The organism is Micromonospora sp. NPDC049175 (assembly GCF_043197345.1).
Lineage (GTDB): Bacteria > Actinomycetota > Actinomycetes > Mycobacteriales > Micromonosporaceae > Micromonospora.
In genome coordinates this window covers 149,985-207,655 of the sequence record NZ_JBICSY010000003.1, presented here as the reverse complement: position 1 = coordinate 207,655, position 57,671 = coordinate 149,985, and the positions used below count along the sequence as shown (strand labels likewise).

At 70.7% G+C, this 57,671-nt stretch carries 47 protein-coding genes (2 of these 47 cut by a window edge); 20 read left to right on the top strand and 27 right to left on the bottom strand.

Annotated elements, in window-relative coordinates:
* The 7 genes from ACGFH8_RS14890 to ACGFH8_RS14860 form a co-directional block, all read left to right on the top strand.
* Nucleotides 1-914 carry the end of a PEP/pyruvate-binding domain-containing protein gene (locus ACGFH8_RS14890; protein ID WP_393367323.1) on the top strand. Its footprint begins 1,492 nt before the window's first position, so 914 of the gene's 2,406 nt are visible here — the last part of the coding sequence; its start codon lies off the left edge, out of view; its stop codon occupies nt 912-914.
* Nucleotides 911-1,576: a hypothetical protein gene (locus tag ACGFH8_RS14885; RefSeq protein ID WP_393367322.1), complete on the top strand. Its 666-nt coding sequence runs from the start codon at nt 911-913 to the stop codon at nt 1,574-1,576. The genes ACGFH8_RS14890 and ACGFH8_RS14885 overlap by 4 nt, the downstream gene beginning before the upstream one ends.
* 52 nt (nt 1,577-1,628) lie before the next feature.
* A complete protein-coding gene (locus tag ACGFH8_RS14880) occupies nt 1,629-2,195 on the top strand; it encodes a TetR/AcrR family transcriptional regulator (RefSeq protein ID WP_393367321.1) in 567 nt (188 codons plus the stop codon).
* Between the two features lie 58 nt (nt 2,196-2,253).
* The gene (locus ACGFH8_RS14875) at nt 2,254-3,441 is read left to right on the top strand and encodes a low temperature requirement protein A (protein WP_393367320.1); all 1,188 of its coding nucleotides are present in this window, start codon (nt 2,254-2,256) and stop codon (nt 3,439-3,441) included.
* 95 nt (nt 3,442-3,536) lie between these two features.
* Nucleotides 3,537-4,184 (top strand): ABC transporter ATP-binding protein, encoded by a 648-nt coding sequence (locus tag ACGFH8_RS14870; RefSeq protein ID WP_393367319.1) that lies wholly within the window; start codon nt 3,537-3,539, stop codon nt 4,182-4,184.
* 78 nt (nt 4,185-4,262) lie between these two features.
* The gene (locus ACGFH8_RS14865; RefSeq protein ID WP_393367318.1) at nt 4,263-7,298 is read left to right on the top strand and encodes an FtsX-like permease family protein; all 3,036 of its coding nucleotides are present in this window, start codon (nt 4,263-4,265) and stop codon (nt 7,296-7,298) included.
* Nucleotides 7,295-8,368 (top strand): ABC transporter ATP-binding protein, encoded by a 1,074-nt coding sequence (locus ACGFH8_RS14860; RefSeq protein WP_393367317.1) that lies wholly within the window; start codon nt 7,295-7,297, stop codon nt 8,366-8,368. Before ACGFH8_RS14865 ends, ACGFH8_RS14860 begins: the two co-directional genes overlap by 4 nt.
* Before the next feature lie 15 nt (nt 8,369-8,383).
* On the opposite strand, the gene ACGFH8_RS14855 is transcribed toward ACGFH8_RS14860, so the two are convergent.
* The 4 genes from ACGFH8_RS14855 to ACGFH8_RS14840 all read right to left on the bottom strand — a co-directional run bounded on the left by ACGFH8_RS14855 (nt 8,384) and on the right by ACGFH8_RS14840 (nt 13,615).
* Entirely contained in the window at nt 8,384-9,697 is a 1,314-nt protein-coding gene (locus ACGFH8_RS14855) for a hypothetical protein (protein ID WP_393367316.1), read from the bottom strand.
* 13 nt (nt 9,698-9,710) lie between these two features.
* The gene (locus ACGFH8_RS14850; RefSeq protein WP_393367315.1) at nt 9,711-11,237 is read right to left on the bottom strand and encodes an alkaline phosphatase D family protein; all 1,527 of its coding nucleotides are present in this window, start codon (nt 11,235-11,237) and stop codon (nt 9,711-9,713) included.
* Nucleotides 11,238-11,354: 117 nt separating this feature from the next.
* The gene (locus ACGFH8_RS14845) at nt 11,355-12,338 is read right to left on the bottom strand and encodes a TolB family protein (protein WP_393367314.1); all 984 of its coding nucleotides are present in this window, start codon (nt 12,336-12,338) and stop codon (nt 11,355-11,357) included.
* Nucleotides 12,335-13,615: an MFS transporter gene (locus ACGFH8_RS14840; RefSeq protein WP_393367313.1), complete on the bottom strand. Its 1,281-nt coding sequence runs from the start codon at nt 13,613-13,615 to the stop codon at nt 12,335-12,337. Before ACGFH8_RS14840 ends, ACGFH8_RS14845 begins: the two co-directional genes overlap by 4 nt.
* Before the next feature lie 221 nt (nt 13,616-13,836).
* Here ACGFH8_RS14840 and ACGFH8_RS14835 point away from each other — a divergent pair, with 221 nt between their 5' ends.
* Complete coding sequence (locus tag ACGFH8_RS14835; protein WP_393367312.1) at nt 13,837-15,216, top strand: DNRLRE domain-containing protein; 1,380 nt, start codon at nt 13,837-13,839, stop codon at nt 15,214-15,216.
* Nucleotides 15,217-15,354: 138 nt separating this feature from the next.
* Here the strand turns inward: ACGFH8_RS14835 and mmsB are convergent, their stop codons facing one another.
* The 18 genes from mmsB to ACGFH8_RS14745 form a co-directional block, all read right to left on the bottom strand.
* Nucleotides 15,355-16,605, bottom strand: coding sequence for a multiple monosaccharide ABC transporter permease (mmsB, locus tag ACGFH8_RS14830; protein ID WP_393367311.1), 1,251 nt, complete (start codon nt 16,603-16,605; stop codon nt 15,355-15,357).
* On the bottom strand, nt 16,602-18,140 hold the full coding sequence (gene mmsA, locus ACGFH8_RS14825; RefSeq protein ID WP_393367310.1) for a multiple monosaccharide ABC transporter ATP-binding protein: 1,539 nt from the start codon (nt 18,138-18,140) through the stop codon (nt 16,602-16,604). The genes mmsB and mmsA overlap by 4 nt, the downstream gene beginning before the upstream one ends.
* A gap of 80 nt (nt 18,141-18,220) precedes the next feature.
* Nucleotides 18,221-19,363, bottom strand: a complete 1,143-nt coding sequence (gene chvE / locus ACGFH8_RS14820) for a multiple monosaccharide ABC transporter substrate-binding protein (protein ID WP_393367309.1) — start codon at nt 19,361-19,363, stop codon at nt 18,221-18,223.
* Between the two features lie 418 nt (nt 19,364-19,781).
* Nucleotides 19,782-21,458, bottom strand: coding sequence for a glycoside hydrolase family 27 protein (locus ACGFH8_RS14815; protein ID WP_393367308.1), 1,677 nt, complete (start codon nt 21,456-21,458; stop codon nt 19,782-19,784).
* 312 nt (nt 21,459-21,770) lie between these two features.
* Nucleotides 21,771-22,757 (bottom strand): LacI family DNA-binding transcriptional regulator, encoded by a 987-nt coding sequence (locus ACGFH8_RS14810; RefSeq protein ID WP_393367307.1) that lies wholly within the window; start codon nt 22,755-22,757, stop codon nt 21,771-21,773.
* Nucleotides 22,758-23,169: 412 nt separating this feature from the next.
* A complete protein-coding gene (locus ACGFH8_RS14805) occupies nt 23,170-25,293 on the bottom strand; it encodes an RICIN domain-containing protein (protein ID WP_393367306.1) in 2,124 nt (707 codons plus the stop codon).
* Nucleotides 25,294-25,634: 341 nt separating this feature from the next.
* Nucleotides 25,635-27,137: an L-arabinose isomerase gene (araA, locus tag ACGFH8_RS14800; RefSeq protein ID WP_393367305.1), complete on the bottom strand. Its 1,503-nt coding sequence runs from the start codon at nt 27,135-27,137 to the stop codon at nt 25,635-25,637.
* 26 nt (nt 27,138-27,163) lie between these two features.
* Nucleotides 27,164-28,153, bottom strand: a complete 990-nt coding sequence (gene yjfF, locus ACGFH8_RS14795) for a galactofuranose ABC transporter, permease protein YjfF (RefSeq protein WP_393367304.1) — start codon at nt 28,151-28,153, stop codon at nt 27,164-27,166.
* On the bottom strand, nt 28,150-29,220 hold the full coding sequence (locus ACGFH8_RS14790; protein ID WP_393367303.1) for an ABC transporter permease: 1,071 nt from the start codon (nt 29,218-29,220) through the stop codon (nt 28,150-28,152). Before ACGFH8_RS14790 ends, yjfF begins: the two co-directional genes overlap by 4 nt.
* A complete protein-coding gene (locus tag ACGFH8_RS14785) occupies nt 29,217-30,758 on the bottom strand; it encodes a sugar ABC transporter ATP-binding protein (RefSeq protein WP_393367302.1) in 1,542 nt (513 codons plus the stop codon). Before ACGFH8_RS14785 ends, ACGFH8_RS14790 begins: the two co-directional genes overlap by 4 nt.
* A gap of 190 nt (nt 30,759-30,948) precedes the next feature.
* Complete coding sequence (locus ACGFH8_RS14780) at nt 30,949-31,950, bottom strand: ABC transporter substrate-binding protein (RefSeq protein ID WP_393367947.1); 1,002 nt, start codon at nt 31,948-31,950, stop codon at nt 30,949-30,951.
* 139 nt (nt 31,951-32,089) lie between these two features.
* Entirely contained in the window at nt 32,090-32,767 is a 678-nt protein-coding gene (locus tag ACGFH8_RS14775; protein ID WP_393367301.1) for an L-ribulose-5-phosphate 4-epimerase, read from the bottom strand.
* Complete coding sequence (araB, locus tag ACGFH8_RS14770; protein WP_393367300.1) at nt 32,764-34,446, bottom strand: ribulokinase; 1,683 nt, start codon at nt 34,444-34,446, stop codon at nt 32,764-32,766. The genes ACGFH8_RS14775 and araB overlap by 4 nt, the downstream gene beginning before the upstream one ends.
* Nucleotides 34,447-35,200: 754 nt before the next feature.
* Entirely contained in the window at nt 35,201-35,989 is a 789-nt protein-coding gene (locus tag ACGFH8_RS14765; RefSeq protein ID WP_393367299.1) for an ABC transporter permease, read from the bottom strand.
* Nucleotides 35,986-36,963: an ATP-binding cassette domain-containing protein gene (locus tag ACGFH8_RS14760; protein WP_393367298.1), complete on the bottom strand. Its 978-nt coding sequence runs from the start codon at nt 36,961-36,963 to the stop codon at nt 35,986-35,988. The genes ACGFH8_RS14765 and ACGFH8_RS14760 overlap by 4 nt, the downstream gene beginning before the upstream one ends.
* A gap of 35 nt (nt 36,964-36,998) precedes the next feature.
* A complete protein-coding gene (locus tag ACGFH8_RS14755) occupies nt 36,999-37,841 on the bottom strand; it encodes a DUF4097 domain-containing protein (protein WP_393367297.1) in 843 nt (280 codons plus the stop codon).
* A gap of 72 nt (nt 37,842-37,913) precedes the next feature.
* Nucleotides 37,914-38,435 carry a hypothetical protein gene (locus tag ACGFH8_RS14750; protein ID WP_393367296.1) on the bottom strand — a complete coding sequence of 174 codons (522 nt, stop codon included), beginning with the start codon at nt 38,433-38,435 and terminating at the stop codon, nt 37,914-37,916.
* Nucleotides 38,436-38,500: 65 nt separating this feature from the next.
* On the bottom strand, nt 38,501-39,676 hold the full coding sequence (locus ACGFH8_RS14745; protein WP_393367295.1) for an FUSC family protein: 1,176 nt from the start codon (nt 39,674-39,676) through the stop codon (nt 38,501-38,503).
* Between the two features lie 260 nt (nt 39,677-39,936).
* On the opposite strand from ACGFH8_RS14745, the gene ACGFH8_RS14740 reads away from it, so the two are divergent.
* Nucleotides 39,937-42,165, top strand: a complete 2,229-nt coding sequence (locus ACGFH8_RS14740; protein WP_393367294.1) for a hypothetical protein — start codon at nt 39,937-39,939, stop codon at nt 42,163-42,165.
* A gap of 9 nt (nt 42,166-42,174) precedes the next feature.
* On the opposite strand, the gene ACGFH8_RS14735 is transcribed toward ACGFH8_RS14740, so the two are convergent.
* Nucleotides 42,175-42,930 (bottom strand): SDR family oxidoreductase, encoded by a 756-nt coding sequence (locus ACGFH8_RS14735; RefSeq protein ID WP_393367293.1) that lies wholly within the window; start codon nt 42,928-42,930, stop codon nt 42,175-42,177.
* Between ACGFH8_RS14735 and ACGFH8_RS14730 the strand changes: the two genes are divergently transcribed.
* Nucleotides 42,914-43,714, top strand: coding sequence for a class I SAM-dependent methyltransferase (locus tag ACGFH8_RS14730; protein ID WP_393367292.1), 801 nt, complete (start codon nt 42,914-42,916; stop codon nt 43,712-43,714). The genes ACGFH8_RS14735 and ACGFH8_RS14730 overlap by 17 nt on opposite strands.
* 282 nt (nt 43,715-43,996) lie before the next feature.
* Nucleotides 43,997-45,325: an ice-binding family protein gene (locus ACGFH8_RS14725; RefSeq protein WP_393367291.1), complete on the top strand. Its 1,329-nt coding sequence runs from the start codon at nt 43,997-43,999 to the stop codon at nt 45,323-45,325.
* A 135-nt stretch (nt 45,326-45,460) separates the two neighbouring features.
* Here the strand turns inward: ACGFH8_RS14725 and ACGFH8_RS14720 are convergent, their stop codons facing one another.
* Entirely contained in the window at nt 45,461-45,991 is a 531-nt protein-coding gene (locus ACGFH8_RS14720; RefSeq protein WP_393367290.1) for an AAA family ATPase, read from the bottom strand.
* Nucleotides 45,992-46,091: 100 nt separating this feature from the next.
* Between ACGFH8_RS14720 and ACGFH8_RS14715 the strand changes: the two genes are divergently transcribed.
* The 3 genes from ACGFH8_RS14715 to ACGFH8_RS14705 are packed head-to-tail and all read left to right on the top strand — an operon-like array spanning nt 46,092 to nt 48,650.
* Nucleotides 46,092-47,435 carry a hypothetical protein gene (locus ACGFH8_RS14715; protein ID WP_393367289.1) on the top strand — a complete coding sequence of 448 codons (1,344 nt, stop codon included), beginning with the start codon at nt 46,092-46,094 and terminating at the stop codon, nt 47,433-47,435.
* Nucleotides 47,432-48,040, top strand: coding sequence for a hypothetical protein (locus tag ACGFH8_RS14710; protein WP_393367288.1), 609 nt, complete (start codon nt 47,432-47,434; stop codon nt 48,038-48,040). The genes ACGFH8_RS14715 and ACGFH8_RS14710 overlap by 4 nt, the downstream gene beginning before the upstream one ends.
* A gap of 4 nt (nt 48,041-48,044) precedes the next feature.
* On the top strand, nt 48,045-48,650 hold the full coding sequence (locus ACGFH8_RS14705) for a hypothetical protein (protein WP_393367287.1): 606 nt from the start codon (nt 48,045-48,047) through the stop codon (nt 48,648-48,650).
* 52 nt (nt 48,651-48,702) lie between these two features.
* On the opposite strand, the gene ACGFH8_RS14700 is transcribed toward ACGFH8_RS14705, so the two are convergent.
* Nucleotides 48,703-51,303: a LuxR C-terminal-related transcriptional regulator gene (locus tag ACGFH8_RS14700; RefSeq protein WP_393367286.1), complete on the bottom strand. Its 2,601-nt coding sequence runs from the start codon at nt 51,301-51,303 to the stop codon at nt 48,703-48,705.
* 254 nt (nt 51,304-51,557) lie between these two features.
* On the opposite strand from ACGFH8_RS14700, the gene ACGFH8_RS14695 reads away from it, so the two are divergent.
* Together ACGFH8_RS14695 and prfH are read left to right on the top strand one after the other, a co-directional pair.
* On the top strand, nt 51,558-52,745 hold the full coding sequence (locus ACGFH8_RS14695; RefSeq protein ID WP_393367285.1) for an RNA ligase RtcB family protein: 1,188 nt from the start codon (nt 51,558-51,560) through the stop codon (nt 52,743-52,745).
* Complete coding sequence (gene prfH, locus ACGFH8_RS14690) at nt 52,742-53,377, top strand: peptide chain release factor H (RefSeq protein ID WP_393367284.1); 636 nt, start codon at nt 52,742-52,744, stop codon at nt 53,375-53,377. Before ACGFH8_RS14695 ends, prfH begins: the two co-directional genes overlap by 4 nt.
* A 9-nt stretch (nt 53,378-53,386) precedes the next feature.
* On the opposite strand, the gene ACGFH8_RS14685 is transcribed toward prfH, so the two are convergent.
* The gene (locus ACGFH8_RS14685; RefSeq protein ID WP_393367283.1) at nt 53,387-54,328 is read right to left on the bottom strand and encodes an alpha/beta fold hydrolase; all 942 of its coding nucleotides are present in this window, start codon (nt 54,326-54,328) and stop codon (nt 53,387-53,389) included.
* Between the two features lie 137 nt (nt 54,329-54,465).
* Between ACGFH8_RS14685 and ACGFH8_RS14680 the strand changes: the two genes are divergently transcribed.
* The gene (locus tag ACGFH8_RS14680) at nt 54,466-55,302 is read left to right on the top strand and encodes a PIG-L family deacetylase (RefSeq protein WP_393367282.1); all 837 of its coding nucleotides are present in this window, start codon (nt 54,466-54,468) and stop codon (nt 55,300-55,302) included.
* A 91-nt stretch (nt 55,303-55,393) separates the two neighbouring features.
* Here the strand turns inward: ACGFH8_RS14680 and ACGFH8_RS14675 are convergent, their stop codons facing one another.
* A complete protein-coding gene (locus ACGFH8_RS14675; RefSeq protein ID WP_393367281.1) occupies nt 55,394-55,822 on the bottom strand; it encodes a hypothetical protein in 429 nt (142 codons plus the stop codon).
* A gap of 246 nt (nt 55,823-56,068) precedes the next feature.
* Here ACGFH8_RS14675 and ACGFH8_RS14670 point away from each other — a divergent pair, with 246 nt between their 5' ends.
* From ACGFH8_RS14670 to ACGFH8_RS14660, 3 genes are all read left to right on the top strand, one after another.
* On the top strand, nt 56,069-56,872 hold the full coding sequence (locus ACGFH8_RS14670; RefSeq protein WP_393367280.1) for a helix-turn-helix transcriptional regulator: 804 nt from the start codon (nt 56,069-56,071) through the stop codon (nt 56,870-56,872).
* Nucleotides 56,863-57,054, top strand: coding sequence for a DUF397 domain-containing protein (locus tag ACGFH8_RS14665; protein WP_393367279.1), 192 nt, complete (start codon nt 56,863-56,865; stop codon nt 57,052-57,054). The genes ACGFH8_RS14670 and ACGFH8_RS14665 overlap by 10 nt, the downstream gene beginning before the upstream one ends.
* Nucleotides 57,055-57,403: 349 nt before the next feature.
* Nucleotides 57,404-57,671, top strand: partial view of an endo-1,4-beta-xylanase gene (locus ACGFH8_RS14660; protein WP_393367278.1) — the 5' portion only. Its footprint extends 926 nt past the window's final position; 268 of the gene's 1,194 nt are visible here — the first part of the coding sequence; it begins with the start codon at nt 57,404-57,406; the stop codon falls past the right edge of the window.

Sequence of the window (57,671 nt, the reverse complement as noted above, 5' to 3'; positions counted from 1 at the left end):
CCTTCCTGGACGTCTACGGTCACCGGGGCGTCGCCGAGGTCGACCTCGGCGTGCCGCGCTGGGCGGAGGACCCCACGCCGGTCTTCGCCGCGGTCGCGAACTACCTGCGGGTCACCGATCCGCGGCAGGGCCCCGATCAGCGCTTCCAGCGGGCCGGCGCGGCAGCCGAGGCGGCGTTGGAGGAGCTGGTCGGGCGAGCCCGCCGTCGGCGGCCGGTGCGGGGCAACATCGCCGGGTTCCTGCTGCGCCGGGCGCGGTCACTTGCCGGCCTGCGCGAGGCCGGCAAGTTCGCCGGGCTGTACCCACTGCGGGAGACGCGCTGCCAACTGCTGCTCATCGGTGCCGACCTGCACGACTCCGGGCTGCTGGACCAGCCCGACGACATCATGTTCCTGACCCTGGACGAGGCGCACGCCGCCGTACACCAGGGTGTTGATCTGCGCGGCACCGTCACCTCCCGACGGGCGACGCACCGCCGGGAGCTGCGCCGCCGAAGCGTGCCGGTGGCGCTGCTCTCCGACGGCACCGACGTCGAGACCGTCCTGCCGGCGGCGCCCGCCGCCGACGGGACGCTCGCCGGAGTGGGCGCGTCGGCGGGCCGGGTGACCGGGCCCGCCCGGGTCGTCCACGACCCGGGCACCGCGCACGTCGAGCCCGGCGACGTCCTGGTGGCGGCGACCACCGACCCCGGCTGGACCCCGCTGTTCCTCACCGCGGCGGCGCTGGTCACCGAGACCGGCGCGATCATGGCGCACGGCCCGACCGTGGCCCGGGAGTACGGCATTCCCGCCGTCATCTGCGTGCCGGACGCCACCCGGACGATCCGCACCGGACAGCTCGTCACCGTGGACGGTGGCGCCGGCACCATCACGGTCCACCAACCGTCGACGCCCGAGCGGGAAGGACGACAGTGACCGACACGAAGGCACCGACCAGGGCGCGGGTGGGCCCGCTGCTGCGTCGGGCGGCCGAGGCCGAGGCCGCGACGTGGCGCAGCCTGTACGTCTGGGCCCGGCGCCGCCCCCTGCCGCTGGGACCCGGCGACGAGCCGTTCGGCTACCTCGGCGTGGTCAAGCCGATCCTGGGCATCTTCATCGGCCTGTCGGTCGTGGAGATCCCCATCTTCGACGTGGTGGTCACCCACGTGGTGCCGTGGCGGCCCGCCCGCTGGATCGTGCTGGGCCTCGGCATCTGGGGTCTGCTCTGGATGATCGGCCTGTTCGCCAGCATGACCATCCACCCCCACGTCGTGGGCGACCGGGGCCTGCGGGTGCGGCTCAGCTCGGGCATCGACATCTGGATCCCGTGGACCGACGTCGAGGCCCTGCGCAAGCGCCACCGCTCGTTGCCGTCGAGCAGGTCGGTGCAGGTCGAGCAGGAGGGTGAGCGTCGGGTGGTGTCCATCTCGGTCGGCAGCCAGACCAGCATCGACGTGCTGCTGCGCCGGCCGCTGACCTTAGATCTGGCGAAGACCGGGTCGATGCCGATGAACGAGCTGCGCCTGTACGCCGACGACCCGGACGGCCTCCTGCGCAGCGCGCGGGGCGCGCCCGCTAACCACCCGGTCAGCCGGTAACCGCCGCCGCTGGCGGGCTGTCCGGGCCACCCACTGTGAAACGATCGAGGCCATGCCCAAGAAGGTCGATCACCAGGAGCGACGCACCCTCATCGCGGACGCGCTGATGCGGGTCGCCGCGGACCAGGGCCTGGAGGCCGTCAGCCTCCGCCACGTGGCCACCGCGGCCAGCGTGTCCGCCGGAATGGTCCAGCACTACTTCCGGACGAAAGACGAGATGATGGCGTTCGCGTTGAGCGTGGTGCGGGAACGCGGCCAGATCAGGGTCACCGAGGCGCTGGCACGACTGGGCGTGGACCCGCCACCCCGGCTGCTGCTGCGCACGATGCTCGCCGCGCTGTTGCCCCTGGACGAGGGCACCCGCGACGACGGGCGGGTGGCGCTCGCGTTCCTCGCCTACACGGCGGTGCGTCCGGCCGCCGTGCCCAGCCTGCGCGAGGGCACCCGGCAGCTCACCGGGTTCATCGCCGGCGTCCTGCCCGACCGGCACGGCGACGCCGCCGCGGCCGGTCTGCTGGCGCTCATGGAAGGGCTCGGTGTCTACCTGCTGGGTGGGCAGTACACCGTCGAGCAGGCACTGGGCGCGTTGGACGCCCACCTCGACCTGCTCTTCGACTGATTCGGTCGGAGCGGGGCGTTGGCCTCCGACGAGGTGCGAAACAGACCAGGATGAGCGGATGAGCCGCGTCCACCGGTCCCGGCCGGTGCTGGTCGAGGAGGCACACCGGGCCACCACCTTCGAGATCTTCTTCGACCTGGTGCTGGTGTTCGCGCTGACACGGCTCATCGGTTTCATGGCGGAGTCGCTGGGTCCGCTCACCCTGTACCAGGGGTTACTGCTCCTGCTCTGGTTCTGGTACGCGTGGAGCTGCTACGCGTGGCTCGGCAACCAGGTCCGTGCGGACACCGGCCCGGTGCTGGCCGGGATGCTCGCGGCGATGGCCGCCATCTTCGTGGCCGCGCTGGTGATCCCGCAGGCGTGGCAGCGCCACGACGGCGCGTTGAGCCCGCCGCTCACCCTCGCCATCGCCTACATCGTGGTCCGTGGACTGCACCTCGGCCTGATCACCTACTCCTCGTCCGGCAACCCGCAGTACCGCAGGCAGACCCTGCGCTTCGCCGTGCCCACCACGATCGCCTGGGTCCCGCTGCTGGTGGGCGCCATCCTCGGCGGGACCGCGCAGACCGTGCTGTGGACGGTGGCGTTCCTCGTCGACTACGGCGGCGGCCGGATCGCCACCGCCGCCAGCTTCGGGGAGGTCCGCAGCGGGGCGCACTTCGCCGAACGCCACGGTCTGGTGCTGATCATCGTGCTCGGTGAGTCTCTGCTGTCGGCCGGGGCCGCAGGTCTGGAGGTGATCGCCTGGCCGGTGCTGGTGGCCTCGGTGTTCGGCTTCGCCGCGACCGTCTGCCTGTGGTGGCTCTACTTCGTGGGCGTCGCACCGGCCGCGGCGGAGGTGCTGACCTCGGCCTCGCCGCGCTCCCGGCGTCGGCAGCAGTTGGCGGCGGACGCGTACACGCTGGCGCATCTGCCGCTCGTCGCCGGGGCCGTCTACGTCGCCCTGGGCATCCACCTGATCCTCGCGAACCTGACGGAGCAGACACGACCCCGGCAGCTCAGCGGGGAACCGATGAGCTGGTCGGCCATCCTCGTGCTCTACGGCGGCGCCGCGCTCTATCTCGCCGGCCGCCTGCTGTTCCTCCGGCTGACCGTAGGAAGGTCGGCGGGCCACCTCGTGGCGATCGGCATCGTCCTCCTCCTGATACCCCTCGCCCGGACCCTGCCCGCGCTGGCCGCTCTCGGGCTGCTCACAGCCTTCCTCGCCGCCCTGGTCAGCTACGAGCGGCGACCCCGGGTCGACTGACCACCCGGATCGCTGGCGGATCGACGGGATTGTGCGGGTCCGCCCGCCGTGGCAGTCTGCGGATCCTTGGAAGCCGGAAAAAGGGGCGGTGGCACATGCTGAGCATGCAGGGGGCGTCAGTCGGCTACGGCGACGCGCCGGCCGTCCTCCGGGAGATCTCGTTGACGGTCCGGCCGGGACGGGTCCTGGCGTTGACCGGGTCGTCGGGCGCGGGCAAGACGACGCTGCTCCACGCCCTGGCCGGGCTGCTGCGACCACGGGAAGGGTCCGTGACAGTCGACGGGCAGCCGCTGCGCGACCGCGATCACGCGGTAGCGCACCGGATCGTGCTCGTCCCACAGGACAACGGCCTGGCCCCGATCCTCACGGCCGCCGAGAACCTTCAGGTGGCGCTCGTGGCCGATGGCGTGACCCCACCCGAGGCCCGCGGGCAGACCGCCGCGATGCTGGAGCTGCTGGGCCTTGCCGGCCAGGCCGACCAACTCGTCGAGGAGTTGTCGGGTGGCCAACAGCAGCGGACGGCCGTCGCCCGCGGCCTGGCCCTGCGCGGGAGCGTGCTGCTGGCCGACGAGGTGACGAGCGAGCTGGACGCGGGCAATCGGCAGCGGGTGCTGGACCTGTTGCACGGCGAGGCACGCCGGGGCGCGGCTGTCGTGTTCGCCACCCACGACCCGGAGGTGGCCGCCGCCTGCGAGGCGGAGCTGCACCTCGTCGAGGGGCGGGCGGAGATCCTCCGCGACTGAGGCCACCGGTGACCGGCAGGTCTCGGTCTACCGGTACGGGGCGGCGGGCGGGCGGTCCGGTCGATAACCTCGGCACCAATGCTGACCGTCATCTGGGGTGCGATCGCGGCCCGCCGAGCACAGGCGTTGGCGGTGCTCCTGCTCGCGGTGCTCGCCAGCGCCGCCGCGGCGGCCGCACCGAGCTACGTCGCCGCGGCCGGGCAGGCGCTGGCCCGGTACGAGATGTCCACTGCGGAGCCCAACGAGCTTCGCATCCGGCTCGCCGAGGGCGCCGAATATCCGGGGATGCCCGGTGACCCCACCCGCACCGTGTTCACCAGCACGGTCCGGCAACTGACGCCGGCCGGCTTCGACGTCGTCCTGGGCGCTCAGACCGGTGGCGTCGCCGCCGGCCGAGCCGGAGAGGTGACCTCCCGCCTGATCTTCCGGGAGGGGGTGTGTGAGCGGGTCGCCGTGGTTGGCGCCTGCCCCCGGGCCACCTCGAGAGACCAGCCCCCCGAGGTCATGGTCAGCACGCACACCGCCGCGCGGCTCGGTGTCGCCGTCGGCGATCGCTTCACCTTCGCCGCGGTGCCCGTGCGGGTGACAGGCATCTACCGACCGCAGGACGTGACCGATCCGTTCTGGCTCGGCGGGGAACTCATTCGCCCAGCCACCGGGGGCTCCCCCGGCACGTCGATCCCGGGCAGCGCCGAGGATGCCATCTTCATCGCCGAGGCCGCTCCCCTGCCCGACGACGATGTCATCCTGCACCGGTCCACGGCCGACCTCTACGTCACCGAGAAGCTGCTGGACAGCGGATCCATGCCGGAGCTGCGGGCCGCGGTCATGAAGCTGCAGCGGGACGGAAACCGCGAGAACTTCGGAGCCGGCACCACCACGACCAGCCTGTTCGACCGCATCGAGCGGCAACGCGGGCAACTGGCCGACGGGGTCACGCTGGGCGCCGGGCTGCTCGTGCTGCTCTGCTGGCTGGTGCTCTTCGTCGCGGTGGGTTCGGCGGCGGAGCAGCGGCGACCGGAGCAGGGCCTGCTCCTGCTCCGCGGAGTGCAACGCCGACGACTGTGGGCGCTGGCGATCGGCGAACACGCCGTACCCGCGTTGGTCGCGATCCCCCTCGGCTGCCTGGGTGGCGTCGCCGCTGCCACACTGCTCGCCGCGCACACCCTCCCGGCCCGCGCCGACGTCACGCTGGACGCCAACGTTGTCGCCTTCGCCGCCATCGGCGCGGCCGGCGCGCTCGCCGCGGTGCTGCTGGCCCAGGCTCGGATGCTGTCCGCACCTGTCGTCGACCTGCTGCGTCGGGTGCCGGCCCGGGTCCGGGGGTGGCGGGCGACGATCGGCGACGTCGTCGCGGTGTCCATCGCGGCAGCCGCCGTGGTGCAGTTGCGCTCCGGCGGGTCGCCCAGCGGGCTGGCACTCGTGGCACCTGTCGCCGGGGCGCTCGCCGCGGCGGTGTTGCTGGCACGGGTCGCGATGCTGGCCGGCGCCGCGGTCGGTGCGGCACTGCTGGCCCGGGGCCGCACCGCCGTCGGCCTCGCCCTGGTGCAGGTGGCCCGGCAACCACGGTTCCGACCGCTGATCGCGCTGCTCACCGTCGCTGTCGCCATGCTCGCCTTCACGGCGTCGATGAACGAGCTCGCCTCGGCCGCCTACGGCGATCGGGCGGTCGTGGAGGTCGGCGCGCCGCGCGTGGTCGAGGTCGACGCGCCGTCCCGTTCGCACCTGTTGGCGGCCGTGCGGAAGGCCGATCCCGAGGGTCGCTTCGCGATGGCCGCGGTCGTGACGAAAAGGCTCCCCGACGGCGGCACACCGGTGCTCGCCGTGGACTCCGCCCGGCTGACGGCGGTGGCCGTGCCGCACCCGTCCTACGGAGCGTCCTTCGCGGACATCGCGCGCGCCATCCGCCCCGCCCCGCCCGGAGAGCCGGTGCTGCTCCGGGGGCGACTGCTCAGCGTCGGCCTGTCGACCACCAGCTTCGACACGGAGGTCTTCGGGGGGAATGCGCCGCGCCTCGCGGTGACCGTCTCCAGCGCCAATGGCACTCGGGTGGTCGTCGCGCAGCCGGACATCCATCCGGGGCGCGACCAGTACGTCGTTCCGGTGCCCGAGTGCGTGACACAGTGCCGCCTGGTCAAGATGGAAATCGTCACCGCGGTGATGTGGCAGGACGTGACGGTCCACTTCGAGGAGATGCGCATCGGCGATGGCAACGCCGACACGGTGGTGCTGACCGGTACGCAGTTCGCCGATCTGAGGCGGTGGCGACGCACCGTCGCGGGGGATGACTCGGAGGTCAGCGCCAGGGGCGGTTCGTCCCCAGCGCTGGCCCTGAAGATGTGGGAGGGGCGTGCGGGGGTAGACGGCATCAGTGTCGCCGACTCACCGTTTCCGCTGCCCGTCTACGTGACCCGGTCGGAGGGGACGCAGCTCGGCGCCACTTATCCGCACGAAGGCGTCGACGGGGCACCGACCACGGCCCGGATCGACGGGGTGGCCGACGGTCTGCCGCAGCTCGGTGGCGCCGGCCTGATCGTCGACCTGGAATACGCCGATCGGATCGCGGTCTCCGGCCAGAGCGGCACCAAGGAGGTGTGGCTGGCCGCGACCGCGCCCGCCGACGTCCTCGACCGGCTTCGCGCCCAGGGTCTGGCGATCGTCGGCGAGCGGACGATCACCGGGGCTCGCCAGGACTTCGATCGGCAGGCTCCGGCGTTGGCACTGCGCTTCAACCTGTTCGCCGCCCTGGCCGGGGTGCTGATCGGGGCGGCCGGCCTGATCGCGATGGCGGCGGCCGAGCAGCGTACCCGGGTGGCCATGTTGGTGGCGTTGCGTCGGCAGGGGTTGCCAGCGCGCGCCGTCCGCGGCGGCTACGGGTTACCGGTCGCGGTCGCCGCCGTGTCGGGCGGTCTCGTCACCCTGGTGATCTGGCTGCTCACCCGAAGCGGGCAACGACTGTTCGGTGACGGCCGCTCCCCGGTCCCGATACCCGAGTGGCCGGACCTCGGCCGGCTGTTGGTGTTCGTGGTGCCCACTGTCACGCTGTTCGCCCTCACCGCGGTCGTGCTCGGTCGGGTCATCGCCGCCTCGGTGCGCCGCCGGAGCAGCCGATGACCGCCCAGCCGCAGGACGAGCCGATGACCGTCGAGCCGCAGGACGAGCCGATGACCGTCGAGCCGCAGGACGAGCCGATGACCGTCGAGCCGCAGGACGAGCCGTTGACCGTCGAGCCGCAGGACGAGCCGTTGACTGCCGAGCGGCCGGAGCGGCCGACCGCCGCCGAGCCGCCGGCCGGGGGTGTGGCCGTCACCTGCCACCGGCTCATCCACATCTACTCCACCGGCACCGGCGACGTCGTCGCGCTCTCCGGTGTGGACCTACACATCTCGCCGGGCGAGATGCTGGCGCTGGTGGGGCCGTCCGGCTCGGGAAAGTCCACACTGGTGGCGATCCTCGGCGGGCTCCTGCAACCGTCCGCCGGCCGCGTGCACGTGGGCGACCACGAGCTGTCCCGGCTCTCGTCCAAGGGCCTGGCGGGCCTGCGCGGGGCCACCGTCGGCACGGTGCTCCAGGGCGCCGAACGTAACCTGTTGCCGTACGTGTCGCTGTCGCGCAACGTCTGGTTGGCGCAGCGACCCGCGGCGCGCATCGCCGGACGTCGGCTCGACCCGCCGGAGGCGGTCCTGGAGCTCGTCGGCCTCGGCGGTCACGGCGCGCGGCGGGTGGGCGACCTGACTCCGGGGCAGCGTCAGCGGGCCGCCCTGGCGCAGGGGCTCGCGGCCGGGCCCGGGCTGCTCCTGGTCGACGAGCCGACCAGCCAGCTCGACGCGTCCGGTCGGGACGAGGTGCTCAGGGCGCTGGCCACCGTCAACGCCCAGCGGGGCACCACGGTCGTCGTGGTGACCCACGACGGCGAGGTGGGTGCCCGGTTGGGCCGCGCCGTCACCATCCGGGACGGCCGGGTCGGGGCCGAGGGGCGCGACGGCCGGGACTTCGCCGTGGTGGCCGGTGACGGCACGATCCAGTTGCCACCCGAGGCGTTCGCGGCCTTCCCGGCCGGGACGTTGTTCGAGGTCGAGCACGCCGACCAGGCGGTCACCCTGCGCGCCGTGGCCACCCCGTCGTCCGTTGGCGCGGACGACGGGGTGGCGAAGGACGGCGGCGGGCCCGACCACGCCGCCTGACCCGGACCCGTCGGCTCAGTGCGCCGTGACGCCCGCCCGCGCCTTCAACCGGCGCAGCTCGTCGGCCGACATCAGCCAGGTCGAGTTCGTCGCGCCCAACCCCAGGAGCACCTGGTCGAAGGCGTTCCCGTCGTTGTCGTCGGTGTAACACAGGCTCACCTCGCCCCACGGCGACGCGGCGACGGCCAGTTGCTCCTGCCGACCCGTGGTGGTCTGGCTCAACGCCTGGGCCGCCAGCCGACCGGTGGAGGTGCCGTCCGGGTTGAGGCCGCGCGCCCAGACGTCCGGGTTGGCGCCCGACACCGTCCAGCCCACCACCACGTTGTCCTGGTCGTCGATGCCGACGCCGGGCGCGACGGCCCCGGTCCCGGTGGAGACCTGGACCTCGTCGTGGCGGGCGGTGCCGGTGGCGGTGAACGACCGCGCCCAGACGCCTCGGGCGCCGGTGTGGTCGGATTCCCACCCGACGGTGAAGTCCCCGGCGACGTTCGCCGCGACCGACGGTCGCTGCTGCTGCCCGCCGCTCTGCACGTTGGCGGTGCGCCGCGACAGCGCCACCGCGCCGGTGGACCGGGCCAGGCGGGTCAACCCGATGTTGTACGAGCCGTTCGCGTCGGCGTCCTCGTCCCACACCACGAGCGCCTCGCCGGTGGCGGACACCGCCACGTCGGGGCGGTGGTGCGAGCCGGTGGTCTGCGAGGCAGTCACCTCGTACGCCTTGGTGGTGGCCGCAGTGTAGCCGGCGGCCTTGACGGTGGCCGGAGCGGTCCCCTGGACGTCCTCCCAGACCACCGTGAACCCGACCGCGCCGCTGGTCGGCGCGCCGTCCGGGTCGAGCGCCACCTTCGGCCAGATCTGCTGCCCGGCGTCGCTGGCGTTGGCCTGCCCCGAGGCGAGCACGGCGCCGCTCGACGACACCACCCGGTACTGGATGTTGTAGACGCCGTTGCCGTCGCCGTCGGCGGCCCAGACCACCACGGCGTTGCCCCGGTCGTCGAGCCCCACGTCGGGGCTGATGTGCCGCCAGGCGGCCCCGCTGGTGCCCCCACCGGAGAGCTTCACCTCGTACGCGGGCGTGCCGTCGCGAAACAGTCGCAGGTAGATCTCGCTGTGGGTGTCGTCCTCGGGCGCGGTGCTGTCCCGGTCGTCCTCCCACACCACGGCCACCTGGCCGTTGCGGTTCATGGCGATGCCGGGCAGGTCCTGGTCACCGGTGGCCACGCTGTTCGCGGTGGTCCAGGTGACCGCCTCGGCGGTGACCGCGATCGGGGCCGGTGCCAGGCTCGGGAGCAGCAGGGAGGCGGCGAGCAGTGTCGTGAGTGCGGTCATTGTGGGTCTCCTTCTACCCGGCCTGGAGGCCGGGCTGGCCGTCGAGGATGACGAACGAGCGGGCCGTGGCCGCCGCGGCGCCGTGCTCGGTCACCGTCTGCACCGTGCGGAAGTCCGCGCGGACCTGGCTGCGGCTGATCGTGGTCCGCACGTAGCCACGCCGGTCGGAGTAGAACTTCAGGTGCGGGTTGGCCGCCGCGTTCGGGACCGTGGTGCTGCCGCTGCCGTTGCCGGTCGAGGTGATCGAGGTGCAGACGAGTTCGGTGCCGATGGTGGCCGAGGCGGGGTTGGCGTAGTCGGCCTTGAGGTCGTTGGCCCACGACCGGTGCACGTCGCCGGTGAGCACCAGCGGGTTGCGCACTCCACGCTGCTGCCAGCCGGTCTGGATCCGGCTGCGGGAGGCCCGGTAGCCGTCCCAGGCGTCCATGCTCGCCGCCCCGTTCGCGTCGAGCTGTTGGGCGAAGAAGACCTGCTGGCCGAGGATGTCCCAGGTGCCGTAGCGCTGGGCCAGCCCGTCGAGCAGCCACGCCTCCTGGGTCGCGCCGGTCAGGGACCGGGAGGTCAGGTCCGCGTCGGCGCAGACCTTCCAGCCGTCCCCGCACGCCTGGTCGTCGCGGAACTGCCGGGTGTCGAGCATGTGGAAGGTGGCGAGCTGTCCCCACCGGATGCGCCGGTACAGCGGGATGCTGTTGCCGTTGGCGGCGGAGGCCGGCCGCAGCGGCATGTTCTCGTAGTAGGCCCGGTACGCGGCCGACCGTCGGGCGGTCCACTGCGCGGCGGTGAGCGTCGGGCTGCTGTCGTTGCGGACCATGTTGGCGTAGTTGTTCTCCACCTCGTGGTCGTCCGGCACCACGAGCCAGGGTGCTGCCGCGTGCGCCGCCTGCAGGTCCGGGTCGGACTTGTAGAGCGCGTACCGGCGGCGGTAGTCGGCGAGCGACACGATCTCGGCGCCGACGTGCTGCCGCACCGTGGAGGTGCCGACGCCGCCCTCGTAGATGTAGTCGCCGAGGTGCAGGATCAGCCCCGGGTTGTCCTCGGCCATCCGCCGGTACGCGGTGTAGTAGCCGGCCTCGTAGTGGGCACAGGAGGCGAAGGCCATCACCAGGTCGCGGCCCACGGTGCTGGGCGCCGGGGCGGTCCGGGTCCGCCCGACCGGCGAGATCTGGCCCTGCGCCCGGAACCGGTAGTAGTAGTCCGAGTCGGCGGCGAGCCCACCGGCGATGGCATGCACGGAGTGCGCGTCGGCGTAGCGTGCGGTCACCGAGCCGGAGGCGACGAGCGAGGTGAACCGGTCGGTGGTGGACACCTGCCACTCGACCGTCACGTCGGCGTTGGCCATGCCGCCCTGCCCGTCGGCGTTGAGCGGAGACGGTGCCAGCTTGGTCCAGAGGACCACGCTGTCGGGCGCCGGATCACCGGACGCCACACCGAGTTTGAAGGGATACGGCACCGCGGCGCGGGCACCCTGGCGGGGGGTCACCGCGATTCCGGCAGCCACCAGTCCACCGAGGACGAAAATGCGACGGCTCAACCTTGTCATGGTCAACAGCCTTGAGAACGTCGATGAACGGCGATGGGTGTGGCGCGTAATCCCGTATGACGGGAGGCTGTCCGCGCCAAGGCGGGCAGGTGTCCGGACCGCCCGGCAGCCGGACCGTCAGGTGAGCGGCGCCGGGGACTCCGCGCCCGGGATCGTCAGTGTCGGCGTAGCGGACCCGTCGGCCGGGACGCTCCAGACGTCGGGCTGGCCGTCGCTCTGGCGCAGCGTGTAGGCGAGTGTGCCGCCGTCCAGCCAGGCGGCCTGGTCGTCGACGCTGCGCGTCTCGGCGGTCGCGGTGACCCGCATGGTCGCCAGGTCGAGGACCGACAGCCGCCAGCCCTTCGCCGGGTCGGCGTCGATCGCCTCCTTGAAGGCGATCCGGGTGCCGTCGGGTGACAGCGACGGGCACTCCACGTTCTCCCGCACCGTCTCGACCGTACGGGCGGCGACGTCACCCAGGACGAGGTAGCGCTTGCCCCCGGTGGACATGGTCGCGTAGAAGCGGTTGTCGTCGGCGGTGAAGGTGACGCCCCAGTAGTTGACGTCCGGGCTGCGGTAGCGGCGTCCGTCCCGGGTGATGGCGAACTCTTCGAGCGTGTTCACCGTGGCGCCGGTGGTGGTGTCGAGAATCCCGGTGCGGGTGGAGAAGCCGCTGGCGGTGTAGGAGTCGCCACCGACGAACGTCGTCCAGGAGACCATCCGGCCGGAGGCCGACACCCGGGCCCGGTTCGGCAGACCCGGCACGCCGACCGCCCGCGTCTGGCGCAGCGCCGCGTCGAGCACGACGACCTCGTACGACCAGGCGGTCTCCGGTCTCAGGCAGACGCCGGTGCCGCCCGTGGCGTACGCCCGCAGGCATTCCACGCCGGAGACGGTGCGGGGCCCGGTGGGGTCGGCCGTGGCGACGGTGGACAGGTGCCGGTCGGTGATGGCCAGCAGGCGCGGACCGGGCGTCAGAGTGACCACCTGGTCGCCGGTGGCGGCCGGCGGCGTCCGGGCGGGTTCCGCCGCCACGGCCACGTAGCCGGCTGCCACGCTGCCCAGCAGCACGGCCGAAGCGACCAGCACGCCGAGTTTCGCTCGGGTCGACAACGCGCTCATCGGGGCACCCTCCGGGTGACGAGACGGGACGGGGCGGTCAGCAGGAGCAGCGTGCCGACCAGGACGCAGGCGACCGCCACGGCCGCCGCGCGGATCGCCGCCTCCGGCCCCCAGGCCTGCCAGCCGAGACCGAACAGGACCGAGGAGACGAGGTACGCGAGGGCCTGCCCGGTCTGCACCAGCGCGATCCCGGTGGTCCGCAGCCGCGCCGGCAGCACCGGTCCGGCGAGCGCGATGAGCACGCCGTCGGTGGCGGCGTAGAACGCGCCGTACAGCCCCAGGGTCAGCACGATCAACGGCCAACCGTCGACCGGGCCGGCCAGCAGCAGGTACGTGGCACCGAGCGCGGTGTAGCCGCCGAGCACCACCGGCAGCCGGCCGATCCGGTCGGCGAGGACGCCGAGCGGGGCGGCGAGCAGCAGGTAGGCCAGGCTGGTCCCCACCGCGAGCAGGGGGAACCAGCGCAGGCCGAGGTCCTCGCGGCGTTGCAGCAGCAGGTAGACGAAACCGTCGCCGATGGTGGCCAGCCCGAGCATCGCGGCGGCCAGCACGAGCCGGCGGGCCGGTCCCCCGCCCAGCAGGCCGAGCGCCTCCCGGACGGAGACGCTCGGGTCGTCCGGGCCGTCCGTCGCCTGCTCGGCGGGGCGTTCCCGGACGAAGAGCACGAGCACGACGACGGCCAGCGCGGCGACGCAGAAGCTGGTGACGAAGACCGCGTCGTACGACTGCCCGACGACGAGCAGGACCGCGAACGCGGCGAGCGGTCCGAGGAACGCGCCGACGCTGTCCATCGCCCGGTGCACCCCGAACGCCCGACCCAGCGCCTCGGGTGGCGTGGAGAGCGTGATCAGCGCGTCGCGTGGTGCGCTGCGCAGTCCCTTGCCGAGGCGGTCGACGGCGATGACGCCACCGATCGCCGGTATCGACCGGCCGGCGAGCAGCAGACCGAGCTTCGCGACCGCCGAGAGGGTGTAGCCGATGCCGGCGATCAGTTTGCGCCGCCGGAACCGGTCGGCGGCGAACCCACCGACGACCCGCAGGAGCGCGGTGGCGCCGGTGTGGACGCCGTCGAGCACGCCGAAGGCCACCGGGCTGAGCTGGAGGCCCAGCACCAGATAGAGCGGTAGGACGGCGGCCACCATCTCGGCGGAGACGTCGGTGATCAGGCTGACCGTGCCGAGTGCGACGACGTTGCCGCTGACCAGGGCGAGCCGTCGACGCCGGGGCCCCGGTGCGGGCGGGTCGGCGACCGGTCGGGAAACGGTCGACAGGTACACGAGCATCTCCTCGGGTCGACAACTGCCGGCCAGCCATCGTCCGTACTCGTCGCGAAGGGCACAACGGACCGCGCGTGGCAGCCGGGCGAGGCGCGGGTGAACGTGCCGCGAACATCGAGGTGTTTGCCTGCCGGGACGTGGTGTTCATCCACCCGTCGCCCGCCGGTCCATCGACCTTCCTACATTCCGTGGGCTTCACACCCGTAGCGAAGGAGTCCTGGATGGATATTCGATTCTCCCGTCCGCCGATCACGACGGGAGCGGTGCTGGTGCTCGTCGCCGCGACCGCCGCCGTCGTCGGGATAGGCGCCGACGCGGCGTCGGCGGCGAGCGTGACGTTCACGCCGGTCGCGGACACCTACGTCCAGAGTGACGCGACGTCCACCAACTACGGCACGTCCACGCAGATCGTGGTCGACAACTCGCCCGTGCGCCGCTCGTTCCTGCGTTTCACCGTGAGCGGTGTCAGCGGCACGGTGACAAGCGCCAAGGTGCGACTGCGCACGATCAGCGGCAACAGCGGCAGCGACGCCGGTGGCACGTTCCGCCGGATGTCCAACACGACGTGGTCGGAGACCGGCACCACCTGGGCCAACCAGCCGACGATCGACGGGGCCACGCTCGGCACCATCGGCGCGGTCAGCGGCAGCACCTGGTACGAGGTCGACGTCACGGCCGCCGTCACCGGCAACGGGACGTACAGCTTCGGTGCGACCTCCGCCAGCGGCGACGGCGCCTACTACGACACGCGCGAGAGTGGCGCGGACGCCCCGCAACTGGTGGTCACCACCGGGACCACCACGCCACCGGAGTCCGGGGACCCGGTGTTCGTGGGGGCGGGCGACATCGCCGACTCCGGCTCCGGCGACAGCGCCACCGCGACGCTGCTCGACAGCATCCCGGGGACGGTCTTCACCACCGGCGACAACGTCTACGACAGTGGCACCGCGTCGCAGTTCGCCAGTTACTACGAGCCCACCTGGGGCCGGCACAAGAGCCGCACCCGCCCGTCGCCGGGCAACCACGACTACAACACGTCGGGCGCGACCGGCTACTACAACTACTTCGGTACGTCGGCCGGCCCGAGCGGGCGCGGCTACTACTCGTACGACCTCGGCAACTGGCACGTCGTGTCGTTGAACTCGAACATCAGCATGTCGGCCGGATCCACCCAGGAGCAGTGGCTGCGGGCGGACCTGGCCGCCAGCGGCAAGCCGTGCACGCTCGCCTACTGGCACCACCCGCTGTTCACGTCCAGCTCCAACCACGCGCCGTCGACGTCCACGCGCCCGCTGTACCAGGCGCTCTACGACTACAACGCCGACGTCGTGGTGTGGGGACACAACCACGTGTACGAGCGCTTCGCGCCGATGAACCCGTCCGGTGGCGCCGACACCAGCCGCGGCATGCGCAGCTTCGTCGCCGGCATGGGCGGCGCGGGTCACTACGGCTTCGGCACCATCCAGCCCAACAGCGAGGCACGCAACAGCTCGGCCTGGGGAGTCCTGAAGTTCACCCTGCACTCCAACAGCTACGACTGGCGGTTCGTACCGGTAGCCGGCCAGACCTACACCGACAGCGGCACCAGCGCCTGCCACTGACCGCATGGGATCCCGCCGGGCCGTTCGCGGTGCGGCGGGATCGCCTTTCCGCTCCGGCGCCATTCGGACGGAGGCCCGTCGACGGCGGTGCCCCCTGCCCGCGAGGCGGGCAGGGGGCACCTTCGTACCGTCAGGGCGTCAGCGGGCCGTGCCGGCCCGGCGCTTGTTGTAGACGTCGAAGGCGACCGCGACGAGCAGGACGAGGCCCTTCACCACCGACTGGGTCGACTGGTCGATACCCATCAGCTGCATGCCGTTGCTCATCACCGCCATGATCAGACCGCCGACCATGGCGCCCACAACGGTGCCCACGCCGCCGGTGACCGCCGCGCCGCCGATGAAGGCCGCGGCGATCGCGTCCAGCTCGAACATGTTGCCGGCGGCGGGCTGAGCGCCGTTCGACCGCGAGGAGTAGATGACACCCGCCACCGCCGCCAGGAAGCCCATGTTGACGAACATCCAGAAGTTGACGGTGCGGACCTTCACCCCGGACAGCGCCGCCGCCGACAGGTTGCCGCCGATCGCGTAGACCTGGCGACCGAAGACGGTACGCCTGGTGAGCAGGCCGTAGACCAGCACCAGAACCGCCAGGATGATCAGCACGATCGGCAGGCCGCGGGCGTGCGCCAGCTGCCACGCGAAGTACATGATGACCGCGCCGACGAGCACGACCCGGGCGACGAACAGCGGGAACGACTCGACCGGCTGCTGGTAGCGGATACGCGCCACGCGGGTGCGGAAGCCACTCACCGCGTACCCGGCCACGGCCACGGCGCCGATCAGCAGCGTGAAGGCGTCGAAGCCCTGCCCGCCGAGCAGCCCGTTGAGGAAGCCCGCCGCGACCTTCTGGTATTCCGCCGGGAACGGCGACAGCGAGATGTTGTCGAGCACCCGCAGGGTGAGACCCCGGAACAGCAGCATGCCGGCCAGGGTCACGATGAAGGCCGGAATGCCGGCGTACGCCACCCAGAAGCCGTGCCACGCGCCGACCGCGACGCCGACCGCGAGCGCGGCCACGACGCCTACCCACCAGGGATAGCCCTGCTGGATCACCAGGACGGCGGACACCGCTCCGGTCAGTGCGACGACCGATCCGACCGACAGGTCGATGTGCCCGCCGATGATCAGGATGACCATCCCGATCGCGAGCACCAGGATGTACGAGTACTGCAGGACGATGTTCGTGATGTTGCCGGGGCTCAGCAACACCCCGTCGGTCAGGACTGCGAAGAGCGCGACGATGACGACCAGGGCGACGTAGATCCCGCTCTGCCGCAGGTTGTTCAGCACAAGCGCCCGCAGGTCGTTCGTGCCGCTGTGCAGAGCGGCCGCGGGTGTGCTGTCCGAAGGCGCCGGGCTCTCCGTCGGGGGGGTCTTGATGCTGGTCACGCCACGAGCTCCTTGTCCTTTGTCATCAGCTCCATGAGGCTCTCCTGAGTCGCCTCGGCCACCGGCATCTCACCGGTGATCCGGCCGGCGGCGAGGGTGTAGATGCGGTCGCACATCCCGAGCAACTCCGGCAGCTCCGAGGAGATGACGATCACCGCCTTGCCGGCGGCCACCAGCCGGTTGATGATCGTGTAGATCTCGTACTTGGCGCCGACGTCGATGCCCCGGGTGGGTTCGTCGAGGATCAGCACGTCCGGGTCGGTGAACAGCCACTTCGACAGGACGACCTTCTGCTGGTTGCCGCCGGAGAGCTTGCCGACGACAGCCATGACGCTCGTCGTCCGGATGTTCATCTCCCGCCGGCTGTCCTCGGCGACCTTGATCTCCTCGTTGCCGTTGACCCAGCCCAGGCGGGACAACCGGTCCAACGCGGCGGCGGACACGTTACGGCGGACGTCGTCGATGAGGTTGAGCCCGTACCTCTTGCGGTCCTCGGTGACGTAGGCGATGCCGTTGTCGATCGCCTCGGCGACGGTGCGGGCCTGCACCTCTCGACCGCGCACGAAGAGTCGGCCCCGGATGTCACGCCCGTACGACCGGCCGAACACGCTCATCGCCAGCTCGGTCCGCCCCGCACCCATCAGGCCCGCGATGCCGACGACCTCGCCGGCGCGGACGGACAGGGCGACGTCCTCGACGACCATCCGGTCCTGCACGGGGTGCCGCACCGTCCAGTCCTCGATCCGGAGGACCTCCTCGCCCGGCGACGACTCGCGGTCGGGGTAGAAGCTGTCCAGGTCGCGCCCGACCATGCCGCGGATGATCCGCTGCTGGGTCACGTCGTCGGACCTCATGTCGAGGGTCTCCACCGCGCGCCCGTCCCGGATGACGGTGGTCGTGTCGGCGATGGCGGTGATCTCGTTGAGCTTGTGCGAGATCATGATGCAGGTGATGCCCTGGTCGCGGAGTGCCCGCAACAGGTCGAGCAGGTGAGCCGAGTCGACGTCGTTGAGCGCGGCCGTCGGCTCGTCCAGGATGAGCAGGCGCACCTTCTTCGACAGCGCCTTGGCGATCTCCACCAACTGCTGCTTGCCGACGCCGAGCTGGATGACCGGGGTGACGGGATTCTCGTGCAGCCCGACGGACGCCAGCAGCTTCGCCGCTTCGGCGTTGGCCAGGTTCCAGTCGATCAGCCCGAGGCGGCTGCGCCGCTCGCTGCCGAGGAAGATGTTCTCCGCGATCGACAGGTACGGCACCAGGGCGAGCTCCTGGTGGATGATGACGATGCCGTTGGCCTCGCTGTCGCGGATGCCACGGAACTGCATCGGCTTGCCGTCGAAGAGGATCTCGCCGTCGTACGAGCCGGACGGGTAGACGCCGGACAGCACCTTCATCAGGGTGGACTTGCCGGCGCCGTTCTCACCACAGATGGCGTGGATCTCCCCGCGGCGCACTGCGAGGGTGACGTCCTCCAGCGCGATCACGCCGGGGAAGGTCTTGGTGATGCGACGCATCTCGAGGATGGTGTCGTCCATTGTCACTGTCCTCCGTCAGGTCTGGACACGGTACGCCCAGACGTCGGGCCCGGCGATGACCGCCGGGCCCGACGATTGGCTTACTTCTTGGCCTGACCGGCGGCGACCTCTTCCGCCGTCCAGTAGCCGGAGTCGATCAGCGCGGTCTTGATGTCGTCCTTGTAGACCGTGACGATCGGGAGCAGGTACGCCGGGACGACCTTGACGCCGTTGTCGTACGTCTTGGTGTCGTTGGCCTGCGGCTCCTTCTTCTGCAGGAACGCCTCGGCGGCGTTCACGGCCTGGTCGGCCAGCAGACGGGTGTCCTTGAAGACCGTGGAGCTCTGGACCCCGTCGTTGATCAGCTTGATCGAGGCGATCTCGGCGTCCTGACCGGTGACCGGCGGGAGCTTCTTGGCGGCGGTGCCGTAGCCGGCGTTCTGCAGGGCGGTGATGATGCCGCGGGAGATGCCGTCGTACGGCGACAGCACACCGTCGACCTTCGAGCCGTCGTTGTAGCTGGAGGTCAGCAGGTTCTCCATGCGCTTCTGCGCGGTCTCCTGCTGCCACCGCAGGGTGGCTACCTGCTCGGGGGTGGTCTGCTTGGACTTGACGACAAGCGTACGGCTGTCGATGAACGGCTTCAGCGTGTCCATCGCGCCACCGAAGAAGTACTGGGTGTTGTTGTCGTCGAGCGAGCCCGCGAAGAGTTCGATGTTGAACGGACCCTTGGCCGTGCCCTTCGAGCCGTCCTTGTTCAGCAGGCCGAGACCGACGAGCAGCCCGGTGCCCTGGGCGACGCCGACCTTGTAGTTGTCGAAGCTGACGTAGAAGTCGACGTTCTTGCTGCCGCGGATCAGCCGGTCGTAGGAGATGACCGGGATCTTCGCGTCGGCTGCGGCCTGCAGCTGGCTGCTGAGCGCGGTGCCGTCGATCGCCGCGATGATCAGGACGTCGGCGCCCTGAGTGATCATCTGGTCGACCTGCTGCGACTGGGTGGGGATGTCGTCGCCGGCGTACTGGAGGTCGACCTTGTAGCCCTTGGCCTCAAGCTTCGACTTCACCGCGTTGCCGTCGGCGATCCACCGCTCGGAGGTCTGGGTCGGCATCGACACACCGATGGTCAGGTCACCGGGCTTGTCGGCGCTCTTGTCGTCACCGCTGCCCGCACCCCCGCCACTGCACGCTGCCATACTCAGCGTCAGCATCACACCGCCGAGAGCAACCAGGAATCTCCTGCCCACGGGCCTCTCCTCTCTGGACTCCCCCGTCGAGTGCCGGGGCCAAAACTGTCACCTTTCGGGGTAGTGTTAGCGCTCACATACGGCACGTCAACACCTGATCCGAAATACCGGTGTCACGGTCTCGTAACGGAGGCGTCCCGACCGACCAGGCCAGCGGCCGAACAGGCCCGGACCTGCGATCACGGTGACGAACTGTGACGACGCGGACGGGCGCCCGCGGAGGCCGCCAACGGGGCCAGAACCGCCGCGAACCACCACCGGACCGGCCGGGCCACCGCCCGAGCAGGAACGGCCGCCGGGGCGCAACCGCCGGCAGACGCGACGGTGCCCGCGGACGACGGGTGTCGTCCGCGGGCACGTGGCGGGCGGTCGGATCAGGTGGGCTGCCGCGACCTGGTCGGTCGGCGGACCTGGTCGGCTAGCGCCGCGTCCACCGCTGGTTCGCCGCCCCGGTGCAGGTCCAGAGGAGCACCGTGGTGCCGTTGGCCGTGCCGTTGTTGTTGACGTCCAGGCAGAGGCCGGACTGCGCGTTGCTGATCGTGCCGTTGGTGTTGACGGTCCACTGCTGGTTGGCCCCGCCGTTGCAGTCCCAGATCTGCGCCTTGGTGCCGGGGGTGGCGTTCGGGGGCGCGTCCAGGCACTTGCCGAGCGACTGCAGGGTCTGACCGTTCGCGGTCCAGCGCTGGTTGGCGGCGCCGTTGCAGTCCCAGATCACCGGCTGGGTGCCGTTCGCGGTGTTGCTCGCCGGCACGTCGAGGCAGCGGCCGGAGGCGGCGCTGGCGAACGCGCCCGAGGTGCTCGGCGGCGGGGTGGTCGTGGGCGGCGGGGTGGTCGTCGGCGGGGTCGTCCCGCCACCGCTGACCCGGTAGACCACGGTGCCGTGCGCCGGAACGCTGGCGCTGATGGTCCCGGTGCTGGAGGTGCTGGCACCGGACCACGCCTCCACGAGCGTGAACGAGCTGCCGGACTTGCCGACGGCGGCGGCGGTCGTCGAGATCGTCGTCGTCGAGCCACCCTGGTTGAACAGGGCCACGGCGACATCACCGTTGGCCAGCCGCTTGGCGAGCACCCGACGGGTGCCGTCGAACGAGACCTGCGCCCCCTGCAGCCCGAGCGAGTCCTGGTTGATCCCGATCAGGTTGGCGTTCTTCAGGATGGTCTGCGTCGCGGCGTTCATGTTGCGGACGTCGTTGCCGGCGATCAGCGGAGACGCCATGATCGCCCACATCGCGAAGTGGCTGCGCATCTCCGTGTCGTTCATCCCGCCACGGCCGATTTCCATCATGTCGGGGTCGTTGAAGCCGCCCGGCCGCGCGTACGAGGCCATCGGAACCGTCACGTTGATGATGTTCTGGATGCCCATCGGGTAGCCGTTGGTCTGCCCGGTGTCCCACGCGTTGGTGATGTCCTCGGTGGTACGCCACATGTTCGCCACGTCGCCCCAGTTGCGCTGCGGGCCGGTCTTGGCGTGGATGCTGTTGGAGTTGATGCTGTAGACGATCGGTCGACCGGTGGCGGCCAGCGCGTCACGCATCTTGGCGAAGGTGGTCACCTGGTCGTTGATGCTGCCCTCCGGCGAGCACCAGTCGTACTTGAGGAAGTCGACACCCCAGGCGGCGAACTGGCGGGCATCCTGCGCCTCGTGGCCGCGGCTGCCGGTTGCCCCGGGGTAGCCGCCGAAGTACTGCGCGCAGGTCTTGTCGACGGGCACCTGGTAGAGGCCGAACTTCAGGTCCCGGGCGTGCAGGTAGTCGCCGAGCGCCTTCATCCCGCTGGGGAACCGGCCGGGGTCGCCCTGGAGGTTGCCGGAGCTGTCCCGATTGGGGTTGAACCAACAGTCGTCGACCACGACGTAGTTGTAGCCCAGGTCCCGCATGCCGCTGCTGACGATCGCATCCGCCGACTGCCGGATCAGGGCTTCGTTGATGTTGCAGCCGAACGAGTTCCACGAATTCCACCCCATGGGAGGAGTGCGTGCCACCCCGTTGTCCAGTGCCTGCGCCACGGGGGCGCGGAGGCCGACCAGAGCGCCGGCGACCAGCACTCCGGCCGCCAGGACGCCCCCCCAGCGTCGACCTCGGGTGATGCGGTTCATCGAGCCTCCTTGTCGGTGGCGCCCGCCCGTGACTACGATCTGACTGGTGGGACGGAAGTTGGACGCCAATTCTTGTTAGCGTTAACAGCGACGTCCATCATGTTACGGCCAGATTTCACGAGGTTCAATACCTCCCCGGCAGTTGCATCGTCGTGCGTCGATGAAAAACGCACAAGCTCGATTGAGCTACGTCTTACCGACTGTGACGGCCCGGATGGCGACGAGGTGAGGTCGGCCCCGAGCGACCGCCCACCGTGAGCGACGCTGGGCGGTGGCGACCTGATGCCCGGCGACCTCGCGGCGGCCCGGCTCTCAGCGTTGCGGCGGCGCGACGCTCCCTCGGGCGACAAGCGTTGGCGCGATGGTCTTTCGCAACGCCCCGCCGGTGCCCGACTCGATCTGGGTCAGCAGCATCTGCAGGCTCGCCCGCGCCACCGCGTCGAAGTCCGGACGGACGGTGGTCAGCGGCGGAATGAAGTACGCCGCCTCCGGCACGTCGTCGAAACCGACCACGCTGATGTCGTGCGGCACCCGCCGACCGAACTCGTGCAACGCCCGCAGCACGCCCAGGGCGAGATGGTCGTTCGAGGTGAAGACCGCCGTGACCTCCGGCATCCTCGCCAACATCTGCCCGCACCGGTAACCCGATGCGGCGGACCAGTCCCCCGGCATCAGCGGCGGCGGGTCCACCCCGGCCGCCAGCAGCGCCTCCCGCCAACCGTCGATCCGGCCGACGCTGTCGAACCAGTCGAACGGCCCGGAGACGTGCCAGACGGTGCGGTGCCCCGCGTCGAGCAGGTGCTGGGTCGCCGCCCGGGCGCCCGCCACCTGGTCGACAGTCACCAGCGGCACCGGCCGACTCGGGTCGCCGTCGACGGTGACGAGGGGGACATCCTGCGGCAGGTGTTCCAGCGCCTCACCCGCCGACTCCACCGGCGCGATGACCACGATGCCGGCGACCCGGTGCGACAGGTGTCGCTCGACGGCGGCCGAGATGGAGCGGTGGTCCAGGTTTCGCACGCTGCCGACACTCACCGCGAAACCCTCTTCGGCGGCGGTCTGCTCCAACGCGGCCAGCATCGAGGCCGGACCGTAGAGCGTGGTGTTCTGGGCGACCACCCCGATGACCTGGGATCGGCCGGTCACCAGGGCACGAGCGGCACCGTTGGGACGGTAGCCGAGTTCGGCGATCGCCGCCCGCACCCGAAGCCGGGTCTGCTCACGGACGTTGGGGTGCCCGTTGAGCACCCGCGACACCGTCTGATGGGAGACACCGGCCAGACGAGCGACATCTGTCATCGCGGGACCGTGGACGGCCATTTCACTCTCCCCGCTACGTCTCCGGCCCGCGGCCCGTCGACGTCGACTGGAACGGCCCGGCCCGATCCCCCTCGCTCAGCCACCACGCCGGTGCTGAATCCCAGGTGACCAGCGCTGAATCGCCGTCAGTCTACGCCAGCAACCGCTTCGAATACGGGACGGCTGTGCCCGGATGTGCTACGCATCGAAGCCACACAAGGCTTTTCCCACGCGCCGTACGCGGGCCACCGGCTCGCGCGTACGGGCTGCGATGGTGCGCCAACCTGCTCCACGCTCCTGGACAGAGCGTGGAGCAGGCCGACTGGAACATGACCAGGTGGCGCCGACTTCGTGCCGGACCGGCCGGCGCTCGTCGACGCCACCTGTCACACCGAGCGCCGTGTGACCGGCGTCACGGCGTCGTCAGGGCGAACTGGCGGACCGTGACCGCGCCGCCGAGCGCCGACGTCGCGTGGTTGAAGATGGCGAACCGGTAACCCATGAAGAACTGCCAGTTGTTCGCCAGCGTCAGGGCATTGCCGAACGAGGTGAAGTTGACCCCGTCCGTGCTGTACGAGAAGCGGGCCTGCCGCCCGGACCCCGGTCTGATGTCGGCGTTGGCCCGCAACCAGATCCGGCCACCGGAGACGGCGGTGCTCGCCACCTCACTGCCGGTGCTCGTGGTGTTCCAACTGCCGTCCATCGTGAGCCCGTTCTGCATCACCAGTCGGGTCGCCCCGTTGTCCCGTCGGACTCCGATCCAGGCCGACGAGTTGCGCAGCACCGCCAGGCCGGTCCGATCACCGTCGCGCATCGTGGAGTAGTCCAACTCGATGGTGGCGGTCGAGGTGGGGCCCTGGATCCGGTGGGTGAGCGTGTTACGGGCCTTGTACAGGTCGCCGGTGACGGTGGCGGTCTGCAGGTTCAGCCCGTTGTTGACCGAGAACTTGCTGGTGTCGGGGTTGTGGTTCCACTCCCACTGCGGGCCGAGCGTGGTGCCGGCGAACGTGTCGGTGCCGGTGAGCGGCTTGACCGCTCGCGGCGGCGCGGGCAGGTTCGGCTTCGGGTACGAGGAGCCCCACGTGCCGTTGACCGTCTGCAGCACCGGCCAGCCGTCGCCGGTCCAGGTGATCGGAGCCATCGCGGGCATCCGACCACCGGGGTACGCGTCGACGAAGGACATGTAGTACCAGTCGCCGTTCTGGGTCTGCACCAGCCCACCCTGGTGCGGCACGCCGCCCCCGGAGATCGGGCCGGGCAGGTTGAGCAGCACCTGGCGCTGCTCGTACGGGCCGAACGGGCCGTTTGTCGACTTCAGCACGTACTGACCGTTGGCCGGGCGGGTGAGCCAGATGTAGTAGGCGCCGTTGCGCTTGTAGAACCGGGCGCCCTCCAGCGTGCCGATGCTCGACGGCGTCTGGTACACCTGCTGGGCACGGACCTGGGACTTCCCGTCCGCGGACAGCTGCGCCACGCTGATCGTGGAGTTGCCGTACGCCACGTACATGGTGTCGTTGTCGTCGATCAGCATCCCGGCGTCGTAGTAGCAGTTGGGGATGGTGGTGTGCTTGGTCCACGTGCTGTCGACGGCGGACGCGGTGTAGATGTGCGTCTGCGCGAAGTCGATGCACCCGGCCCAGTAGTACGTCTTGTTGCTCGGCCGGTAGTTCAACGTCGACGCCCAGATCCCGTCGACGTACGCGTTACTGCCGCCGCTCATGTCGTACTTCGAGCCGAAGTCGAGCTTGGGCACGGAGTGACCGGCGTACTCCCAGTTGACCAGGTCGTACGAACGCAGCACCGGCGCGCCCGGCGAGTAGTGCATGGTGGACGCCGACATGTAGTAGGCGTTGTCCACCCGGATGATGTCGACGTCGGCGAAGTCCTGCCAGACCACCGGGTTCGAGTATGTGCCGTTCGACGGGGGCGGCGTGGTGGTGGGCGGTGGCGTGGTGGGGTTGCCCCCGCCGTCGACGCGGACGAGCTGCCACTGCTGGTTGGTGCCGTTCCAGTCGGCGTACTGCACGATGTTGCCGCCGTCGGCGGTCGAGGCGCCCTGCACCTCCATCGCCTTGTTGCTGTTGCGGTTGATCAGCCGGACGTAGCCGCTGTCCGAGTCGGCCAACCGGAACTGCTGGTTGGTGCCGTTGTTGTCGGACCACTGCACGATCGGCCCGCCGTCGGCGGTCGAGCGGCCGGAGACGTCCAGCACCTTGCCCGACAACCTCGACTTGAGCCGGTAGTAGCCACCGCCGGAGTCGACGAACTGCCACTGCTGCTGGTTGCCGTTGTTACGGGTCCACTGGGTGATCCGCGCGCCGTCGTTCGTGGCCATGTTGTACACGTCCACTGCCTTGCCGCTGTTGCGGTTCACCAGGACGTACCAGGCGCTGGTGTCGACCGTGGCCGCTGACGCCGGCGACGAGGCGACGGCCGCAGCCGCGCCACCGACCACAAGCACCATCGCGGCGACGGCGAGTCTCGTAAGCCACCCGCGCCGTGGCGCACCCCGGGGAACCCGACCGATGGAAAGCATGATCCTCCTCTGCTGACGCGAACCGTGCGGTCTGGGCCGGCGTCCGCGGCACCGGGCGGGGCACCGAGCTGACCACGCCCGGCCATGTGATCGCTAACACCGGTCGTCCGACCGTCGCGGTGCCGAGGTGCCGAATCCGCGGGGTAGGACGCGCGCGTGGCCGGACCAGCCAACGACATCGACCATCTTGGCTATAGACTGTGAGCGATAACATGCTGTTAGTCAAGGCGTAACACAACCGTCTCGTGGCCCTGCCGGCGGAGACGCGAACGGGTGGTCCATCCCCGGCCCGCAGGCAGGGGATGGGACCACCCGTCAGATACGCGGCCGGGCCGCGCGGGTCAGAAGCCGCGGGCCAGCCGGTAGTAGGCCTGGTTCCAGCGGATCTCGTCGGCGAAGCGGCGCGGCGTGGTGTCGGCGTCGATGACGACCAGTTCGGTACGGCTCATCTCGGCCAGGTCGTGCAACTCCTCCACGCCCACCGCCTGCGACAGCACCGTGTGGTGCGGCGCACCGGCGGTGATCCACGCCTCGGCCGAACCGGGCAGGTCGGGCCGCGGACGCCAGACGGCACGGGCCACCGGCAGTCGACGCAACGGTTGCGGCGGCGCCACCACGTCGATCTCGTTGGCCACCAGCCGGAACCGCTCACCCATGTCGGCCAGCCCGAGCACCACCGCCGGGCCGGGCGCGGCGTCGAACACCAGCCGGACCGGGTCCTCCCGCCCGCCGATGCTCAGCGGGTGGATCTCCACGTTGGGGACGTCGGAGGCGATTGTCGGACAGACCTCCAGCATGTGGGCGCCGAGCACCAACTCCTCGCCCGGGGTGAGGTCGTAGGTGTAGTCCTCCATGAACGACGTGCCGCCGTCCACGCCCACCGACATCGCCTTGAGCGTGTGCACCAGGATCGATGTCTTCCAGTCGCCCTCGCCACCGAAGCCGTAGCCGTCGGCCATCAGCCGCTGCACGGCGATGCCCGGCAGCTGACGCAGGCCGCCGAGGTCCTCGAAGTTGGTGGTGAAGGCCCGGAAGCCACCCGCGTCCAGGAACCCGCGCATGCCCAACTCCAGGCGGGCCGCGTACCGCAACGAGTCGTGCCGATCGCCCCCGGGCAGCAGCTCCGCGCCGATGCGGTAGGTGTCCTCGTACTCCTTGACCAGGTCGTCCACCTGCGCGTCGGTGACCTCGCCGACCACCTTGACCAGGTCGTTGACCCCGTAGGTGTTGACCGACACCCCGAACCGCAGCTCCGCCTCGACCTTGTCGCCCTCGGTCACCGCGACGTCGCGCATGTTGTCGCCGAAGCGGGCCAGCCGCAGCGACCGCATCGCCGACCAGCCGAGCGCGGCGCGCGCCCACGCCCCGACCCGGGCCGACACCCGCGGGTCGCTGACGTGCCCGGCCACCGTCTTGCGGGCCACACCGAGACGCGTCTGGATGTACCCGAACTCACGGTCGCCGTGGGCGGCCTGGTTCAGGTTCATGAAGTCCATGTCGATGTCGTTCCACGGCAGCAGCACGTTGGCCTGGGTGTGCAGGTGCAGCAGCGGCGTCTGCAACGCGTCCAGACCGGCGATCCACATCTTCGCCGGAGAGAAGGTGTGCATCCAGGCGATGACCCCGACGGCACCCTGGGCGGCGGCGTCCCGGCAGACCTGCAGGATCTCACCGCTGTTGGTCAGGACGGGCTTCCAGACCACCCGAGCGGGAATCTGCGGCGAGTCGTCGAGCGCGGCCGCGATCTGACGGGACTGCTCGGCGACCTGCCGGAGCGTCTCCTCGCCGTACATGCCTTGGCTGCCGGTGAGGAACCAGATCTCGGGTGCGTTTTGTGGTGCCATGGAGTTGCCTTCCGCGAGAGGGGCGGTCACTTGTAACGGATTCCGATGAGGCGCTGGAGAAGGATGAACGCGAACAGCAGGCCGCCGATCACGATCTTGGTCCACCAGGAGTTGAGGCTCCCATCGAAGGTGATGAGGGTCTGGATCACACCCAGGACCAGCACGCCCAGCACCGTTCCGAAGACGTAACCCGCGCCCCCGGTGAGCACGGTGCCCCCGATGACGACGGCGGCGATGACGTCCAGCTCCATGCCGACGGCGATCAGTGGCGCACCGGAGAGGGTGTAGAAGGACAGCAGGATCCCACCGATCGCGGAGCACAGGCCGCTGATCGTGTAGACGGCGATCCGGGTCCGCCCCACCGGCAGGCCCATCAGCAGGGCCGACTGGGGGTTGCCGCCGATGGCGTACACGTTGCGGCCCAGCCGGGTGTAGGCCAGCACGTACGCGGCGATGGCGAGCACGACGAACGCGATGAGCACGCTGATCGAGATGAAGTTGCCCTTGGGATCGCCGATCCGCTCCTGCGACATCCTGGTCCAGAACCCGTCGGTGATCGGGATGGACGCACCGGAGATCAACGTGCACATGCCGCGGGCGAAGAACATCCCGGCGAGCGTGACGATGAACGGCTGGATCTCGAAGAAGTGGATGGCGCAGCCCATCAGCAGGCCGAGCGTCGGGCCGATGAGCAGGGCGATCACGAGCACCAGCGCCGCGGGCAGGCCCTCCTGGAGCAGCCAGGCCGACACCATCGCCGTCATCGCCACGACGGACCCGACCGACAGGTCGATGCCGCCGGTGAGGATCACGAAGGTCATCCCGATCGCGACCACGAGCAGGAAGCCGTTGTCGATGAAGACGTTGAAGATGACCTGCACGTTGGAGAACGCCGTGTACTGCGACACCCCGATGCCGTACATCACCAGCAGCAGGGCGAGCGTCGCCAGGACCGGTATCTGCTTCCTCGGCAGCCGGAACCGGTTACGACCGGCGGTAAGCGTTCCAGTGGTCATGCCGGCACCTGCTCCTTCGGCTTGTCGGCGATGGCGGTGGGCGGTGCCGCACTGCGCCTGCGGCGGGCGAACTTGGCCCGGAACGCCGGCGCCTGGATGAGGCAGACGGCGATGACGACGACCGCCTTGAACAGCAGTGAGGTCTGCGGCGAGATGTTCATGGCGTACACCGAGGTGGTCAGGGTCTGGATGATCAGCGCGCCGAGGATGGTGCCGCTCAGGAAGAACCGACCGCCGGCGAGGGACGTGCCACCGATGACGACCGCGAGGATCGCGTCCAGTTCCACCCAGAGGCCGACCGCGTTGCCGTCGGCGCTGGAGACGTTGGCCGTCATCATGAAGCCGGCGACCGCCGCGCAGACGGCGCTGACGACGTACGCGAGGAAGATGACCCGGCCGGAGCGGATGCCGGCGAGTCGGCTCGCCTCCGCGTTGCCGCCCACCGACTCGATGATCATGCCGAGTGCGGTGCGGCGGGTGAACGCCGCGACGAGCACTGCCGCGGCGAGCGCGATGAAGATGGCCAGCGGCAGGGTCAGCAGGTGACCCAGCCCGATCGCCCGGAACGGCCCGGAATTGATGGTGATGATCTGCCCCTGGGTGATCAGCTGGGCGAGACCCCGGCCGGCCACCATCAGGATCAGGGTGGCGATGATCGGTTGGATCCCGATCACGGCCACCAGCACCCCGTTCCAGACGCCCAGCACGAGCGCGACCCCCAACGCCATCGCGAGGGCGGTCAGCACCACGGTGAGACTGTTCTGGTCGGGCTGCTTGCTGATGTACATGCAGGCCATCGCGCCGCTGATCGCGCAGATCGAGCCGACCGACAGGTCGATTCCGCCGGTCGAGATGACGAGGGTCATGCCCAGCGCTACGAGGATCAACGGCGCGCTCAGCCGCAGGATGTCGATCGGCGAGCCGTACAGGTGCCCGTCCTTGAGTTCGATGGAAAGGAACCCGGGCCGGTAGATCGTGTTCGCGGCGAGCATGACGACCAGCACGGCCGCGGGCCAGAACAGCCGGTGACCGGTGATCGTCCGGTAGCGGCTCATGGTGTCGCTCATCGGTCTGCCTCCTCGCGGTGGGATCCACTCGCGATGGTCTGCATGATGCGGTCGGCGTTGAGGCTGGCGTCGTTGGGGAGCTGTGCGACCATCTGGCGGTCCCGCATGACGGCCACCTTGTGGCTGAGGCGCAGCACCTCCTCCAACTCGGCGGAGATGAACAGCACCGCCATGCCACCGTCGGACAGTTGCGTGACGAGCTTCTGGATCTCGGTCTTCGCGCCGATGTCGATGCCCCGGGTCGGCTCGTCGAGGATCAACAGCCGTGGCTCGGTGATCAGCCACCGGGCCAGGAGCACCTTCTGCTGGTTGCCACCGGAGAGGTTGCGGACCGGCACCTCCGGGTCCGCGGGCCGGATGTTGAGCGCCTTGACGTACTTGTCGACAAGCTCGTCCTGACGACGACGCGGAATGGGCCGCAGCCAGCCGCGGGCCGCCTGCATCGCGAGGATGATGTTCTCGCGGACCGACAGGTCGGCGACGATGCCCTCGGCGCGGCGGTTCTCCGAACAGAAGCCGACGCCGTGGTCGATGGCCTGCGCGGGGGTCCGCAGGCTGCTGGCCGCACCGTCGACAGCTACCTGGCCGCCGTCGGTCCGGTCGGCGCCGAACAACAACCGTGCGACCTCGGTACGCCCCGAGCCCAGCAGGCCCGCCAGGCCCACCACCTCGCCGGCGTGGATGGTGAGGCTGAACGGTTCGACCGCACCCGCCCGCCCGAAGTCCGACACCGCCACCAGGGGGGTGCCCTCCTCCACCGCGGCCAGGTCGCGTCGGGAGTGCTCCTCGATGCCCTCGAGCACGTCGAGTTCCTTGCCGATCATCTTCTCCACGAGGGAGAGCTGGGGCAACTCGGCGGTCAGGTACTCGCCGACGAGTCCGCCGTTGCGCAGCACGGTGATGCGGTCCGCGATCTCGTAGACCTGGTCGAGGAAGTGGGTCACGAACAGGATCGCGATGCCCTCGTCGCGCAGTTGCCGCATGATGCGGAACAGCTGCGCCACCTCGCCGGCGTCGAGGCTGGACGTCGGCTCGTCCAGGATCAGCACCCGGGCCTTGATGTCGATGGCGCGGGCGATGGCGACCATCTGCTGGATCGCCAGCGAGTACGAACCGAGCGGCGCGCTGACGTCGAGGTCGAGGTCGAGGCGGTCGAGCAGGGCTCGGGCACGACGGCGGACCTCACCCCAGCGGACGGCGCCCAGCAGCCGGGGCTCACGGCCGATGAAGATGTTCTCCGCCACCGAGAGGTTGGTGCAGAGGTTGACCTCCTGGAACACGGTGCTCACGCCGGCCGCGGTCGCCTGCATCGGCCCGGTGAAGGACACCGGCTCGCCGTCCAGCGTGATGGCGCCCTCGTCGGTGTCGTAGACACCGGTCAGCACCTTGATGAGGGTCGACTTGCCGGCGCCGTTCTCGCCCATCAGGGCGTGCACCTCGCCGGGAAAAAGCCGGAAATTGACGTCGTGGAGTGCGCGCACCCCGGGAAAGGACTTGCTGATCCCGGTCATCGTCAGGACCGGACGGCTATCCGTCATCCCATCAGACCTCTTCTGGGGGTTGTCGACGCGGAAGGGCCGCTGCGCTCCCACCGCGCCCGCCCGGCCGCCCCTGCGGGAGGCTCGGGCGGGCGTGGCGCGGGTCATCGCGGGTCATGCCCGGTCCGTTCGGGTTTATGGGGCGACGAGGCGGGGCCGCCACGCGAGCGCGGCGACCCCCCGACGTCGATCAGTACTTGCGGGTGGGCAGAGCCTCCTTGGCCTGCGCCTGGGTGAAGGTGGTCTCCTCGGTCTCGATCCGAGCCGGCACCGTCTCACCCGCGTGGACCTTCTTGGCCAGGTCCATCAGCTGCGGGCCGAGCAGCGGGCTGCACTCCGCGATGAAGTTGAACTTCCCGTCGGCGAGGGCCTGCATACCATCCTTGACGGCGTCGACCGTGATGATGGTGATGTCCTTGCCCGGCACCTTGCCGGCGGCGGTGATCGCCTCGAGCGCACCCAGGCCCATGTCGTCGTTGTGCGCGAACAGCACGTCGATCTTCTTGTTGGCCTTGAGGAACTGCTCCATGACCTGCTTGCCACCGGCGCGGGTGAAGTCACCCGGCTGGGAGGCGATGATCTTCAGGTTCGGGTTGGCGGCGATCGCCTCGCCGAAGCCCTTCTTCCGGTCGTTCGCCGGCGCCGCACCGGTGTTGCCCTGCAGCTCGACGATGTTCACCGGACCCGTGGCGGTCTTCTTCTGCTCGACCAGCCAATCACCGGCGAGCTTGCCCTCCTTGACGAAGTCCGAACCGAGGAACGTCTTGTACAGCGACTTGTCGGCCGAGTCGACCGAGCGGTCGGTCAGGATCACCGGGATGCCGGCGTCCTTGGCCTCCTTGAGCACGGTGTCCCAACCGGACTCCACCACCGGCGAGAAGGCGATCACGTCGACCTTCTGCTGGATGTAGTTGCGGATCGCCTTGATCTGGTTTTCCTGCTTCTGCTGCGCGTCGTCGAACTTCAGCTCGATGCCCGCCGCGGTCGCGGATTCCTTGATCGAGGTGGTGTTCGCGGTACGCCAGCCGCTCTCCGCGCCGACCTGCGAGAAGCCCATCGTGATCTTGCCGTCGTCCTTGGTGTCGCCGCCGCCGCCGCCGGTGTCGCTGTTGCCGCAGGCCGCCATGCTGCCGACGAGCAGCACACTGGCGAGGACCGTGGCAGCGCGCCACGGAGCGGAGTGCATTCGCATCTTGCGCATCGAATCTCCTTGGCTCGGTGTGGTGGGGAACCGCGCCAACCGCCGATGTGCAAGGAGCGGCGTACGCGGGTGTTGCGTGCTGCTACTTCGGGGTGGTGCAGACCGGCGGGTCGGGTGTGGCCGCAGAGGGTCAGGAACTCGCCGGTGGGACTGGTTGTCGACCGTAGACGTTCTGGTAACGGTCATGAAGGGCGTCGATGTCGGCAGGCGCGATCGGCACCGGCTGCCCGAGCGCGCGGGCCAGGTGCGCCGTACGGGCCACGTCCTCACACATGACCGCGGCCTTGACCGCCGCGCGGGCGTCCCGGCCGATGGTGAAGACACCGTGGTTGCGCATCAGCACCGCGGGTGAGCGGTGCCCGGCGAGCGTGCTGACGATGCCCTTGCCGATGTCGTCGCCGCCGATCAGGGCGAACGGACCCACCGGGATCTCCCCGCCGAACTCGTCGGCCTGCGCCGTGAGATGGCAGGGGATCGGCTCGCCCCGCGCGGCCCAGGCGGTGGCGTACGAGCTGTGCGTGTGCACGACCCCGCCGACCTCGGGCATGGACCGGTAGACGTACGCGTGGGAGGCAGTGTCGCTGGACGGGGCGAACTCCCCCTCGACGAGGACGCCGTCGAGGTCGCACACCACAATCGTGTCCGCCGTCAGGTCGTCGTAGCTCACGCCACTCGGCTTGATCACCATGAGGTTCCGGCCGGGCACCCGCGCGGAGACGTTGCCGGCCGTCCAGGCGACCAGGCGGTACCTGGTGAGTTCGGTGTGCAGGCGGGCAACCGTCTCGCGCAGCTCGCTGATCGCTGTCACGCGACCACCTCCAGCGCGGCCTCCTGTGGGGACGCGGCGGTCTCGGCCGCCGCGTTGCGGATCGCCCGCAGGCGGAGCATGACGTCGTTGCCGCCGCGACCGAAGTGGTCGTGCAGCGTGCGGTACTCGGCGTACAGGGCGTCGTAGGCGCTCGCCCGGTCCGGGTCCGGTCGGTAGACGGCCTCGTGCACCCGTCCCATCGCCTGCGACGCCTCGTGGATCGACGGGAACTCACCGGCGGCGACGGCGGCGTGGATCGCCGACCCGAGCGCCGGCCCCTGCGCGGACGCGATGATGTTCAGCGGCCGCCGGGTCACGTCGGCGTAGATCTGCATCAGCAGCGCGTTGTTGGTGAGGCCACCGGCGATCACCAGGTCGTTCACGGGCACACCGGCCTCGACGAACGCCTCGATGATCATCCGCGTGCCGAAGGCGGTGGACTCCAGCAGCGCCCGGTAGATGTCCTGTGGCCGGGTGGCCAGGGTCATTCCGACGATCATCCCGCTGAGGTCGTGGTTGACAAGCAGCGAGCGGTTGCCGTTCCACCAGTCCAGCGCGATCAACCCGTGCGCGCCGACCGGTTGGCTCGCGGCCAGCTCGGTGAGCTGTTCGTGCGAGTCGATGCCGGCCGGGGCGGCGTGCTTGACGAACCAGCCGAAGATGTCGCCGACGCCGCTCTGCCCGGCCTCGTAACCCCACGCGCCGGGGCTGATGCCGCCGTCCACGACACCGCACATCCCGGCCACCTCGGCGACCTGCGTGCCGTTGACGACGTGGCAGGTCGAGGTGCCCATGATCGCGACGAGTCGGCCGGGCTCCACGGCCTGCGCGGATGCCGCGGTGACGTGCGCGTCGACGTTGCCGACGGCCACCGCGATCCCCTCCGGCAGGCCGGTCCACGCGGCGGCCTGGGCGGTGAGCGCGCCGGCCCGGGCGCCGAGCGGCAGCAACGGGCCGTCGAGCTTGGTCACGAAGTCGCCGAAGTCGGGGTTGAGCGCGGTCAGGAAGCCCTCGGACGGGTAGTGGCCGTCCTGGAGGATGCCCTTGTAACCGGCGGTGCAGACGTTGCGGGTCTCGGTGCCGCAGAGCTGCCAGACGATCCAGTCGGCCGCCTCGACGAAGCGCTCGGCCCGGTCGTAGACCTCGGGGTCCTCCTCCAGGATCTGCAGGCCCTTGGCGTACTGCCACTCGGCGGAGATCTTGCCGCCGTAGCGGCCGATCCACGGCTCGGCCCGCTCGTGGGCAAGCGCGTTGATCCGGTCGGCGTGCGGCTGTGCGGCGTGGTGCTTCCACAGCTTGACCCAGGCGTGTGGCCGGTCGCGCAACTCGGGCGTCTCACACAGTGGGGTGCCGTCGGCAAGCGTCGGCAGCACCGTGCAGGCGGTGAAGTCGATGCCGATGCCGATCACCGCGGCGGGGTCCACCCCCGCGGCGGCCACCGCCGCCGGAACTGCGTGGCGCAGCACGTCGCGGTAGTCGTCCGGGTTCTGCAGAGCCCAGTCCGGGGGCAGCGTGCGGCCTCCCGGAAGCGCCGTGCTGATAACGCCGTCGCCGTACTCGTGCACCGCGGTCCCCAACTCGGCACCATCACCGACACGGACCACCAGAGCTCGCCCGGACAGGGTGCCGAAGTCGACACCGACGACGTAGCGGTCGTCAGCTCCGTCCACACGGTTCATGTTCACCTCCACCGTTAACGGGGATAGTGTTAACGCTCACATCCAGCCTCGTCAAGACATCTAGGCGCAACAGCTCCGTAACGGAACGCGGAAGCCGGGCCGACTCGGGCGCGTCGCTGGCGGACCGGCACAAAGCACGCGAATCAGGTGTCGGCCACCGATCGGGCAGCCGGGACGGGGGGCGTCGCGCCGACCGACCACCGACCGGGCGGCCGGGACGCGGCCCGGCGCACGGACCGCCACCGACCGGAAGCCCCTCGACGGGCGGGGCGACGGCGACCGCACCACTCTCACCACAAGACGCCTTCCCGAGCACGGCCGCCTGTTGATGTTGGCGATAACATCACCGCCACCGCCGCGCTCCCTTGGTCATACCTCTGGCATGACTGCCGGCATCGCGATGACTCGTGAGTGAGCGCTCCCCAGGGGCTGTGAACTCACCCCGGGGCCGCGCGACGGGCCGGTGTTATCGATAACATTCGACCTTTGGGTACGGCCGGGAACGGCCGCGAGCCCGCCGGTCGAGCCGAGCCAGGCCGAGCGAGCGGGGCGGCGCTGATCCACTCGCGTTCCTTGAAATCGGGAGGTCCTAGTGGCGGAGACAGGCCGACTTCATGAAAGCCGAGTTGATCAAGCCCTCGCGACCGACGGCCGGCGGCCCGTACCGCGCGACATGGACAGCCGGCGACTCGGCCGTGTGGCCGAGTCGCCGGCTGTCCGTCGCGATGGCGGGACGTCGAGCGGGTGTCGGGGATCAGGTGGCCCGACTGCGGTTGTACAGGGCCTTGGCCCAGAAGAAGCTGGCCAGGCTGATGACCGCGCACCAGACGACCGCGAGGATCCAGTTGGTGCCGATCCCGGTGCCGAGCAGCAGGCCACGGAGGGTCTCCATGACGGGCGTGAAGGGCTGGTAGTCGGCGAACAACCGCACCGGGGTCGGCATGGAGTCGGTGGGGACGAAGCCGCTGCCGAGGAACGGCAGGAGGATCAGCGGCATGGGCAGGTTGCTGGCCGTCTCGACACTCTCGCTGACCAGACCGAGGGCCACCGACAGCCAGGTGAGCGCAAAGGTGATCATGGCGAGGACGCCGATCGCCGCGAGCCATTCGACCGGGTTGGCCGTGGGCCGGAACCCGACGAGCAGCGCTACGACGATGACGGCCGCGAGGCTGAGCAGGGTCTGGACCAGACTGCCCAGTACGTGGCCGGTGAGCACCGACGGTCGGAAGATCGCCATCGTCCGGAACCGCGCGATGATGCCCTCGGTCATGTCCATCGCGACCGAGATGGCGGTGCCCTGCGCCGCGCTGACCACGGTGATGAGCAGGATGCCGGGGGTGACGTAGTTGGCGTACTGGGAGCGGCCGCCGGACGGGCCGAGGCCGGCGCCGAGCGTGCCGCCGAAGACGTAGACGAAGAGCAACAGGATGATGATCGGAATGCCGATGAGCAGCATGGTCATCGACGGGTACCGCCGCATGTGCAGGAGGTTGCGCCGCAGCATGGTGCCCGAGTCGCGGACGGCGAGGGAGACGGTGCTCATCGCACTGGGGCCCTTTCGTGGTCGGGTCGACCGGCGCCGGAGTCGGGCTGGCCGGTGAGGGTGAGGAAGACGTCGTCGAGGTCGGGGGTGTGCACGGAGAGCCCGGCCACGCTTATCGATTCGCGGTCGAGTTGGTCGAGAAGCGAACGCAGCGACAGGACGCCACCGTCGCTGGGCACCTGGAGGGTGAGTGCCGCGTCATCCCGCCGGCCGGCCGGGAACGTACGGGCCGCCGAGTCGAGCCCGTCCGGATCGGCGAACTGCAGCACCACGTGGCCGCCCGGGATGAGCCGCTTGAGCTCGCGCGGGGTGCCCTCGGCGATCAGCCGGCCATGGTCGAGGAACGCGACGCGGTCGGCGAGCTGGTCGGCCTCCTCCAGGTACTGGGTGGTGAGCATGATGGTGACGCCCTCCGCGGCGAGCGCGCGGATGATGTGCCACATGGCGCGGCGGCTGCGCGGGTCGAGACCTGTGGTCGGCTCGTCGAGGAAGATCACGCGGGGCGCGCCGACCAGGGTCATCGCGAGGTCGAGACGCCGCCGCATGCCCCCCGAGTACGTCGACACCGGCTTGCCGGCCGCCTCGGTCAGGTCGAACTGGTCGAGCAGCTCGGTGATCCGACGCCGACCGACGCCCTTGTCCAGGTGACACAGGTCGGCCATCAGGTGGAGGTTTTCCCGGCCGGTGAGCAGGTTGTCGACGGCGGAGAACTGGCCGGTGACGCCGATCAGTTCGCGTACCGCGTCCGGCTCCCGGGTCAGGTCGTGGCCGAAGATCCGGGCGTTGCCGCCGTCGGCGTTGATCAGGGTGGAGAGAATCCGCACCGTGGTGGTCTTGCCGGCGCCGTTGGGGCCGAGCAGCGCGAAGATCGTTCCCTCGGTGATCATCAGGTCGATGCCGTTCAGCACGACCTTGTCACCGTATGACTTCCGCAGGCCGGTGGCGACGATCGCGGGCTTCGTGGAGCTGGTCATGGTCTCCTCTTTTGCGTGGTCGCGGTGCGGACGGGTCAGGCGCGGCGGATCATGATGTCGCCGTAGGCGGTGTTCGCCCGGACCTCGACCGTCTCGTCGGTCTGCGCCGGACCGTCGGTCGTCTCCAGGGCGTTGTGCACGCGGCCGTGCTTGGAACTGACGTCGAGCCAGGCGGCGGTCCCGCGCCGGATGCCGACCTCGATCGCCCCGTACGAGGTGTTCAGCTCGATCGCCCCCCGGACGACCTCACCCAGCCGGACGTTGCCGTAGGCGGTGCGGGCCGTCACCGAGGCCAGCGGCGCATCGAGGGTGATGTCGCCGTACGCGGTGTTGACCCGGACGTCGCCGCCGCTGCGGCCGATCCAGCAGTCGCCGGAGGAGTTCTTGATCTCGGCGGAGCCGTCGACCGCGCCGATGCGTACCTTGCCGGACGAGACCTTCACCCGGGCCGAGCCCGCGACCCGCTCCACCGCCACCTCGCCGTGGCTGCTGTCGATGTCCAACGGCCCGGTCTCGTCGAGCCGGATCCCGCTGCCCGTCTTGATCCGACACTCGCCCAGCCGACCCTCGCACCGGAACGCCGCCCAGGAGGACTCGGCGTGCACCCGCGACCCGGCCGGTAGCTCGATCCGGACGTCGACCGACGGCCCGGAACCGAAGCCGTAGCGGCGCCAACTCTTCGACACCCTGATCAGCAGTTGTCCCGCCGCGTACTCGACGGTGGTCTGTTCCGCGGTGCTCACGTCGGCCTTGCTCGACGGGTCGCGGGGCCGCACCGTCACCACGGTGTCGGTGCGGTCGGTCGCCGTGATCCAGACATCTCCCACCGGCAGCTCGATCCGGACGGCGATGGGTTCTGGCGTTTCGAAAATTGGCATGGTGGTCTCCCGGAAGGTGGTCGGCGAATGTCGCCGCTGGTCAGCGGCGCGAAAACAGAGGGGTACGGAGGGTCAGCGGGCCCAGCCGGTGATGTGCTGGCCGGAGCGTGGCTCCGCCCGGCGAGACGGACGACGCTGCGTCTCGCCGGCGCCGACGGCACCGGCGACGGCGCGCACCAGCCAGGCGTTGACCGAGAGCCCGGCGCGCCCGGCGGCCTCCTCGACGCTGGCCTTGAGGTGGTCGGGGAGTCGGAGGTTGATCCGCGAGGTGCCGCCGTCCTCCCCCTCGGGCGCGGGGGCCGGCGCGGACAGCGTCGGCGGCTCGCTCGCCTCGGCCAGCTCGTCGACAGGGCTGGCCGGTGTCACCACGAAGTCCGGCTCGCGTCCCCGCAACCGGACGTGCACCGAACCGGGCGCGAGATCGCGGGTGATCTCGTCGGCGGCGTCGGACAGCGCCTCGAGCAACGTGAGACGGGTCGCCGCCTCCAACTGGGTGAAGAGCCGCTCGGCCAGCACCCGGGCCTCGGGGTCGACCCCCTCCGCGGCCACGGCGAACTCGTCGCGCAGGTTCTCTACGTATGACCTCAACTCCATGGCACCATCATGGCACCACTTTGGCTCAGAGTGCAACACCCATGGCTCAGGATGATGCCGGTAGGTCAGTCCCGCTGTGGCACGCCCTGCCCTTCCAGGCCGCCGAACGCGCCCCGGACCAGGTGATTCGCCTCCCCCTGGGTCAGCCCGGTGGCCACCAGCAGGTCGCTGACCGTCGTCCGGACCTGTGCCACCACCACCGCTCCGGAGAAGCCGACCCCCTCCCGGTAGGCCTGACCGGCCGTCCGGACCGCCCGCAGCGCCTGCTCGCGTGCCCGGTTCGGCTCCACGGCGGCGGCGAACTGCCGGGTGAGCAACCGGACGGCCTCGGCGAGATCGGATACCGCCCCCGGCAGGGCGTCCGGGACCGGTTCACCGTCCTCGATAAGCGTCACCGACCGACGGATCAGGGTGCCGCTGTTGCGCATCGCCCGGTCGATCGGCTCCGCCGCCTGCGCGTACCGGCCCACCGGCCCGTGCCGATCCCGCCAGTGCACAGGCGACAGGGCGCTGGCCTCCCGGGCGCCCTGGGTCGCCTCGACGAACGCCTGCAACTGGCCCTTGTTCCGCCGCAGTTCGCTCCGCGCGGCGCGGGCCCGATCGGCGTCCCGCTCGGCCAGCGCGCGGGCGGTCGCGTCGAGTTGGGTGACGAGCAGATCCAACGCCGGCCGCGCGGCCCGGTTGAGCACCCGCAGCGGGTTCAACGGCAACAGCACAGTGGTGACGAGCAGCGCCAAGCCGCCCCCGACCAGCGCGTCCACGAACCGTGGGATCTCCAGATCACGGACGGACGGACTGAGCGTGGCGATCAGCACCGCCGTCGCGCCGGCCTGGACCACCACCGCCGCACTGCCCGCGAGGAACAGCGCGACCATGATCGCGAGCGCGACGATCAGGACGAGTTGCCACCACCCGGTGCCGATCAGCAGGAGCAGCAGATCGCCGATCAGCACTCCCACGGTGACACCGATGATCAGCTCGACGGTACGGCGCAGCCGTTGGCCGACGGACGCGGCGAGAGTCGAGACCGCGGAGATCGGTGCGAAGATCGGCTGCGACACGTGCAGCAGCTCGTGCGCCACGAACCACGCCAGCGCCGCGGCCAGGCCGGCCTGCACAGCCAGCCCGCCGATGGCCCGTACCCGACGCAACCGGTCGCGCAGCGTGAGCACCGCGCGGTCCCAGAGCCGGAGCATGATCGGAGCGCGGCCGTCCACTCCGTGCCGACCGGCAGCGACCATGGCGGCACCTACCCCGCCAGCACCCGCTCAATCCCCCGCGCCGCTGGATCGACGCCCCGCCCGCGCCTGCGGTACGCGGCGTCGACCGTCCGGCCGCGGCGGGAACGGGCCGCGATTGGAGCCGTCCGGTTCGGGTAGACCGCGGTCTGCCGCCGTCGCCGGTGGCGACCCCGGCACGGTGCGGACAGGGCTGGCCCCGGGTGGAACGTGTGCCATGGGGCCGCGACGCCTCGGGGGGACCATCGGATGGATCAGCGCGGTTGAGCGGGCCAGACATCGCCGGCGGCATCGTGGAGCTGCGGGTGCACGGGGTCTCCGGCGCGAACGCCGAAGAGGTGCTGGACCTACGGCAGACCGCGCAGGTGGCGGGTGACCGCAGCGGAGGCTTCTACCGGCCGCGCCCCCAATATTCGGACGCCACGGGCGCACACGGGTTGACGCTGGAGGCGTACCGCTGGGGTGATCTGCCCTCCGGGACCGTGGCCCGCGCCCTGGGGTTGGTCTTCCTGCTCCCGTTCATGCTCGTCAACGTGGCGATCTGGATGCGTCCCGCGAACTCCGGTTCCGAGGCGGTGGTCAGGTCGCTGTACCGGGTGCTGGCGCTCACGCTCACCGTGCTCTACGTGCTCGCCATCGCCGGCGTCGCCCTGGATCTCGTCGGCTGGAAGTGTCTGAACTCGTCGAACTGCCTCGCCGGACGTAGCTGGCTGTCCTGGTTGAGCGGGCGGCCGGTCGGGCTGCGACTGGCGGTGCTCGCGCTGGTCCCGGCCACCGCGATCGGCCTGATCTGGCGGGCCAGCAACCGGCCGGGGCGGACGTTCGAGGCGTTTCGTGCACCCGAGCAGGTCTCCGGGCACCGGCTCGGCGCGGTCGGTCAGTGGGACGCCGAGCCGCTTGTCGGGCGGCTGCGCTCGATCCACGTCGCCGCCGCGTTCGCGACGCTGGACCTCACCCTGCTCCTGGCCCGGATCGCCAGCGGCGCCACCGCCCTCGGCGTCGCCCTGACGGTGGCCACCGTGGTGGTCCTGGCCGCCTGCGTGGGATCGCTGTGCGCTCCCCCGTTGATCGACCGGGCCGCGAGCGATGGGCGACTCGACCGGATCACCCACGCGCTGCGGTCCACCGCCATCGTCCTGACCGTTGTCGTGGTGGCCCACGTGCTGGCCAGCCCGCAGCCGTGGGACGAACGTCGCGAACTGCCCGGCTACGACACGACCCTGGCCGGGCTGTTCGTGGCACAGACGACCCTGCTGGTCGCGCTGGGCGTGGTGCTGCTCCGGCGCCGGGACCGGCGGCGGGGTGCGACACCGCTGGTCGGGCTGGGTGGGCTCGCGATCGCGGCCGCCGGGGTCAGCGTGGCGGTGGCGTACTCCGCCGAGCTGGTCTACCGGGCGGCGGACTTCCTCGACCGGGACGTGCCGACGGGCGCGGGCATCGCCGCCGGCCCGCCCCGCGCGTACACGTGGGTGATCTTCGGCTTCCTGCGCGCGATCGTGCTCACGCTGATCGTCGCCGGCCTGGTCGTCGTGATCTCCCGCCGCGGCCGGCGTCGCGACGCCGCGGCGATCGTCGCCCACGACTACCCGGACCCGCCGGCGGAGGCCAGGACCCGACTGCGACAGGTCCGCGACGCGATAGCCCGGGCCCGGTTCACCGAGAAACTGGTGCCGCTGGCGGTGCTCTTCGGCTGCCTCGCCGGCCTCGCCACGGCCAACACCACAATCGGCCTGCTGGGACAGTTCCCCAGCGACCTCGTCGAGAGAACCATCGGGTTGCCGGCGGACGCGGTCACCTTCAGCATCGCGTTCGGCAGTTGGCTGATCGCCGCGATCATCCTCGGCCTGATCGTCGGCAGCGTCTTCGCCTACCGGACCATCCCGTTCCGGCGGCACGTCGGCGTTCTCTGGGACCTCGGCACGTTCTGGCCCCGAGCCGCCCATCCCTTCGCACCGCCCTGCTACGCCGAACGCGCGGTGCCGGAGCTGACCCGCCGGATCACGTACCTCGTCGAGAGCGGCAATGCCGTGCTGCTCACCGGGCACAGCCACGGTTCCGTCCTGCTCGCCGCGACGGTGCTTCAGCTACCCCCGAAGGTCGGCAGCCGGGTCGCCCTGCTCACCCACGGATCACCGCTGCGTCGCCTCTACGCGCGGCTCTTCCCCGCCTACATCGACGATGCGGCACTGCACGACATCGGCCACCGGGTCGGTTGGCGCTGGGTGAACCTGTGGCGCGACACCGACCCCATCGGCGGCTGGGTCTTCTCCTCCCACCGGTCACCCCGGGCGGCACCGAGCAGCGATCCGGCAGACGCCGTGGATCGTCGACAACGCGATCCCCGCGACGTGGTGACGCCGGCCAGCGACAGCGTTCCCCCTCCCATCCACGGACACTGGCCGGACGAGGCGGACGCGTCGTTCACCGCGGCGGTGCGGGAGTTGGTGCGGCGTCTCGGTGGGCGGACGGACCCACCCGCCGCGCCCCGGTAGCGAACCGCCTCACCGGGGGCGGGTCGCCCGGGCACGCCAGTCGTCGAGGCCGGTGCCGGCGATGCGCGCACCGTCGGCGGGGACCAACGAGCGTTCGCCAAGCGTGGCACCGAAATACCGGGCATCCGGGTCGGCCACCACCGACCGGGGATCCTGCTGGGACGCGAGGATGGATCGGCCCAGTTCGTCGAGGCGGAACTGCTCCGGGCCAGCGATCTCGACCACCGCGTTCGTGGGCGCGCCGACGACGACCTCGGCCACCTCGGCCGCGACGTCGTCCGCCGCCATCGGTTGGATGAGGACCGGCGCGAGGTGCACGGTGTCGCCGTCCGTGGCGGCGTCGATGATCCCCTGGAGAAATTCGAAGAACTGCGTGGCGTGCACGACGGAGTACGGGATCCCGGCCGCGACGATGAGCTTCTCCTGGGCAACCTTGGCCCGCATGTATCCGCTGTCCGGGATCCGGTCGCACCCCACGATCGAGAGCGCCGCGTAGTGGCCCACCCCGGCCGCCGCCGCGGCGGCGAGGAGGTTGCGGGTGGACGTCTCGAAGAACTCCAGCACGGCGGCGGCCTCGAACGACGGCGAGTTCGACACGTCGACCACGACATCGGCGCCGGCGAGTGCCTCGGCCACTCCCTCGCCGGTGAGTGTGTTGACGCCGGTCTTCGGTGACGCCGGCACCGCCTCGTGCCCCCGGGCACCGAGATTGTCCACGAGCTTGGAGCCGATGAGGCCGCTGCCACCGATGACGACGATCTTCATGGTCGGACACGTCCTGTCTGCGCTGGGTTGTCAACCGCTGCCAACCAGTAAGACGGAAACCGTGCAGCGATGTAGGACAATCGCCCAAGAACAGTTCGACGAGGATCACCTGATCCCCCCGGAGGTCGACGTGGCCGAGGTGTCCCATCCGGTGTTCGCCCGGGTGTACGAGAGACTCAGCGTCGCCATGGACCGCGCCGGCACGGCGGAGTTCCGCCGGGACCTGGTCGCCGGCCTGTCCGGTCGGGTGATCGAGATCGGCGCGGGCAACGGCAGGATGTTCGCCCACTATCCACCCGCGGTGACCGAGGTCGTCGCGGTCGAGCCGGAACGTCGACTGCGCGCCGCCGCCGAGCGGGCGGCGCCGGGCGCGCCGGTGCCGATCACCGTCGTCGACGGTCTGGCGGAGGCCCTGCCCGCGGGTGACGGCGAGTTCGACGCGGCGGTCGTCGCACTTGTGTTGTGCACCGTGCCGGATCAGGCGAGCGCGCTCGCGGAGGCCAGCCGGGTGCTGCGCCCGGGTGGTCAGTTGCGCTTCTTCGAACATGTCGCCGCCGAGCGGCACAGCGGCTTGCACCGAGCCCAACGACTGCTCGACGCGACACTGTGGCCGAAGCTGTTCGCCGGCTGTCACACCAACCGCGACACCGTCGCCGCCATCAGCGCCGAGGGGTTCGTGATCGAGGAGCTACGTCGGTTCCGTTTCCCGGCCACCAGCAACAGCCCGTCCGCACCCTGCGTGCATGGCCGGGCGATCAGGCCCGCGGCGGCACCCCAGCCCTGAGGAAGGCCGCTGGGCTGGGAATAAGGACGACTGTCGATTCGACAAGGCTCGTCCTTTCGCGATGTCGGGCACAGGGGCGGACCAACCGATCACGCGGTTCGGGGCAATGTGAATGCGAATGGACATTGCCGATTCGGCGTACCTAATATTCCGTTTTGTACGCATAAGCGACCGTGTCGTGATGTGGTGGTGACCGCACTTTGACAGTGCCATCAGGACGTTTCACGCAGGGTCGTGGCTCACCGGGCTCTCCTGCGAAGTAGTACCCACGGAGGGTGTTCTGTGACCGTAAAGCCCAATCATCATCGTCGTCGCCGAGGGCTGCTAACCGCGCTCGCGGCGTCCGCGGCCGCCGCCGTCGCCGCGAGTTTCCTGCTGCTCGGTTCGACCCCGGCCAGTGCCGCCGACGCACCGGTAAACCTGGGAACGGCCGGCAACTTCTCCGTCCTCGCCGGAGCCGAGCCCACCAACACGGGCCCGAGCTTCCTGGGTCAAAGCCTTGGACGGTTCCCGGGAAACACCGCGGCGGGTTTCGGCACGGCAACCATCGGCGGTGAGGTCCACCTCGGTGACGCGATAGCTCTCCAGGCCCAGAGTGACCTGACCATCGCCTACAACGACGCCGCCGGGCGGACACCGTTCACCATCCTGCCCGCGGAACTCGGCGGCAACACGCTCAACCCCGGCGTCTACCGCCTCGGGGCCGCACAGCTGACCGGGGCGTTGACGCTCAACGGCCAGGGCGACCCCTCTGCCGTGTTCATCTTCCAGATCGACTCCTCGCTGACGACGGCGTCGAACAGCAGCGTCGTCCTGATCAACGGCGCTTCGGCCTGCAACGTGTTCTGGAAGGTCGGCAGCTCGGCGACGATCGGCACGGGCACCACATTCGTCGGCACCGTCATGGCCCAGGCTGCGATCACGATGGCCACGGGCGCGACCCTCCAGGGTCGTGCGCTGGCGCGTACCGCCGCCGTCACCCTCGACGACAACGTCATCACGGCGCCGCTGTGCGCCGGGCCCAGCGGTCCACCCGGCCCGTCCGGTCCGCCCGGCCCGTCCGGTCCGCCCGGGAGCCCCGGCGCGCGTGGTACCCCCGGCGCACCCGGCAGCCCCGGCGCACCCGGCAGTCCCGGCGCACCCGGCAGCCCCGGCGCACCCGGCAGCCCCGGCGCACCCGGCAGTCCCGGAGCACCCGGCAGTCCCGGAGCACCCGGTACCCCCGGCGCACCCGGTAGCCCTGGCGCACCCGGCAGTCCCGGCGCACCCGGTAGCCCCGGCGCACCCGGCAGTCCCGGAGCACCCGGAGCGCCTGGCGCGCCCGGCAGCCCCGGAGCACCTGGACCGCAGGGCGCACCCGGGCCGCAAGGCGCACCCGGAGCACGAGGACCGCAAGGCGCACCCGGGCCGCAGGGCGCACCCGGAGCGCGAGGGCCACAGGGAGCACCCGGATCGCCTGGCGCACCCCGTAGCCCCGGCGGCAGGGATCGCCCCGTCCTGCCGGTGACCGGCGGTGGAGCGGTCCCCGCCATGACGGGCATCGGAAGTGTGCTCGTCCTGCTGGGCGCGTCCGCGTTCTTCCTCGCCCGGCGTCGCACCCGGGAGTCCTGATCGGAGGCCCGGCCGGTGACGCACCGGTCGGGCGCCTCCGGGACTGACCACGCACACCACCAGTCGGCCCACTCCCCAGCGGGGTGGGCCGACTGGTCGGTGGGTGCGCCGGTGTGGATCCGCACGCGACCGGCGTCACCTGGTGGGCAGGCCCGCCACCCAGTCGTCCAGTCCCGCCGGGCTCGCGAACAGCAGCACCGGCGGCCCGGCCGGATCGGCCTGCCAGGCCCGCATCCGCCGCCGTTCCCGGCCGAACGCGGCGACGTGCCAGACCAGGATCGAGTCCGCGGACAGCACGCTGCCAAGTGATTCGCGGTTCCCGTTGCAGATCACCTCGCCCGAGCCCAGGCGGCGCAGGGTACGGCGCAGCAACCGCCAGAACGAGCGCCACCACGGGTAGTCCAGGGCCACCACCAGGTCGGCACGCGCCAGCGGCACGTCCCGCCACCCGTGGTACGCGCCGTCGAGGATCCACGTGTCCCGACGGCAGATCTCCTCGATCCGGCCGCGCTGCTCGGCAACCGGCACCTCGACCCAACCCGGCCGCCACACCAGGTCGTCCACCGGATGCCACGGCATCCCGAGGCGCTCGGCCAGGCGTTCGGCGAGAGTGGACTTGCCCGAGCCGTGCACCCCGTAGACCAGGATGCGACGCGGTGCGGTCATCGCGGCAGCGTACGCCGGGGCAGTGGCTGCGTAGTCGGGCGGACCGACCTACGTAGCGACTACCGACGATCGCCGGCCGGCTGGCCGGTGCAATGGACGCATGACAAGCAACGAGGCCGCGAAGGCCAGCAACCCGGACAGCGCCGAGGCGATCGTCCGCCCCAGCACCCCACCGAGCACACCTCCGCAGCGGACCACCCCGGACGACGCGCCGGCCAAGGCGGACATCGCCGCACCGGCGCCGCCGCCGGTGCGCGCACCCGAGCAGACCCGGCAGACCGAGCAGGCGCAGCGCGCCGAGGGACCGCCGGCCACGTCCGCTCCGGTCGTCAAGGGCGACGCCCAGGCGGCACCGACGACGCCGACCCCGTCGCCGCCGACCACCATCACCGCCGACACGGTGGCCGCGCGGGCCGTCGTGCTCGACGGCGCCGACAACGGTCTGGTGCTGACCAACTTCACGACCCGGGCGTACACGATCGGGATGAACGGTGGCACCAGCACCATCAGCCTGGCGAACGACAAGCGCGCCTACACCACAATCCTGGACGGGCAGAACGGCAACCTGTGGGCGGCCAACAACGTCAACAGCCGCAGCCTCAGCGCTAACCAGGTCGACCTGGACGGCCCGAACAACCACGTCAAGTTCTGCCACAGCAAGACCCGCACCTACACCGTCGGGATCGACGGTGAGAAGAGTTCGATGGCGTTCGCGCACCCGGACACCCGGCAGTACAAGCTGCTGCTCAACGGCACCACCGGTGACCTGTGGGCGGCCAACAACCTGAACAGTCCCAGCGTCACCGCGACGAACATGTCCGCCACGAACGCGGTCAGCTCGAAGATCGTCGCGGCGAACCAGGTCGACCTGGACGGCACGAACAACCACATCAAGTTCTGCCACAGCAAGACCCGCACCTACACCATCGGGATCAATGGCGACCAGAGCTCGATGGCCTTCGCCAACCCGGACACCCGGCAGTACACGGTGGTCATCGACGGTGTGCACGGCGACATCTCGCTCAGCAACGCGGATCTGGCCGAGGAGTTCGATGTCGCCGACGGTCACCTGACCGCGGCGATTCCCGGCGCGGTGCTGGTGATCGGCGAGACCGGTGCGCTGGAACTGGCCGACAAGCCGTACGACAGCGCGGTGGCCGGCGTGGTCTCCGGGGCGGGCAGCTTCGCCCCGGCGATGGTCCTGGACCGGCAGCCGGACAGCGACACGCGTCGACCGCTGGCCCTGGCCGGCAAGGTCTACTGCCTGGTCGACGCGACACACGGCCCGGTGCGCCCCGGCGACCTGTTGACCACCTCCCCCACCCGGGGGCACGCCATGCGGGTGGCCGACCCGCTCAAGGCGGTCGGGGCGATCCTGGGCAAGGCGCTGGGTCCGCTGCCGACCGGTCGGGCGCTGGTGCCGATCCTGGTGACCACGTCATGACCAGCCTGCGTCAGGCGGCCGGCAAGTATCTCCGGTTCGAGGCGCCGATGACGGTGCGGGCGGTCGGCGCCGACCTCGGCCGCCCCACCGGGTCCACCCGACAGTTGCTGGTGCAGCTCGACCAGACGTCGAGCGAGTGGTTCTCCGGCAGCCTGCTGCCCTCGAGTGTGAAGGGCAGCGCGTGGCTGCGGCTGTTCAGCGACGGTTTCTACATGTTCGAGGGGCACGTGCACGAGAACGGCGCCGTCGCGCACAGTTGGTCGATGGTGGCCACGCCTGCCTTCGTGGACGCGGACGGCAACGCCTTCGTCTTCTCCGCCAGCGGCAAGGTGTCGGACAACGAGAGCAGTGACGACTTCGCCGAGCACGGGCACGATCCGCGGATCGCGCAGTACTGGGATCAGCTCACCAACGCCACGGTGAACTTCCGGCTGAGCGTGACGATGAACGTGGGCCAGCTCATCGGCAACATCCTGAAGTGGATTCCGCTTGTCATCCTCGGGGCGGTGGTCGCCGGGTGGGTCGCGTTCTTCGGTCAGCCGGGCAAGGTCCACGCCTACAAGGACGAGAACGGCACCGTGCACATGTGGAAGTCGAGAGAGTGACGGCATGGCAAGCGTCCGTACGGCCGCCGCGCAGTTTCTCGACATCCGGGCGCCGCTGACCCTGCGCCAGGTCGGTGCGCAGGTCGGGCATCCGTCCGGGTCGACCCGGACGGCGATGGACCGGCTGGAGCAGGAGTGGAGCAACACGTTCTCCGGCAGCCTGTTGCCGTCGAGCGTCAAGGGCACCGCGTGGCTGCGGATGGCCAGCGACGGCCACTACTGGTTCCAGGGGCACGTCCACGAGAACGGTCTCCTCAGCCACAGTTGGAGTTTCGCCGCCGGACCGAACGTGGTGCACCAGAACAGGAACGTGTTCGTGGCCGTCGCGACCGGTCGGGTGACCGACGAGCACAGCAGCGACGACTTCAGCATCACCGGCCACGACCCGCGCATCGCCGAGCTGTGGGAGCAGATCCGGTACGCGTCGGTCACGTTCCGCCTGGACGTCACGGCCAACTTCGAGGAGTTGGCCAAGACGGTGGGCAAGGGAATCCTGACCGGGCTGGGCATCACGTTGCTGGTCGGCGCGGTCAACCTCCTCGGCGCCAAGGGGGCGGAGTGCCACGAGGACTCCAACGGCAAGATCACCTGCTACACGAAGAACAGTTAGTGGTTTCGCCGGAGGCGACGGCCGTGGCACACCCACGGCCGTCGCCCAGCCCTCAACCGGCCAGACGTAACGCGTCGGACAGCTCACGCCGGGAGGTCACCGCGAGTTTGCGGTACGCCCGACCCAGATGGGTCTGCACCGTACGCACCGACAGCACCAACTGCTCGGCGATCTCCCGGTCGGACAGGCCACGGGCGGCGAACCCGGCGATCTGGGTCTCCCGTGCGGTGAGCCCCGCCGCCACCGCTGGGTCGCCGGGCGCCGCGGCCCGCAGGCGGGTGCGCAGGTCGACGAAGAGTCGGGTGCTGGTCGGGGTGCCGGATCGCCGGGCGACCTCGTCGACCATCCGCAGCGCCTCACCGTTCAGGTTCAGCTCCACCAGGCGGTGGGCGTGTTCCAGCATCACCGTCGGGTTCCGGCCGGCCAGCGCGATCACCGCCCGGCCGGCGGTGACCAGCCGTTCGGCGTCCACGTGCCCGAGGGCTTCGGCGATGCGGGCCGCGTACCGGGACGGGCCGGCGACCGGATCGAGGTGCGCCGCGTAGATGAGATACCCCAGCTCCACGAGCCAGCACCCGGACGTGCGGGCGACGGCGATCGCCTCGTCCATCAACAGTGCCGCACGCGTTCGCTGACCGGACGCCGCGGCTACCGCGGCCGTCGCCCACGGCCGCAGCCCCGGCACCAACGCGACCGCGTCGACGGGGTGCTCCCGCAGCACCGCCTCGGCCTCGTCCGGGTGGCCGTCCTCGGCCAGGGTGATGGCGAGCCAGCCGGTGGCCTCGGAGCGGAACAGCCCCTCCCCGTCGGCCTGCTGCGCGACGGCGTCCCGGAGCCGGCTGATCGCCCCGGCCCGGTCCCCGCTGACCCGCTGGGCGTACCCGTCGAAGACCGGCCACGCGGTGTGGGACAGACCGGAGACCAGCGGATCACTGGGCATCGGCCACCGTCCCGTGGCCGGGTCGGAGACCGGGCCGGTCGGGACGGGCTCCCGCCACAGCTCGGCGAACGCCAGTGCCGCCCCGGCCATCCCCCGGGCGAACGGCAGTGCCGACGAGCCGGACCGCTCCACCGCCGCGACCGCCGCACGGCCCACCCGCGCCGCCTCCTCTGTCCGCCCGGTCAGCGCCAGCGCGACCACCGACGCCAACGTGACACGGAGCCGGCCGGCCGGCGGAAGCGACTCGGCGAGTAACTCGCGGGCACCGTGCAGCGCCCGCGCCGCCTGCCCACTGAAAAGACGCACCACCACGGCGACCGTCGCCGCCTCCGCCCGGACGTCCACGTCGCCGGTGGCCTCGGCGTCCGCGCGGATCCGCAGCAGATCGTCGTACGCCTGCCGAGGCGCACGCCCCACCCAGGCCCGGTGCCGGGCCAGCGCCACCCGGACGGTCAACTGGGCGCCCCGGTCACCGGTTGCCTCGGCATCCCGGTGTGCCGCCGCCAGCGTCTCGTACGCCTCGACGGTGCGGCTCTGCTCGACGAGCGCGGCGGCGAGCGCCACCGCCGCCGGCGCCCCGCCACCGTGCTCCCGGGCCCGTCGGGCGAGCTGTTCGGAGGCGGCCGGATCCGCGTACCGGCAGAGGTTGGCGGACCTGATCAGCTCTGCCGACCCGGCCGGTTGACCGGCGTGCACCGCCCAGAGCGCGCTGGCCATCGCGTGTGCTCCTCGGGTCGCGCCCGGGGGCGTGCTGGCCAACAGGGCGGCGGACACCCGGCGACGTCGCGCGGGCGACATCCGGCGACGCACCGCGGCACCGAGCATCGGGTGGCGGAGTCGTACCAGGATCTGATCGTCGCTCTGCTCGCTGCGGACCATGCCGAGTTGTTCGAGATCGGCGATCACCTCCGCCGACGCGGCCGCCTCCACGACGGACAGCGGCAGGGGTCCGCCGAGGGCCAACGCGGCCAGGGCGTCCTCGCCGGGACGGCCGACGCGGTCCAGCTCGCGGTCGAGCAGGTCGGCCACCTGCGCCGGCACCGCCAGGGCGGCCCGCCACCGCCACTGGTCGGTGTCGCGTACCAGCGCACCGATCTCGCGTCCGTGGTCGATCAGCGCGACCGCCAGTTGTGGCAGCCCGCCCGTCCACTGCCACAGCAGCCCGGTGGTGGCGCGACTGACCGGGCCGGACAACAGTTGCTCGGCCAGGGCGCCGACCGCGTCCTCGGCGAGGGCCGACACGATCAGCCGGGGCAGCCCGACGTCCTTCCAGAGCGCGACCACCGCGTCCGGGGCCGCGACCCCGGACCGGACGGTGACGAGCGCACGGACCGCGCGGGCCTGGACGAGACCGAGCAGCACCGCGGCCGACGGCCCGTCGAGCAGGTGGGCGTCGTCGACGACCAGGACCGGGGTACGACCGGGGCCGCACCTGTCGCGGAGTGCGGCCAGCACACTCGTGTGCACCAGGGCCGGGTGCAGGGGAAGGTGACCGCCGCTGAGGAGTTGGCCGAGCGCGCCGAACGGCACCTCCTTGCTCGCTTCGGTCGCGGTGATCCAGACCTCGCGGAACAGTCGGGGCGGCAGGTCGGCGACGGCGGTCCGGGCGAGGGCGGTGCGCCCGACACCGGCCGGGCCGACCACCACCGCACCGGCGGCCCGGACCAGCGCGGTACGGGCCTCCACCAGCAGGCCGTCACGCCCAGTCAGCATGAACGCATAGTGAACCAACTGCTGGCCAGGGGCGATCACTCATCCGACAGCTGTCGCGCTACCGTCAGTGCCCGCGCGGCGGGCCGCTGCGGCGGCGTCCGTCGGGGCGGAAAATCGTTTGCCGTACTCCGCGGACTGCACGAGAGTGACGTCCATGACGTACTGACGGAACTCCCCCACGCATCCGCCCCCGGTGACATCTCCCGGCGGGCGTGCCGTCGTCCGTTCCCGCGTCTTGTGCGAAATGAGCCTCCTTGTCGCAGCACCACTCCCCTCGGGAGTCCCTGTCCCCGTCCGTCCCGGCCACCGTCACGGTGTTCGCCTCACCCGCGAGCTGGATCGAGTCCGCCGCGCTCGACCAGTGCCAGCAGGTTGCCGCCCTCGACGGCATGATCCACGTTGCGGCGATGCCGGACCTGCACCCCGGCAAGGGCGCGCCCATCGGCGCGGCCATGACGTCGCGGGTGCTGTACCCGTTCCTGGTGGGCTCCGACATCGGCTGCGGCATCGCCGTGTTCCCCATCGCACTCAAGCGTGCCGTGCCGGAGCGCCTCGCCACCCGGTTCCCCGACCTCGACCGCGCGTTGGACCCGGAGCGGGACGCCGACGACCCAGCCTGGGCTGTCGTCGAGGGTGACGTCCCAGCCGGTCACCTGGACGGGCTCGGGACGGTCGGTCGCGGCAACCACTTCGTCGAGCTGGCGCGCGTCGACACCGTCCTCGACGCGCAGCACGCGGGTCGTCTCGGCCTCGACGCCGGCGATCTCGTGCTCATCGTCCACAGCGGTTCCCGTGGCCTGGGCGAGCGGATCCTGCGGGCACACACCGAGGTGCACGGCGCAGGCGCCGCTCCCGACCCCGCCGCCTATCTGGCGATGCACGACGACGCCGTGCGCTGGGGTTCGCTCAACCGCCGGGTGCTGGCGGCCCGGGTCGCGTACGCGTTGGGGGCGGAGCCGACCGCGCCGATCGTCGATCAGTGCCACAACCTGGTCGAGGTCTCCGACGGGGTCTACCTGCACCGCAAGGGCGCGGCCCCGGGCGACGGCCGCGACGTCCTCGTCGCCGGCACCCGGGGCACGGCCTCCTACCTGGTGGCCGCCCACGCCGGCCCGGAGGCCAACCATTCGGTGGCGCACGGCGCCGGCCGCAAGATGTCGCGCGCCGACGCCCTGCGGCGGGGCCGGGCCAAGCACACGGTGGAGGAGCTCCGCCGCACACCCGTCGGCTCGCTCGTGGTGTGCGGCGACCGCCAACTGCTCTTCGAGGAGGCGCCCACGGCGTACAAGCGCATCGAGCAGGTGATCGCCGATCTCGTCGCGCACCGGTTGGCCACTCCGGTGGTCCGGTCGACTCCCCTGGTCACCTACAAGACGCCCGACCTCGGGCCCACCTCCCGCAGCCAGCGGCGGGGCCACCGCGACGGACGGGGCCGGTCGTGAGCGTGCTCCTGCTGCTGTCCGCCGGTCGTGGTCCACGCGAGTGCGCCTGGGCGCTGGCCCAGCTCCTGCATCGGCTGAGCGACGCCGGCACCCGCCGAGGTCTGACGATCGAACAGGTTCAGGTGACGCCCGGCGATCGGCCCGGAACCCACCGCTCGGCGCTCATCCGGATCACCGGCGCGGACGCGGACGCGTTCGCGGCCTCGTGGACCGGGACGCTGTGCTGGCAGGCGCCGAGCCCGTACCGGACGAGCGCGGGCCGGAAGAACTGGTACGTCACCGCGCAGCAGCCGCTGCCCGACGCCGCGCCGACGCCGTTCGCCGAGGCGGACGTCGACATCGTCGGCTGCCGTACCGGCGGTCCGGGTGGTCAGCACCGCAACAAGGCCAGCACGGCGGTCCGCGCGACGCACCGCCCGTCCGGCCTCGTCGTCGTGGTGGACGAGGAACGGCAGTTCAGCCTCAACCGCCGGGTCGCCCTGCGACTACTGCGCCAACGCGTCGAGCAGGGCGACGAGGCGGCCCGCGCCGCCGTCACCACCGCCCGGTGGCGGGTGCACGACGACCTGGTCCGCGGCGACCCGGTGCGGGTGGAACGTCCGGAGCCCCAGCGACCGGGCCGCCGGGGATAGCGACAGGCCTCAGACGTCCAGCACGGCGTCCGCGAACGCCCGGGGCGCCTCCTGAGGCAGGTTGTGCCCGACGCCGCCGCCGATGGTCCGGTGCTCGTACCGCCCGGCGAACTGCTTGCCGTAGACGGCGGGTTCCAGGTGCGGCGCGCCGTTGGCGTCTCCTTCCAGCGAGATGCTGGGCACCGTGATCTTCGGTTTCGCGGCCAGCCGCTTCTCCACCTCGTCGTACTGCGACTCGCCGGGGGCGAGGGCCAGCCGCCACCGGTAGTTGTGGATCACGATGTCCACGTGGTCGGGGTTGTCGAACGCGGCCGCGCTGCGGTCGAAGGTGGCATCGTCGAACGACCACTTCGGGGACGCGGTGTGCCAGATCAACCTGGCGAAGTCACGCCGGTTCTTGTCGTAGCCCTCCCGGCCGCGTTCGGTGGCGAAGTAGTACTGGTACCACCAGGCCAGTTCCGCCTTCGGGGGCAGCGGCACCGTGCCCGATGCCTGGCCGTCGATCAGGTAGCCGCTCACCGAGACCAGCCCCCGGCAGCGCTCGGGCCACAGGGCGGCCACGACGTCGGCCGTCCGCGCGCCCCAGTCGAACCCGGCCAGCTTCGCGGTGTCGATCTTCAGGGCGTCCATGAGGGCGATGAGGTCGAGCCCCATGGCCGCCGGTTCGCCGTTGCGCATGGTGTCGTCGGAGAGAAACCGGGTCGTGCCGTAGCCCCGCAGGTACGGCACGACGACCCGGTAGCCGGCGTCGGTGAGCAGCGGCACGACGTCGACGAAGCTGTGGATGTCGTACGGCCAGCCGTGCAGGAGGATCGCCGCGGGACCGTCGGACGGCCCGGCGTCCACGTACCCGATGGTCAGGACCCCGGCGTCGACCTGCCGCACGTCACCGAACGATGCCCCCATGCCGGACCTCTCCTCGCGTACCAACCCCTCGGACGTGCTGGCCACGCTTCAATGTAGGGAACCCGCCGGGTGGGCGATCGGGGTTTGCCGGTGCTCGGCCCCGGCCCGCCGCGCGCTGGCTAGGATGCACACAGCGTCGCCCCGCGCGACTCCGGGTGCGGAAACGACCGTAGGGTGATGGCATGGCTGAGCGACCTCTGACCCTGATGGCGGTGCACGCCCATCCCGACGACGAGGCGACGAGCACCGGTGGCGTCCTTGCCCGCTACGCCGCGGAGGGGATCACGACGGTGCTGGTGACCTGCACCGACGGGCGGTGCGGCGACGGCCCGGGTGGGGTCAAGCCGGGTGACCCGAAGCACGACCCCGCCGCCGTGGTGGCGATGCGCCAGGCCGAGTTGGAGGCAAGCTGCGCGGTGTTGAAGGTCAGCCACCTGGAAACCCTCGGTTACGCCGACTCCGGGATGATGGGCTGGCCGACGAACGACCAGCCCGGCGCGTTCTGGACCACGCCGGTGGCGGAGGCGGCGGACCGCCTCGCCGAGCTGATCCGTCAGTACCAGCCCGACGTGATCGTCACGTACGACGAGAACGGCTTCTACGGCCACCCGGACCACATCCAGGCGCACCGGATCACCATGGCCGCCGTGGAGCTGACGGACACCCCGGCGAAGGTCTACTGGACCACTGTGCCGCGCACCGCGTTCGAGCAGTTCGGTCAGATCATGCAGGAGCTTGGCGTCGAGTGGGACGAGCCGGCCCCGGGGGCGGAGCCGGAGCCGATGCCGCAGCTCGGCCTGCCCGACGACGAGATCAGCACGTGGGTCGACACGAGCAGCTTCGGGGCGCAGAAGTTCGACGCCCTGGCCACCCACGCCAGCCAGACCGAGAACATCTTCTTCCTGCAACTGGGCCGGGAGCGGTTCACGGAGCTGATGGGAGTGGAGACCTTCGTTCGGGTCCGCGACCACACCGACGCGCCGACCCCCGAGGACGACCTCTTCGCCGGCCTGCGCTGACCGCACAGGTCGAGTTTCGCAGCGCAACGCCCGAGCAGGCAGCACCGGCTACTTCCAGGACGATGAGGGCCGGCGTTTATAGCGGTGAGGGCTACCAATGCTCGGTGGCGCGGCGGGGTCGGCGGGAGATCGACAGCCACCCGAGGAAGCGCAGGTGCAGCGCTCGTACGTCGGGACGTGCGCCGAGGGCATACAGGTCGTCGATCGCGTCTTGCAGGTTCGACGCCAGGTAGAACGAGAGGGCGATCGAGTGGCCGTAGAACTCGGTCGCGAGGTGAAGCTGCGCCGGGTTGCACGCCCAGGGCGCTGCGCAGTTGCGGCACAGCCAGGCGGGGCGCATCGGGATATGGGCGCGGGCGACGCGAGAAGACCAGCGGCGGGCGCGGCGATCGGCCGGCGGCGGTAGGCCAGCGGACGGGATCATCGGTCCAGGCGACCAGGGGTCAAACGGCGCTATCGGTGCGTCGGGGTTGGCGGGCGGCGTCGGCTCACGTTTCGGCTTCGGCTTCTCGTCGGGCACAGACTTCCCCCTGCTGCTGTTGGGAAGGGGCCGCCCCACGAGCGCTCGCCCGCAGGGGCGGCCCCGGTGCGAACGCGTCCGCCGGGTTCGGGTCCCTACCGGCCGCGCCACCTGGTTCCACTCTTGTGCGTTACCGCCTAGTGTCGGAAGGTGTTCGACCACGTTGGAGAGACCGCGAAGGCCAGCGTTCGCCCTGGTGGGGACACATGGGGGTACGCGAGCTAGAGGCGGGGAAGGGCCGGGGACATGAGCATGACGGCTGCCGAAATCCTGCTCGATGAGCTACGGCACGCTCGTGCCTCACGCGGGATAAGTCAGGACGACTTTGGCAAGCTCATCAGCTATTCGGGTACGCATGTCAGCGCCGTTGAGACTGGTTCGCGACCGCCGACGGGCGACTACGCCACGGCCATCGATCGTGCGCTGAAGACCGGAGGAATGTTCGCCCGGCTGCTCGATCGGCTCTCCGACCTTGACGCCGCGCCGCTCTGGCTGCGCGAGTGGATCACTTTCGAGCAGCAGGCCCGCACGTTGCGATGGTGTGAGGTCGCGTGGGTGCCGGGTCTCTTGCAGACCGAGGCGTACGCCCGTGCCGTGTTCGCCAGCGATGGCCGGGTTAGCGCCGAGGAGGTCGAGACCCGGGTAGCTGGAAGGCTTGCCCGGCAAAAGATCCTTACCAGTGACGACCCACCGCACCTCGTCGCCGTCCTGGACGATGCCGTCCTTCGGCGTCCCGTCGGTGGCGCGGCGGTGATGCGTGAGCAACTGTTCCACTTGGCGCAGCTCAACCAGGACCGGCGGCACGTGAGAATCCATGTCGTTCCGCGCGGGGTCGGCGCGTACGCTGGCCTCGACGGGCCGTTTGTCCTCGCGACCCTGGCGGATGTGGTTGATGTGGGCTACCTCGACAACCGGCTCCGGGGCCAGGTGGTCGAGCGGACTGCCGAGGTAGCGGCCCTGCGTGAGCAGTGGGAAGCCATCCTCGCCGAGGCGCTGACCCTGCGACAGTCCACCGAGCTGATAACGGAAGTGGCAAAGTCATGGACCTGACCGGCGCACGTTGGCACAAGAGCACCCGCAGCGGCAGCAATCAAGGGGCCTGCGTAGAGGTCGCCGACAACCTTGCCGGCATCGTCGGCGTACGGGACTCGAAGGATCCGGCCGGGCCGGCGCTGATCTTCGCGCCGGAGTCCTGGCGGGCCTTCGTTGGTCAGGTCGCCGAGCGACCGTAAGCAACGCCAGACGCATGAAGCGCCCGCCTCCGTTATCGGAGGCGGGCGCTTCATGTTGTCCGGCGATGTCGGCAGCGTGGTCGCAGCAGGTCGCCGGTCTCCGGAAATTTCGGGAGCATCTCCGGCGAGCCCGCGCAGGTCATATGACGAATTTCCGGAAGTTTTCAGCGTTGACGCCCGGACATGGACGGCCTTAACGTTTCGAGCAGGTTTCCGGTCACCGGCCGGAACTACCGGCCCACTACCCGCGCCAGGGCGCTCGATCGCGAATCCCGCTCCCCATCCGCCAACACCGGACCCGCACCTTATTGACCGACACATGTCGATCAAGGTCTGGAAAGGAAGGCACATGTTGCTGAGACAGTGGACCACCGTCGGCGTGGTCGCCGTCGTCACCGTTGCGGCGCTGAACTCGGTGCCCGCCACCGCGAGCCGGCCGTACGACCCCACCGCGCAGAGCCTCGGCGCCCTCGGCCTGCGCCACGGCCTCCACGTCGGCACCGCGGTCAACATGGACGCGCTCGACGACGCCGGTGACCCGCAGTACCGCGCGCTGGCCTCCTCGGAGTTCACCTCGGTCACCGCCGAGAACGTGATGAAGTGGGAGGTCCTGGAGC

What these genes read in the sequence shown, in the direction of transcription:
- ACGFH8_RS14880 (WP_393367321.1), top strand. Translation starts at nt 1,629, where the DNA reads ATGCCCAAGAAGGTCGATCACCAGGAGCGACGCACCCTCATCGCGGAC.
- ACGFH8_RS14875 (WP_393367320.1), top strand. Translation starts at nt 2,254, where the DNA reads ATGAGCCGCGTCCACCGGTCCCGGCCGGTGCTGGTCGAGGAGGCACAC.
- ACGFH8_RS14870 (WP_393367319.1), top strand. Translation starts at nt 3,537, where the DNA reads ATGCTGAGCATGCAGGGGGCGTCAGTCGGCTACGGCGACGCGCCGGCC.
- ACGFH8_RS14865 (WP_393367318.1), top strand. Translation starts at nt 4,263, where the DNA reads ATGCTGACCGTCATCTGGGGTGCGATCGCGGCCCGCCGAGCACAGGCG.
- ACGFH8_RS14860 (WP_393367317.1), top strand. Translation starts at nt 7,295, where the DNA reads ATGACCGCCCAGCCGCAGGACGAGCCGATGACCGTCGAGCCGCAGGAC.
- ACGFH8_RS14855 (WP_393367316.1), bottom strand. Translation starts at nt 9,697, where the DNA reads ATGACCGCACTCACGACACTGCTCGCCGCCTCCCTGCTGCTCCCGAGC.
- ACGFH8_RS14850 (WP_393367315.1), bottom strand. Translation starts at nt 11,237, where the DNA reads ATGACAAGGTTGAGCCGTCGCATTTTCGTCCTCGGTGGACTGGTGGCT.
- ACGFH8_RS14845 (WP_393367314.1), bottom strand. Translation starts at nt 12,338, where the DNA reads ATGAGCGCGTTGTCGACCCGAGCGAAACTCGGCGTGCTGGTCGCTTCG.
- ACGFH8_RS14835 (WP_393367312.1), top strand. Translation starts at nt 13,837, where the DNA reads ATGGATATTCGATTCTCCCGTCCGCCGATCACGACGGGAGCGGTGCTG.
- mmsA (WP_393367310.1), bottom strand. Translation starts at nt 18,140, where the DNA reads ATGGACGACACCATCCTCGAGATGCGTCGCATCACCAAGACCTTCCCC.
- ACGFH8_RS14815 (WP_393367308.1), bottom strand. Translation starts at nt 21,458, where the DNA reads ATGAACCGCATCACCCGAGGTCGACGCTGGGGGGGCGTCCTGGCGGCC.
- ACGFH8_RS14810 (WP_393367307.1), bottom strand. Translation starts at nt 22,757, where the DNA reads ATGACAGATGTCGCTCGTCTGGCCGGTGTCTCCCATCAGACGGTGTCG.
- ACGFH8_RS14805 (WP_393367306.1), bottom strand. Translation starts at nt 25,293, where the DNA reads ATGCTTTCCATCGGTCGGGTTCCCCGGGGTGCGCCACGGCGCGGGTGG.
- araA (WP_393367305.1), bottom strand. Translation starts at nt 27,137, where the DNA reads ATGGCACCACAAAACGCACCCGAGATCTGGTTCCTCACCGGCAGCCAA.
- yjfF (WP_393367304.1), bottom strand. Translation starts at nt 28,153, where the DNA reads ATGACCACTGGAACGCTTACCGCCGGTCGTAACCGGTTCCGGCTGCCG.
- ACGFH8_RS14790 (WP_393367303.1), bottom strand. Translation starts at nt 29,220, where the DNA reads ATGAGCGACACCATGAGCCGCTACCGGACGATCACCGGTCACCGGCTG.
- ACGFH8_RS14785 (WP_393367302.1), bottom strand. Translation starts at nt 30,758, where the DNA reads ATGACGGATAGCCGTCCGGTCCTGACGATGACCGGGATCAGCAAGTCC.
- ACGFH8_RS14780 (WP_393367947.1), bottom strand. Translation starts at nt 31,950, where the DNA reads ATGCGAATGCACTCCGCTCCGTGGCGCGCTGCCACGGTCCTCGCCAGT.
- araB (WP_393367300.1), bottom strand. Translation starts at nt 34,446, where the DNA reads ATGAACCGTGTGGACGGAGCTGACGACCGCTACGTCGTCGGTGTCGAC.
- ACGFH8_RS14765 (WP_393367299.1), bottom strand. Translation starts at nt 35,989, where the DNA reads ATGAGCACCGTCTCCCTCGCCGTCCGCGACTCGGGCACCATGCTGCGG.
- ACGFH8_RS14760 (WP_393367298.1), bottom strand. Translation starts at nt 36,963, where the DNA reads ATGACCAGCTCCACGAAGCCCGCGATCGTCGCCACCGGCCTGCGGAAG.
- ACGFH8_RS14755 (WP_393367297.1), bottom strand. Translation starts at nt 37,841, where the DNA reads ATGCCAATTTTCGAAACGCCAGAACCCATCGCCGTCCGGATCGAGCTG.
- ACGFH8_RS14750 (WP_393367296.1), bottom strand. Translation starts at nt 38,435, where the DNA reads ATGGAGTTGAGGTCATACGTAGAGAACCTGCGCGACGAGTTCGCCGTG.
- ACGFH8_RS14745 (WP_393367295.1), bottom strand. Translation starts at nt 39,676, where the DNA reads ATGGTCGCTGCCGGTCGGCACGGAGTGGACGGCCGCGCTCCGATCATG.
- ACGFH8_RS14730 (WP_393367292.1), top strand. Translation starts at nt 42,914, where the DNA reads ATGACGACGATCTTCATGGTCGGACACGTCCTGTCTGCGCTGGGTTGT.
- ACGFH8_RS14735 (WP_393367293.1), bottom strand. Translation starts at nt 42,930, where the DNA reads ATGAAGATCGTCGTCATCGGTGGCAGCGGCCTCATCGGCTCCAAGCTC.
- ACGFH8_RS14720 (WP_393367290.1), bottom strand. Translation starts at nt 45,991, where the DNA reads ATGACCGCACCGCGTCGCATCCTGGTCTACGGGGTGCACGGCTCGGGC.
- ACGFH8_RS14715 (WP_393367289.1), top strand. Translation starts at nt 46,092, where the DNA reads ATGACAAGCAACGAGGCCGCGAAGGCCAGCAACCCGGACAGCGCCGAG.
- ACGFH8_RS14710 (WP_393367288.1), top strand. Translation starts at nt 47,432, where the DNA reads ATGACCAGCCTGCGTCAGGCGGCCGGCAAGTATCTCCGGTTCGAGGCG.
- ACGFH8_RS14705 (WP_393367287.1), top strand. Translation starts at nt 48,045, where the DNA reads ATGGCAAGCGTCCGTACGGCCGCCGCGCAGTTTCTCGACATCCGGGCG.
- ACGFH8_RS14700 (WP_393367286.1), bottom strand. Translation starts at nt 51,303, where the DNA reads ATGCTGACTGGGCGTGACGGCCTGCTGGTGGAGGCCCGTACCGCGCTG.
- ACGFH8_RS14680 (WP_393367282.1), top strand. Translation starts at nt 54,466, where the DNA reads ATGGCTGAGCGACCTCTGACCCTGATGGCGGTGCACGCCCATCCCGAC.
- ACGFH8_RS14670 (WP_393367280.1), top strand. Translation starts at nt 56,069, where the DNA reads ATGAGCATGACGGCTGCCGAAATCCTGCTCGATGAGCTACGGCACGCT.
- ACGFH8_RS14665 (WP_393367279.1), top strand. Translation starts at nt 56,863, where the DNA reads ATGGACCTGACCGGCGCACGTTGGCACAAGAGCACCCGCAGCGGCAGC.